General features: G+C 73.7%; 47 protein-coding genes (1 of these 47 only partly in view). 32 read left to right on the top strand and 15 right to left on the bottom strand.

The window, feature by feature from the left end:
* The 5 genes in view from ADK64_RS18455 to ADK64_RS46680 are tightly spaced (at most 27 nt apart) and all read left to right on the top strand, a layout consistent with a single transcriptional unit that may run on beyond the window.
* Window positions 1-442, top strand: the 3' portion of a protein-coding gene (locus tag ADK64_RS18455) for an FAD binding domain-containing protein (protein WP_053660294.1). It extends 434 nt beyond the left edge of the window; only the last 442 of its 876 coding nucleotides appear in the window; its start codon lies beyond the left edge, outside the window; its stop codon occupies window positions 440-442.
* Window positions 443-457: 15 nt separating this feature from the next.
* Complete coding sequence (locus ADK64_RS18450; protein WP_053660289.1) at window positions 458-1333, top strand: AAA family ATPase; 876 nt, start codon at window positions 458-460, stop codon at window positions 1331-1333.
* Window positions 1334-1338: 5 nt separating this feature from the next.
* A complete protein-coding gene (locus ADK64_RS18445) occupies window positions 1339-2577 on the top strand; it encodes a vWA domain-containing protein (RefSeq protein ID WP_078992708.1) in 1239 nt (412 codons plus the stop codon).
* A complete protein-coding gene (locus tag ADK64_RS18440; protein WP_053660287.1) occupies window positions 2570-3670 on the top strand; it encodes an XdhC family protein in 1101 nt (366 codons plus the stop codon). Before ADK64_RS18445 ends, ADK64_RS18440 begins: the two co-directional genes overlap by 8 nt.
* A 27-nt stretch (window positions 3671-3697) precedes the next feature.
* Window positions 3698-4306: an SRPBCC family protein gene (locus ADK64_RS46680; protein ID WP_053660285.1), complete on the top strand. Its 609-nt coding sequence runs from the start codon at window positions 3698-3700 to the stop codon at window positions 4304-4306.
* A gap of 333 nt (window positions 4307-4639) precedes the next feature.
* Here the strand turns inward: ADK64_RS46680 and ADK64_RS18430 are convergent, their stop codons facing one another.
* A complete protein-coding gene (locus tag ADK64_RS18430) occupies window positions 4640-5140 on the bottom strand; it encodes a metallophosphoesterase family protein (RefSeq protein WP_053660283.1) in 501 nt (166 codons plus the stop codon).
* 107 nt (window positions 5141-5247) lie between these two features.
* On the opposite strand from ADK64_RS18430, the gene ADK64_RS18425 reads away from it, so the two are divergent.
* The 5 genes from ADK64_RS18425 to ADK64_RS18405 all read left to right on the top strand — a co-directional run bounded on the left by ADK64_RS18425 (window position 5248) and on the right by ADK64_RS18405 (window position 10037).
* Window positions 5248-5685, top strand: coding sequence for a MarR family winged helix-turn-helix transcriptional regulator (locus tag ADK64_RS18425; protein WP_053660281.1), 438 nt, complete (start codon window positions 5248-5250; stop codon window positions 5683-5685).
* Complete coding sequence (locus ADK64_RS18420) at window positions 5682-7088, top strand: MFS transporter (protein WP_053660279.1); 1407 nt, start codon at window positions 5682-5684, stop codon at window positions 7086-7088. The genes ADK64_RS18425 and ADK64_RS18420 overlap by 4 nt, the downstream gene beginning before the upstream one ends.
* A gap of 7 nt (window positions 7089-7095) precedes the next feature.
* A complete protein-coding gene (locus ADK64_RS18415) occupies window positions 7096-7680 on the top strand; it encodes an isochorismatase family protein (RefSeq protein ID WP_053660277.1) in 585 nt (194 codons plus the stop codon).
* Window positions 7681-8004: 324 nt separating this feature from the next.
* Window positions 8005-9657, top strand: a complete 1653-nt coding sequence (gene ctaD / locus ADK64_RS18410) for a cytochrome c oxidase subunit I (protein ID WP_053660358.1) — start codon at window positions 8005-8007, stop codon at window positions 9655-9657.
* On the top strand, window positions 9654-10037 hold the full coding sequence (locus tag ADK64_RS18405; protein ID WP_053660275.1) for a cytochrome c oxidase subunit 4: 384 nt from the start codon (window positions 9654-9656) through the stop codon (window positions 10035-10037). Before ctaD ends, ADK64_RS18405 begins: the two co-directional genes overlap by 4 nt.
* Here the strand turns inward: ADK64_RS18405 and ADK64_RS18400 are convergent.
* The 3 genes from ADK64_RS18400 to ADK64_RS18390 all read right to left on the bottom strand — a co-directional run bounded on the left by ADK64_RS18400 (window position 9973) and on the right by ADK64_RS18390 (window position 14281).
* Window positions 9973-11466, bottom strand: coding sequence for a cytochrome b (locus ADK64_RS18400; RefSeq protein ID WP_078992707.1), 1494 nt, complete (start codon window positions 11464-11466; stop codon window positions 9973-9975). The two genes, ADK64_RS18405 and ADK64_RS18400, sit on opposite strands and share 65 nt — an antisense overlap.
* Window positions 11463-11738 (bottom strand): hypothetical protein, encoded by a 276-nt coding sequence (locus ADK64_RS18395; protein WP_053660273.1) that lies wholly within the window; start codon window positions 11736-11738, stop codon window positions 11463-11465. The genes ADK64_RS18400 and ADK64_RS18395 overlap by 4 nt, the downstream gene beginning before the upstream one ends.
* 80 nt (window positions 11739-11818) lie before the next feature.
* Complete coding sequence (locus tag ADK64_RS18390) at window positions 11819-14281, bottom strand: SpoIIE family protein phosphatase (protein ID WP_199829644.1); 2463 nt, start codon at window positions 14279-14281, stop codon at window positions 11819-11821.
* A 218-nt stretch (window positions 14282-14499) separates the two neighbouring features.
* Here ADK64_RS18390 and lanKC point away from each other — a divergent pair, with 218 nt between their 5' ends.
* From lanKC to ADK64_RS18370, 4 genes are all read left to right on the top strand, one after another.
* Entirely contained in the window at window positions 14500-17112 is a 2613-nt protein-coding gene (lanKC, locus tag ADK64_RS18385) for a class III lanthionine synthetase LanKC (RefSeq protein ID WP_053660271.1), read from the top strand.
* Window positions 17113-17162: 50 nt separating this feature from the next.
* Window positions 17163-17279, top strand: coding sequence for a SapB/AmfS family lanthipeptide (locus ADK64_RS18380; protein WP_053660269.1), 117 nt, complete (start codon window positions 17163-17165; stop codon window positions 17277-17279).
* Between the two features lie 101 nt (window positions 17280-17380).
* Window positions 17381-19162 (top strand): ABC transporter ATP-binding protein, encoded by a 1782-nt coding sequence (locus ADK64_RS18375; protein ID WP_053660267.1) that lies wholly within the window; start codon window positions 17381-17383, stop codon window positions 19160-19162.
* A 244-nt stretch (window positions 19163-19406) separates the two neighbouring features.
* Complete coding sequence (locus ADK64_RS18370) at window positions 19407-21080, top strand: ABC transporter ATP-binding protein (protein WP_053660354.1); 1674 nt, start codon at window positions 19407-19409, stop codon at window positions 21078-21080.
* A gap of 37 nt (window positions 21081-21117) precedes the next feature.
* Here the strand turns inward: ADK64_RS18370 and ADK64_RS18365 are convergent, their stop codons facing one another.
* On the bottom strand, window positions 21118-21726 hold the full coding sequence (locus ADK64_RS18365; RefSeq protein ID WP_053660266.1) for a response regulator transcription factor: 609 nt from the start codon (window positions 21724-21726) through the stop codon (window positions 21118-21120).
* Between the two features lie 368 nt (window positions 21727-22094).
* On the opposite strand from ADK64_RS18365, the gene ADK64_RS18360 reads away from it, so the two are divergent.
* Window positions 22095-24248, top strand: a complete 2154-nt coding sequence (locus ADK64_RS18360; RefSeq protein WP_053660264.1) for a SpoIIE family protein phosphatase — start codon at window positions 22095-22097, stop codon at window positions 24246-24248.
* A gap of 119 nt (window positions 24249-24367) precedes the next feature.
* Here the strand turns inward: ADK64_RS18360 and ADK64_RS18355 are convergent, their stop codons facing one another.
* Window positions 24368-25813, bottom strand: a complete 1446-nt coding sequence (locus ADK64_RS18355; protein WP_234384625.1) for a S1 family peptidase — start codon at window positions 25811-25813, stop codon at window positions 24368-24370.
* 185 nt (window positions 25814-25998) lie between these two features.
* Between ADK64_RS18355 and ADK64_RS18350 the strand changes: the two genes are divergently transcribed.
* The 5 genes from ADK64_RS18350 (at window position 25999) to ADK64_RS18330 (ending at window position 33084) form a co-directional block, all read left to right on the top strand.
* On the top strand, window positions 25999-26412 hold the full coding sequence (locus ADK64_RS18350) for a PaaI family thioesterase (RefSeq protein ID WP_053660260.1): 414 nt from the start codon (window positions 25999-26001) through the stop codon (window positions 26410-26412).
* A gap of 456 nt (window positions 26413-26868) precedes the next feature.
* Window positions 26869-27084 carry a hypothetical protein gene (locus ADK64_RS18345; RefSeq protein ID WP_053660259.1) on the top strand — a complete coding sequence of 72 codons (216 nt, stop codon included), beginning with the start codon at window positions 26869-26871 and terminating at the stop codon, window positions 27082-27084.
* Window positions 27085-27234: 150 nt separating this feature from the next.
* The gene (locus ADK64_RS18340) at window positions 27235-28038 is read left to right on the top strand and encodes an HlyD family efflux transporter periplasmic adaptor subunit (RefSeq protein WP_053660257.1); all 804 of its coding nucleotides are present in this window, start codon (window positions 27235-27237) and stop codon (window positions 28036-28038) included.
* Window positions 28035-30257 (top strand): NHLP family bacteriocin export ABC transporter peptidase/permease/ATPase subunit, encoded by a 2223-nt coding sequence (locus ADK64_RS18335; RefSeq protein WP_053660255.1) that lies wholly within the window; start codon window positions 28035-28037, stop codon window positions 30255-30257. The genes ADK64_RS18340 and ADK64_RS18335 overlap by 4 nt, the downstream gene beginning before the upstream one ends.
* 1 nt (window position 30258) lies before the next feature.
* Entirely contained in the window at window positions 30259-33084 is a 2826-nt protein-coding gene (locus ADK64_RS18330) for an NHLP bacteriocin export ABC transporter permease/ATPase subunit (protein WP_053660253.1), read from the top strand.
* Here the strand turns inward: ADK64_RS18330 and ADK64_RS18325 are convergent.
* Window positions 33081-33905: a ribonuclease BN gene (locus ADK64_RS18325; RefSeq protein WP_053660251.1), complete on the bottom strand. Its 825-nt coding sequence runs from the start codon at window positions 33903-33905 to the stop codon at window positions 33081-33083. The two genes, ADK64_RS18330 and ADK64_RS18325, sit on opposite strands and share 4 nt — an antisense overlap.
* Between ADK64_RS18325 and ADK64_RS48685 the strand changes: the two genes are divergently transcribed.
* The gene (locus ADK64_RS48685) at window positions 33805-34761 is read left to right on the top strand and encodes an FAD-dependent monooxygenase (protein ID WP_324614416.1); all 957 of its coding nucleotides are present in this window, start codon (window positions 33805-33807) and stop codon (window positions 34759-34761) included. The two genes, ADK64_RS18325 and ADK64_RS48685, sit on opposite strands and share 101 nt — an antisense overlap.
* On the opposite strand, the gene ADK64_RS18320 is transcribed toward ADK64_RS48685, so the two are convergent.
* Window positions 34710-35234 carry an SRPBCC family protein gene (locus ADK64_RS18320; protein WP_053660249.1) on the bottom strand — a complete coding sequence of 175 codons (525 nt, stop codon included), beginning with the start codon at window positions 35232-35234 and terminating at the stop codon, window positions 34710-34712. The genes ADK64_RS48685 and ADK64_RS18320 overlap by 52 nt on opposite strands.
* 30 nt (window positions 35235-35264) lie before the next feature.
* Window positions 35265-35585 carry an ArsR/SmtB family transcription factor gene (locus tag ADK64_RS18315; RefSeq protein ID WP_053660248.1) on the bottom strand — a complete coding sequence of 107 codons (321 nt, stop codon included), beginning with the start codon at window positions 35583-35585 and terminating at the stop codon, window positions 35265-35267.
* A gap of 202 nt (window positions 35586-35787) precedes the next feature.
* Between ADK64_RS18315 and ADK64_RS18310 the strand changes: the two genes are divergently transcribed.
* Both ADK64_RS18310 and ADK64_RS18305 read left to right on the top strand, forming a co-directional pair.
* Entirely contained in the window at window positions 35788-37302 is a 1515-nt protein-coding gene (locus ADK64_RS18310) for an MFS transporter (protein WP_053660246.1), read from the top strand.
* Between the two features lie 245 nt (window positions 37303-37547).
* The gene (locus tag ADK64_RS18305; RefSeq protein ID WP_053660244.1) at window positions 37548-37889 is read left to right on the top strand and encodes a hypothetical protein; all 342 of its coding nucleotides are present in this window, start codon (window positions 37548-37550) and stop codon (window positions 37887-37889) included.
* Between the two features lie 288 nt (window positions 37890-38177).
* On the opposite strand, the gene ADK64_RS18300 is transcribed toward ADK64_RS18305, so the two are convergent.
* Window positions 38178-38609 carry a subtilase-type protease inhibitor gene (locus ADK64_RS18300; RefSeq protein ID WP_053660242.1) on the bottom strand — a complete coding sequence of 144 codons (432 nt, stop codon included), beginning with the start codon at window positions 38607-38609 and terminating at the stop codon, window positions 38178-38180.
* A 437-nt stretch (window positions 38610-39046) separates the two neighbouring features.
* On the opposite strand from ADK64_RS18300, the gene ADK64_RS18295 reads away from it, so the two are divergent.
* Complete coding sequence (locus ADK64_RS18295) at window positions 39047-40216, top strand: lactate 2-monooxygenase (RefSeq protein ID WP_053660241.1); 1170 nt, start codon at window positions 39047-39049, stop codon at window positions 40214-40216.
* 167 nt (window positions 40217-40383) lie between these two features.
* Here the strand turns inward: ADK64_RS18295 and ADK64_RS18290 are convergent, their stop codons facing one another.
* The 3 genes from ADK64_RS18290 to ADK64_RS18280 all read right to left on the bottom strand — a co-directional run bounded on the left by ADK64_RS18290 (window position 40384) and on the right by ADK64_RS18280 (window position 43222).
* The gene (locus tag ADK64_RS18290) at window positions 40384-42069 is read right to left on the bottom strand and encodes an RICIN domain-containing protein (RefSeq protein WP_053660239.1); all 1686 of its coding nucleotides are present in this window, start codon (window positions 42067-42069) and stop codon (window positions 40384-40386) included.
* A 531-nt stretch (window positions 42070-42600) separates the two neighbouring features.
* Window positions 42601-42978: a toxin Doc gene (locus ADK64_RS18285; protein ID WP_053660237.1), complete on the bottom strand. Its 378-nt coding sequence runs from the start codon at window positions 42976-42978 to the stop codon at window positions 42601-42603.
* A 4-nt stretch (window positions 42979-42982) separates the two neighbouring features.
* Complete coding sequence (locus ADK64_RS18280) at window positions 42983-43222, bottom strand: hypothetical protein (protein WP_053660235.1); 240 nt, start codon at window positions 43220-43222, stop codon at window positions 42983-42985.
* A gap of 173 nt (window positions 43223-43395) precedes the next feature.
* Between ADK64_RS18280 and ADK64_RS18275 the strand changes: the two genes are divergently transcribed.
* Together ADK64_RS18275 and ADK64_RS18270 are read left to right on the top strand one after the other, a co-directional pair.
* On the top strand, window positions 43396-43905 hold the full coding sequence (locus ADK64_RS18275; protein WP_234384624.1) for a methylated-DNA--[protein]-cysteine S-methyltransferase: 510 nt from the start codon (window positions 43396-43398) through the stop codon (window positions 43903-43905).
* A gap of 11 nt (window positions 43906-43916) precedes the next feature.
* Window positions 43917-44639 (top strand): 2OG-Fe(II) oxygenase, encoded by a 723-nt coding sequence (locus tag ADK64_RS18270; protein ID WP_053660233.1) that lies wholly within the window; start codon window positions 43917-43919, stop codon window positions 44637-44639.
* Between the two features lie 227 nt (window positions 44640-44866).
* Here ADK64_RS18270 and ADK64_RS18265 read toward each other — a convergent pair whose 3' ends face one another.
* The gene (locus ADK64_RS18265; protein WP_053660232.1) at window positions 44867-47965 is read right to left on the bottom strand and encodes a glycoside hydrolase family 2 TIM barrel-domain containing protein; all 3099 of its coding nucleotides are present in this window, start codon (window positions 47963-47965) and stop codon (window positions 44867-44869) included.
* A gap of 265 nt (window positions 47966-48230) precedes the next feature.
* Here ADK64_RS18265 and ADK64_RS18260 point away from each other — a divergent pair, with 265 nt between their 5' ends.
* Entirely contained in the window at window positions 48231-50618 is a 2388-nt protein-coding gene (locus ADK64_RS18260) for a SpoIIE family protein phosphatase (RefSeq protein ID WP_053660231.1), read from the top strand.
* A 234-nt stretch (window positions 50619-50852) separates the two neighbouring features.
* On the opposite strand, the gene ADK64_RS18255 is transcribed toward ADK64_RS18260, so the two are convergent.
* Window positions 50853-51383 carry an RNA polymerase sigma factor gene (locus ADK64_RS18255; protein WP_420712995.1) on the bottom strand — a complete coding sequence of 177 codons (531 nt, stop codon included), beginning with the start codon at window positions 51381-51383 and terminating at the stop codon, window positions 50853-50855.
* Window positions 51384-51448: 65 nt separating this feature from the next.
* Between ADK64_RS18255 and ADK64_RS18250 the strand changes: the two genes are divergently transcribed.
* From ADK64_RS18250 to ADK64_RS18230, 5 genes are all read left to right on the top strand, one after another.
* Window positions 51449-52843, top strand: a complete 1395-nt coding sequence (locus ADK64_RS18250; protein ID WP_053660228.1) for a serine/threonine-protein kinase — start codon at window positions 51449-51451, stop codon at window positions 52841-52843.
* Window positions 52844-52994: 151 nt separating this feature from the next.
* Complete coding sequence (locus tag ADK64_RS18245; RefSeq protein ID WP_053660226.1) at window positions 52995-53696, top strand: DUF4232 domain-containing protein; 702 nt, start codon at window positions 52995-52997, stop codon at window positions 53694-53696.
* Window positions 53697-53893: 197 nt separating this feature from the next.
* Complete coding sequence (locus ADK64_RS18240) at window positions 53894-55135, top strand: hypothetical protein (protein ID WP_199829643.1); 1242 nt, start codon at window positions 53894-53896, stop codon at window positions 55133-55135.
* A gap of 63 nt (window positions 55136-55198) precedes the next feature.
* Complete coding sequence (locus ADK64_RS18235; RefSeq protein WP_053660223.1) at window positions 55199-56452, top strand: arsenic transporter; 1254 nt, start codon at window positions 55199-55201, stop codon at window positions 56450-56452.
* 34 nt (window positions 56453-56486) lie between these two features.
* Window positions 56487-56978, top strand: coding sequence for a universal stress protein (locus tag ADK64_RS18230; RefSeq protein ID WP_053660221.1), 492 nt, complete (start codon window positions 56487-56489; stop codon window positions 56976-56978).
* The last annotated feature ends 157 nt before the right edge of the window (window positions 56979-57135 follow it).

The raw sequence follows: 57135 nt of genomic DNA, 5'->3' as shown, positions 1-57135 counted from the left end.
CACGATCCCGGCCCGGGAGTTCTTCGTGGACTACCTCCAGTCGGCGCTCGCACCCGACGAGCTCCTCGTGGAGGTGCGGGTGCCGAAGACCGACGGCTGGGGCTTCCACTACGAGAAGTTCCACCGGGTCGCCCAGGCGTGGGCGATCGTCGGCGTGGCGGCGCTGGTACGGCGTGCCGACGGGCAGGACGGGCACGGCGGCGGGCGCATCGCCGAGGCCCGGATCGGGTTGGCCAACATGGGCTCGACCCCGCTGCGGGCCACCCGGGCCGAGGAGGAGCTGACCGGCGCCGACGGGCCCGAGGCCGTGGCCCGGGCCGCCGAGCGGGCGGCCGAGGGCACCCGGCCCGCGCAGGACGTGTCCGCCTCGCCCGAGTACCGGGCCCATCTGGCACGGGTGCTGACCCGGCGGGCGGTGCTGGCCGCGACCGGAACGGGGTGAGCGCCGATCATCACGATGGACGGCCCGGAGCAGGTGCGGGCCCGCCTGGAGCAGACGGGGTACCTCGTCGACGAAGGGCTGGCCGTCACCTGTTTCCTGGCCCTGAGGCTGCACCGGCCGCTGTTCTGCGAGGGCGACGCGGGCGTGGGCAAGACCGCGCTCGCCTCCGCCCTCGCCGAGGCGCTGGGCGCGCCGCTGATCCGGCTCCAGTGCCACGAGGGCATCGACGCCTCGCAGGCCCTGTACGACTGGGACTTCCCGCGCCAGCTGCTGCACCTGCGCGCCGCCGAGGCGGCCGGGGTGACCGACGCGGACCTGCTGGAGAGCGAGCTGTACGACCGCCGATTCCTCATCGCCCGGCCGCTGCTGCGCGCCCTGCAGACCCAGCCGGCCGTGCTGCTGGTCGACGAGATCGACCGGGCCGACGACGAGTTCGAGGCGTTCCTGCTGGAGCTGCTGTCCGAGTACGCGGTGACGATCCCGGAGCTGGGGACGCTGCGGGCCGAGGACCCGCCGGTGGTCGTCCTGACCTCGAACCGGACCCGTGAGGTGCACGACGCGCTGAAGCGCCGCTGCCTCTACCACTGGTTCGACCATCCCTCCTTCGCCCGTGAACTGGCCATCGTGCGACGCCGGTTGCCCCGGGTGTCGGCCCGGCTGGCGGAACAGGTCACGGCCCTGGTGCAGGCCCTGCGCGCGGCGGACCTGATCAAACCGCCCGGCGTGGCCGAGACTCTCGACTGGGCCGAGGCCCTGGAGGCGCTGGGCGCGAACGAGGTGGACGCGGAACTGGCGACGGCGACGCTGGGCTCGGTACTGAAGTACCGGGAGGACACGGCCCGCGCCCAAGCCCTCGACCTCGCGGGGGTCCTCGCGGCCCGGGGCTGGTGAGGCGGATGGGTGCAGAGGGAAGCGGGTCGGACGCCGTGTCTCTCGGCGGGGAGGAGCCACCCCGGCGGGATGCGGTACGGCTCGGGGCCGGCGCCGGGCGGCTCGGGGCCGATGCCGTGCTGGTCGGTTTCGTTCGGGCCCTGCGGGCGGCCGGGGTCGATGCGAGTACCGAGCGGCTGTACGCGTTTCTGCGGGCCGTGGCCGTGTTGCGGCCGGGGGTGCGCGCGGATGTGTACGGGGCGGGGCGGGCCACGCTGTGCGGCGGGCACGACGATCTGGAGCGGTACGAGCGGGTGTTCGCCGCGTACTTCGGGTCGGCCGGGGAGCGGGCGCCGCGCGCGGTGCGTGCCGCTCCCGCGCACCGGTCGCGGCTCGTCGCGCGTGCGGCACCCGTGGGCCCGGGTGCGCCGGGCGAGGGGGAGCCGCCGGGGCCGCCCGCCGCCGTGCTCGCCAGCTCCGCCGAGGTGCTGCGGCACCGTGACGTCGCCGCGCTCGACGCCGCCGAACGGGCCCAACTGCGCGCTCTGCTGGCCGCGTTCGCCCTGGAGGGGCAGGCTCGGCGCTCGGCCCGGCGCAGGCCCGCCCGGCGCGGCGAGGTCGATCCGCGGCGCACCGTACGGGAGTTGCTGCGCCGGGGCGGCGAACCGGCGCGGCTGCGGCGGCACGCGCGGGTCGAGCGCCCGCGCCGGGTCGTCCTGCTGGTCGATGTGAGCGGGTCGATGGCGCCGTACGCCGACGCGCTGCTGCGGTTCGCGCACGCGGCGGTGCGCGCGGGCCGCACCGAGGTGTTCACGGTCGGCACCCGGCTGACCCGGGTGACCCGCGAACTCTCGCACCGGGACCCCGACTTGGCGATGGCGGCCGTCGCGGCTGCCGTGCCCGACTGGCGCGGCGGCACGCGGCTCGGCGAGCTGGTGCGTGAGTTCCTGAACCGCTGGGGGCGGCGTGGCATGGCGCGCGGCGCGATCGTCGTCCTGCTCTCGGACGGCTGGGAACGCGGTGATCCGGAGCTGCTCGGGCAAGAGATGCGCCGTCTGCACTCCTTGGCGCACCAGGTGGTCTGGGCGAACCCCCGCAAGGCCCGCCCCGGTTACGCGCCCCTGGCCGCCGGGATGGCGGCGGCGCTGCCCAGCGTGGACGCCTTCGTCGCGGGGCACAGCCTGGCCGCGCTGGAGCGGCTGACGGCGGTGGTTCGCGGCACGGACACCGGCGCGGACCGGGTGAGAGGAGCCGATCGTGCGTGAGATCCTGCCGGCGCTGGCGCGCTGGCACGCGGCCGGGGTCCCGTTCGGTCTGGCCACGGTCGTCGCGGTCAGCCGCAGCGCGCCGCGCGGACCCGGCGCCGCCATGGCGGTGGGCCCGGACGACGAGGTCGTGGGAAGCGTGTCCGGGGGCTGTGTGGAGGGGGCGGTGTTCGAGCTGGCGCAGGAGGTCGTGGCGAGCGGCGAGGCGCGGCTGGAGACGTTCGGGTACAGCGACGCGGACGCGTTCGCGGTCGGGCTCACCTGCGGCGGCGAGATCACCCTGCTGGTACGGCCGGTGACCCCCGCGTCGGACCCGGCGTTCGGCGCGGTCGCGGCGTCGGTCGCGGCGGGTGAGCCGGTGACCGTGGCCACGGTGGTGGACGGGCCCGCGCCGCGCGGCGCCGTGCGCGCCGTGTGGCCGGACCGGGCGGACGGCACGCTCGGCGCGGACGGCCTCGATGTCGCCGTCACCGCCGACGCGCGCGGCGAACTCGCCCTCGGCGCCTCGGTCGTGCGGCACTACGGGCCGCACGGTGAGCGCCGCGAGGACGATGTGGCGGTGTTCCTCCAGTCGTTCGCTCCGCCGCCGCGCATGCTGGTCTTCGGCGCGATCGACTACGCGGCCGCGGTGGCCCGCATCGGTGACTTCCTCGGCTACCGGGTCACCGTGTGCGACGCCCGCCCGGTCTTCGCCACGCCCAAGCGCTTCCCGGCGGCCGTCGAGGTGGTGGTCGACTGGCCGCACCGCTATCTCGCCGGCGCCCCGACCGACGAGCGCACGGTGATCTGCGTGCTCACCCACGACCCCAAGTTCGACGTGCCGCTGCTGGAGGAGGCGCTGCGCCGGCCGGCCGCCTACATCGGGGCGATGGGCAGCCGCAAGACCCACGAGGAGCGGCGTGCACGGCTCACTCAGGCCGGTCTGACCGAGGCCGAGCTGTCCAGGCTGCGCTCGCCGCTCGGGCTCGACCTCGGGGCCCGTACGCCCGAGGAGGTGGCGGTGTCCGTCGCCGCCGAGATCGTCGCTGCGCGCTGGGGCGGCAGCGGCGCACCGCTGAGCGGCACCGCCGGAGCCATCCACCCGCCCGCCTGAGCCTGAAGCCTCCGAGAGGAGCAGGTCATGGAACTGCACCACGAGTTCACCGTGCCGGTAGCGGTCGACGACGCCTGGCATGCGCTCCTCGACATCGAGCGGGTCGCGCCGTGTCTGCCGGGCGCGGTGGTGGAGGACTACGACGGTACGACCGTGACCGGCTCGGTGAAGGTGAGGGTCGGCCCGGTCACGCTGACCTACCGGGGCACGGCGGTCTTCGAGGAGCAGGACGCGGCGGCGCACCGGATGGTGCTCGTGGCGAGCGGCCGGGAGACCCGGGGCCAGGGCACGGCCCGGGCCACGGTCACCGGCACGCTGAGCGAACGCGACGGCGGTACGGCGGTGTCCGTACGGACCGATCTGACGGTGACCGGGCGCCCGGCGCAGTTCGGGCGCGGGGTGCTGGCGGAGGTGGGCGACCGGCTGGTGGGCCGGTTCGCGGACTGCCTGGCCGGCCGGCTGGCCGAGCGCCCCGAACCGGCCGAGGAGGAGCCCCGGCCGCTCGACCTGCTGCGCGAAGCCGGGCTCCCGGTGGCCCGACGGGCGGTGGCGGTGGCGGTGATCGCCGTACTCGCCTGGGCGGCGACACGGCTGCTGGGACGCGTGCGCAGGAGGCACACCACTCGACGCCGGTGACGGCGGCTCCTCGGGGACGCGGGGAGCGCACCGCCGTGCGGTGTCCCCCGCCACGCGCGCGTGCGGATGCTGGTCGTGCCGGCCGTCGGTGCACAGGAGGGCGCTGCGCCGGGTGCCCTCCCGGATGTGTGGCACAGGCTGCGTCGAGGACCCGCGGGGTGAGCCTGCGCGTGGCCTCGACGGCCGGTCCGCCCGGCCCGGCGACGGCCCACAGCGCGGCGGTCTCGGCTCGCCGGCGTGCGGGCGTGCGCTCGATCCCGGCCCACGCCCGCGCAGGGTCGGCGGCGGTGGAGCGGTTCCCCTTGCGGATCGCGGGATCCTGGCACAGGACCGCTAGCGCTGGGACAGGCGGTGGAGGGTCACCTCGGTGAGCGCGCCGTCGGCCAGCGTCGCGGTGAGACAGGTGCAGTGGGGCTGGCGGCGCCGGTCGGTCGGGGAGCCGGGGTTGAGCAGGCGCAGGCCGGTCGGGGCGACGGTGTCCCAGGGGATGTGGCTGTGACCGAAGACCAGGACGTCGAGGTCGGGGAAGCGGGCGGCGCAGCGGGCCTCGCGGCCCTGGGCCGGGCCGGTCTCGTGCACGACGCCGAAGCGCAGGCCGTCCAGCTCGGCGTACGCCACCTCGGGGAGCCGGGCGCGCAGCTCCGGGCCGTCGTTGTTGCCGTGGACCCCGATCAGCCGGCGGCTGTGGCTCTCCAGCAGGTCCAGGGTGGCGGTATCGACCCAGTCCCCGGCGTGGAACACCACGTCCGCGCGCGGGAGTTCGGCCAGCAGCTGCTCCGGGAGCCGCTTGGCGCGGTTCGGCAGGTGGGTGTCGGACACCATCAGCAGACGCACAGGGCCAATCTAGCCGAGGGGGCCCGGGACTCATCAGGCAAAATTAAACAGTCCGAGCTGAACAGTTTGGGCTGGACAGTTTCGGCTGTCGGTCCTAGGGTGGCGGCATGGCTGACATCTCCGACTCCGCCGCCTGTGCCGCGCGTGATCTGCGTGTGGTGTTCAGCCGGCTGCGCCGCCGCATCCGCGAGGTCGCCCAGGACACCGACCTGAGCCCGTCGCAGGAGTCGGCGCTCACCCTGGTCGGCAAGCACGGCGCCGCCACGGCCAGCGCCCTCGCGGCCGCCGAGGGCGTGCGCCCGCAGTCGATGGCGACCACGCTGGCCGCCCTGGACCAGCACGGTCTGATCCGGCGCGCGCCCGACCCGGACGACGGCCGCCGCCAGCTGGTCACACTGACCGACGCGGGCAGGGCCCGTATCGAGGGCAACCGGCAGGTGCGCGAGGAGTGGCTGGCCCGCGCCTTCCAGGACCGCTACACCGAGGAGGAGCGGCAGACCGTGCTGCGGGCGCTGGAGCTGATGGAACGGCTGTCTCAGCCGTGATACCAAGGCTCTCCGGACACACCCGGGAGGCCGCCCGCCCCGCCCCCGCCGGATTCGACCGCCGGCTCATCCCGCCGATGGTCCTCGGCTCGGTCCTGAACCCGGTCAACTCCTCGATGATCGCCGTGGCGCTCGTGCCGATCGGCGTCGCCTTCGGCGCCCCGCCCGCCGAGACGGTGTGGCTGGTCTCGGCGCTCTACCTGGCCACGGCCGTCGGCCAGCCGGTCATCGGCCGCCTGGTGGACATGCACGGCCCGCGCAGGCTCTACCTCGCCGGTACGGCCCTGGTGGGCGTCGCCGGTCTGCTCGGTGCGCTCGCGCCCACGCTCGGTGCGCTGATCGCGGCCCGGGTCCTGCTCGGTTTCGGGACGTCGGCGGCGTACCCGGCGGCCATGCGGCTGACCCGCAGCGAGGCCGAGCGCACCGGGCGGGACAGCCCGGCGGGCGTGCTGGCCGCGCTGGCCGTCGCCAACCAGACGGTGGCCGTCGTCGGACCCGCGCTCGGCGGCCTGCTGACCGCACTGGGCGGCTGGCGGGCCGTGTTCACCGTCAACGTGCCGCTGTCGGCGGCCTGTCTGGTGCTCGGCGCGCTGCGGCTGCCCCGGACCGAGACCCGGCGACGCCGCGTGGATCTGCCCGGCATGGCGCTGTTCGCGCTGCTGCTGGTCGCATTGATGCTGTTCCTGATGGACCCGCGTGCCGGCCGCTGGTACCTGCCGGTGCTGTCGGCCGCCGCTGCCGCCGGTTTCGCCATGCGCGAGCTGCGGGTGCCGGACCCGTTCATCGACCTGCGCGTCCTCGGCGGCAACGGCCCGCTGCTCACCACCTATCTGCGCCAACTGCTCGCCTACACCACCTCCTACACCTTCCTGTACGGCTACACGCAGTGGCTGGAGCAGGGGCGCGGGCTCAGCGCCTCCGCCGCCGGGCTCGTGCTGCTGCCGCTGTCGGCGGCCGCGCTGGTCGTGTCCACGCTCACCGGACGCCGGGAGGCGGTGCGCGCCAAGCTGCTCGCCGGTTCCGCACTCCAGGTCGTGGGCTGCGCCCTGCTGCTCGTGGTGCGGCCCGGCAGTCCGCTGTGGCTGCTGCTCGCGGTCGGCGCGCTGCTCGGCATCCCGCAGGGGCTGATCGGCCTGGCCACGCAGAACGCCCTGTACCGGCAGGCCGCCCCGGAGCGGACGGCCTCCGCGGCCGGTCTGCTGCGGACCTTCGGATACCTCGGCGCGCTGGCCGCGTCCGCCGCCACCGCGGCGTTCTACCCCCAGCGCGCCGATACGGCCGGGCTGCACAGCCTGGCCCTCTTCATGCTCGCCGGCTCCGCCCTGTTGCTGGCGACGACCCTGCCCGACCGTTCCCTCGGCCGGCTCACCCCGCAAGACAAGCGAACCACTGGAAAGGCCTGACCGACTCATGTCGCTCACCACGCTCGACCCCCGTACCGCCCTCGTCGCGATCGACCTGCAGAACGGCATCGCCGCCATGCCCGTCCAGCCGTACCCCGCCGCCGAGGTGGTGGCCCGCACGGCCGAACTCGCCGACGCCTTCCGCGCCCGGAACCTGCCGGTGGTGCTGGTCCGGGTCTCCTTCGCCGCCGACGGCGGTGACGTCCTGCCGGGCCGCACCGAGCGCTCGGTCAGCGGCCTCAGCTTCCCCGAGGGCTGGGACGTCATCGTCGACGAACTGTCCGGCCACACCGGGGACATCCGCGTCACCAAGCACAACTGGAGCGCCTTCCACGGCACCGACCTGGACGTCCAGCTGCGCCGCCGTGGCATCACGCAGGTCGTGCTGACCGGCATCGCCACCAGCATCGGCGTGGAGTCCACCGCCCGGGACGCCTACGCCCACGGCTACCACGTCACCCTCGCCACCGACGCGATGGCCGACGCCTCCGCCGAGGCGCACGCGGGCAGCGTCGAGCGGATCTTCCCGCGGCTCGGCGAGAGCGGCACGACCGCCGAGGTCCTGGAACTGCTGGCCAAGACCCACGGCTGAGCAGGTGACCACGCCTGGCGGCGGACGCGCCCGGCCCGGGTCGGCGCCCGCCGCCAGGCGGTGCAACACGACTGATCCCGCCAGGAGTTCGGCGCACGCGTCGAGGCAGTCGCAGACCTCGTCGGTGGAGAGGCGCGCGAACGGGGACAGGGGTGCGGACGTGGTCACCGCCTGGGCGGCGTCCGCCGTCAGCCGGGTCGGCGAGGAGCGTTCCGCGGCCGGGATCGGCCCTGACAGCTCACGGAGCGGGGGCGCAGGGCGTGGCGCGGGCGGGGCCTTCGACCACCCGGAGTAGCGTCACCAAAGATGACCGAGACGCCCCAGATGTCCGATACTCGCAATGTCGCCGAGCGCTACGCGGCCCCCGCCCCACGGCCCGGCCGGGCCCTGTTGCGCTGGTCCGCCACGACCGACCACAAGGTGATCGGCCGGCTGTACATGGTCACGGCGTTCTGCTTCTTCCTCTTCGCCGGGCTGCTGGCGCTCGGCATGCGCGCGGAACTGGCGCGGCCGGGCCTGCAGTTCCTGAGCGAGCACGGCTACGACACCTTCTTCACCATCCACGGCACGATCATGATGCTGCTGTTCGCGACGCCGATGTTCGCCGGGTTCGCCAACGCCGTGATGCCGCTGCAGATCGGCGCGCCGGACGTGGCGTTCCCGCGGTTGAACGCGCTGTCGTACTGGATGTACCTGTTCGGCGGGCTGATGGTGGTCTCGGGGTTCCTGGTGCCGGGCGGCGCGGCCGCGTTCGGCTGGTTCGCGTACGCGCCGCTGAACAGCGCGTACTTCTCCCCCGGCGCGGGCGGGGACCTGTGGGTGATGGGCCTGGTCGTGGCCGGTGTGTCGACGACGCTGGGCGCGGTCAACTTCATCGCCACGATCCTGTGCCTGCGCGCCCCGGGCCTGACGATGTTCCGGATGCCCGTCTTCACCTGGAACGTACTGTTCACCTCGATCCTGATCCTGCCCGCGTTCCCGGTGTTCACGGCGGCGCTGCTGGCGCTGGAGGCGGACCGGAAGTTCGGCGCGCACGTCTTCGACGCGGCGAACGGCGGCGCGCTGCTGTGGCAGCACCTGTTCTGGTTCTTCGGGCATCCGGAGGTCTACATCGTGGCGCTGCCGTTCTTCGGGATCATCTCGGAGATCCTGCCGGTGTTCTCGCGCAAGCCGCTGTTCGGGTATCTGCCGATGATCGGGGCGACGATCGCGATCACCATGCTGTCCGCGGTGGTGTGGGCGCACCACATGTTCGCCACCGGGGCCGTACTGCTGCCGTTCTTCTCCCTGACGTCGTTCCTGATCGCGGTGCCCACGGGCATCAAGTTCTTCGCGTGGATCGGGACGATGATCCACGGCTCGGTGTCGTTCGAGACGCCGATGCTGTGGTCGCTGGGCTTCCTGGTGTCGTTCCTGCTCGGCGGGCTCAGCGGGGTGCTGATCGCCTCGCCGCCGCTGGACTTCCACCTGACCGACAGCTACTTCATCGTGGCCCATCTGCACTATGTGCTGTTCGGCACGGTGGTGTTCGCGATGTTCGCAGGGTTCTACTTCTGGTGGCCGAAGTTCACGGGGAAGATGCTGGACGAGCGGCTCGGCCGGCTGCACTTCTGGCTGCTGTTCCCGGCGTTCCAGCTGACCTTCCTGGTACAGCACTGGCTCGGCGAGGCCGGGATGCCGCGCCGGTACGCGGACTATCTGCCCCAGGACGGCTTCACGCCGCTCAACACCCTCTCCTCGGCGGGCGCGTTCCTGCTGGGCGTCTCCACCCTGCCGTTCCTCTACAACGTCTGGCGCACCGCCGTGCACGGCGAGAAGGTCACTCTCGACGACCCGTGGGGCTGGGGCCGGGGCCTGGAGTGGGCCACTTCCTGTCCGCCGCCCCGGCACAACTTCACGGCGCTGCCCCGGATCCGCTCGGAGTCGCCGGCGTTCGACCTGCACCATCCGGAGGCCGGGCGGGGAACCACGCGATGAAGACCGAGTCGATGCTGTTCGGCGGGGTGGCACTGTTCTTCGGCGGGTCCGCCACGCTGTACGGGGCGTGGTCGAGGGACGCGACGGGCACGGTCGCACTGGTGGTCGCGTGCGCGATGGCGTCGCTGGTGTCGTTCTTCTGCCTGATCCAGTACAGGCGCCGCGGCACCCGCGCGCAGGACCGTGCGGACGCGCAGGTCCTGGACGGGGCCGGGCCGGTGGCGTTCTTCCCGGACGAGAGCGCGTGGCCGATCGTCACCGCGCTGGGCTTCGCGGTGACCGCGACCGGTGTGGTCTACGGGCTGTGGCTGTTCCTCATCGGTCTCGGTGTGCTGGCCCGTGGGGTGTTCGGGCTGGTGTTCCAGTACGCGCGGCGGTGAGCGACCTGCGCGGGGCGCCGGGCCGGAAGGCCGCGACGGGCTCGTGGTCGCTCTCGTAGCCGCCGGTGAGGCTCTGCCGGATCTCGCCCGTGGACACGCCCTCGTCGAGCCGGTTCCGCTCGGCCTCCGTGAGGGCCCGGCACAGCCACCGGGTCACGACGAAGGACAGCACCGGTGCCACGACCAGGGCGACGCGCAGCACCCAGGTGAGCGCGTTGAGCGAGATCCGGAAGGTCTGGGCGATGACGTCGTTGCCGCCGGCCAGCAGCAGCACGGCGTAGAAGACGGTGCCCGCGACCCCGAGGCCGGTGCGCACGGGACGTTCGCGGGGCCGGTCGCAGAAGTGCTGTTCGCCGCCGCCCTCCCCGGTGAACCGCCGCTCCACGAACGGATAGGCGTAGAGCACGGCGAACAGCAGGCCGGGCAGGACGACCGCGGGGAGCAGGACGTTCCACATCAGGGTGTGCCCGGCGACCTCCGTCTCCCACGCCGGCACCAGCCGCAGCGCGCCCTCCAGGAAACCGACGTACCAGTCGGGCTGGGAGCCGGTGGAGACCAGGTCGGGCCGGTAGGGGCCGTAGTTCCACACCGGGTTGACCTGGGCGAGCGCGGCCAGGAGTACGAGAAGGCCGGCGGCGATGAGGGAGAGGCCGCCGGAGGAGGCGGTGAACTGCGCGAAGAACGGCTTGCCGACGGCGTTGCGCGGGGTGCGGCCCGGGCCGCGCCACTGGGTGTGCTTGAGGTGGAAAACCAGGATCAGATGCACGGTGACGAGGGCGATCAGGGCGCCCGGGAGCAGCAGGACGTGCACCGGATACAGGCGGGTGACGATGTCGTGCCCCGGGTACGCGCCGCCGAAGACGAAGAAGGCCGTGTACGTGCCCACCACCGGGATCGACAGCATGATGCCCTGCGCGATACGCAGCCCGGTCCCGGAGAGCAGGTCGTCGGGGAGCGAGTAGCCGGCGAAGCCCTCGGCGAGCGAGACCACGAACAGGGTCAGCCCGATCACCCAGTTCAGCTCGCGGGGCCTGCGGAAGGCCCCGGTGAAGAAGATCCGCAGCAGGTGCACGCCGATCGCGGCGAGGAAGACCAGCGCCGCCCAGTGGTGGGCCTGCCGCATCAGCAGTCCGCCGCGCACGTCGAAGCTGATGCGCAGGGTGGAGTCGAACGCGGCCGACATACGCACCCCGCGCAGCGGCGCGTAGGGGCCGGCGTAGACGACCTCGCGCATCTCCGGCGTGAAGAACAGGGTCAGCCAGACCCCGGTCAGGATCAGCACCAGGAGGCTGTACAGCGCGAGTTCGCCGAGCAGGAACGACCAGTGGTCGGGGAACGCCTTGCGCAGCAGCGGGCCGCCCTCCAGGACGGGCAGCCGGGCGTCCGCGGCGTCCACCAGCCCTCCGGCGCGGCGGCCGGCCCGGCTCATGTCTCCTGCGGCTCCGCCGCCGCCTCGCCCACCTCGGCCTCGATCTCCGTACGCGGCCGCCCGGTGTCCTTGGCGTACTCGCTGAGCGCGGTCTGCACCTCGCGGGCCAGGTCCCGCGAGGCGCGCAGGGCGGTCTCGTAGGTCTCCGACTGAGCGCCCGTCATCCCCCGCTCGGCCGGCGGGCCGTAAGCCTCGCGCAGCTCGTCGACCGTGCGCTGCGCCGCGTCGGCCGCGCGCTGCTTCTCCACCAGTTCTTCGAAGGTGTGTGCCACGCCGATCGACCCTAGGCACGGCCGGCGGGCGAACTCCCGCGACCTGCCGTGGCCGGGCGCACCCGTACCCGTGTGGCGGGTCAGCCGCCGGGCACGAGGTCGGCCCACACCTGTTTGCCGCCGCTGACCGGGACCGTTCCCCAGGCCGCCGACACCGCGTCCACCAGCAGGATGCCGCGCCCGCCGGTGGCCTCCCAGCCGATGCTGGTGGGCTTGACGGGGCTGCGCGGCGAGGAGTCGGCGACGGCGAGCCGCAGCCGGTGATTGACCAGGCTGAGGTCGAGGCGTACCTGGCCGTCGGTGTGCACGAGGGCGTTGGTGACGAGTTCGGAGACCACGAGCAGGGCCGCGTCCAAGGTGCCCTGGTGGACGCCCCAGGTGCGCAGTGTGCGCCGGGTGAAGCGGCGGGCGTGCCGGACCGCCTCCGGTACCCGCCACACCGTCCAGCTCTCGCGCAGCGGTCGTACGGCCAGGCCGTCGTAGCGCATCAGCAGCAGCGCGACGTCGTCGCCGCGGTGGGCGCCGGTGAGCAGCGCGTCGGCGACCAGGCCGAGGTGCGCGGGGTCGGCGGCGGACAGCTCGCGGGCGAGCCGCGCCATGCCGGTGTCGAGGTCGGCGGCCGCGGACTCCACCAGGCCGTCGGTGGTCAGCGCCATCACCGTGCCCGGCCGGAGCCGCAACGGGGTCATCGGGAACTCCGCCTGGCCGAGCACCCCGAGCGGCGGCCCGCCCTCGGCCGACATGATCTCGGCGCTGCCGTCCGGGTGGCGCAGCACGGGCTGGGGATGGCCGGCGCGTACGCACCAGGCGGTGCCCTCCTCCATGTCTACGTCGACGTAGGCGCAGGTGGCGAAGAGGTCGGTCTCCATGTCCAGCAGCAGCCGGTTGGCGCGTGCGACGACCACGTCCGGGGCGTGTCCTTCGACGGCGTACGCGCGCAGCGCGGTGCGCATCTGGCCCATCAGGGTGGCGGCGCCCGCGTTGTGCCCCTGTACGTCGCCGATGACGAAGGCCACGTGGTTGTCCGCGAGCGGGATCACGTCGTACCAGTCGCCGCCGACCTCCAGCCCCGCGGTGGTGGGCAGATAGCGGGCGACGGCGACCGCGCCGGGCAGCCGGGGCAGCCGGCGGGGCAGCAGTGTGCGCTGGAGCATGCCGACGAGTTCGTGCTCGGCGTCGAAGGCGTGGGCGCGCACCAGGGCCTGGCCGGTCAGGCCGGCGCAGGCGGTGAGCAGGGCGCGTTCGTCGGGGCCGACGTCGTGCGGGCGGTCCCAGCCGATCAGACAGGCGCCGGCCACCCGGCCGCCGGCGGGCAGCGGCAGCACGGCGAGGCCGCCGGGGCCGACGCCGGCGAGAGCGGGCTCCAGTGTGCTGCCGGCGGGCCAGATCCGGGCGCGGCCCTCGCGCAGCGCGGCGGCCAGCGTGGGCATGGCGCGCACCGGGGCGTCGGGCCACTCGGTACGCCATTCGGTGCGCCACAGCTCGGGCCAGGCCTCGGGTTCGGGCGGGTCGAGGACGGTGACGACGAGGCGGTCGCCGTCCAGTTCGGCGAGCGCGAGCCGGTCGGCGTGCAGCGGTTCGCGCAGGGCGGCGACGACGGCCCGGCCGACGTCCTGCACCGTGCCGGCGGTGGCGAGAGCGGCGGCCAGGCGCTGCACGCGGGCCACGTCGGTGGCGTCCGAACGCTGCGTGGAGGCGTCGGTGACGGTGCCGACCAGCCGGGCCGGGCTGCCCTCCGCGGCGGGCAGCAGCCGGCCGCGCAGCCGCAGCCACAGGGGCGCGCCGGAGGGCTGGAGGATGCGGAACTCCAGCTCGCGGTCGCCGATGGAGAGGTGGTCGGCCTCGACCACGGACATCAGCGCGGGCAGGTCCTCGGGCACGGCCCGCGCGAGGAGGGTCTCCACCCGGCCGTCGAAGGAGTCCCGGCCGAGCCCGAACAGCCGCAGGATGGCGTCGCCGGTCTCGACCCGGCCGGTGTCCATGGCCAGGCTGAAGGCGTTCTCGGCCGGCGCGCCGGTGTCGCCCGTGGCGGCGGCCGGTGCGGGTGGGGCGATGGCGCGGACGACCAGTTCGAGACAGGCGCGGTCGTCGGTGCCGAAGCCGCCGGGATGCTCGCTGACGGCCAGCAGACAGCCGTTGCCCGCCGGGCCGAGCGGCAGAACGGCCACCGAGAAGTCCGCGGCCGCGGTGCGCCGCGCCTCGGGGCGACCGGTCGGCTGCCCGGGCCCGGGCCAGCGCGGGCGTCCGGTGCGGTGGACCTCGGCGACCGGGGAACCGCCGGCCGCCGGATAGCCGTCCCGGAGCCCGTACAGGGTGCGCGGCAGACCCGCCGACTCGGCGAGGCACAGCCGGTCGGGGTCGTCGCCGGGCGTGTACACCCCGGCGAAGGCCGCGCCGGCGAGTACCAGCGCCTGTTCGAGGACGCGGCGGAGCCGGTCCGGGGTGCCGGGCGACGCGCCGAGGGCGTCGAGGGCGGCTTCGGCACGTCGCGGCCCCGTCCTCGTTCCGCCGACCGCGGCGCCCTCGCTCACCACGTTCGCCATTAGAGCGCGTGTACGCCTCCCGCGCAGCCCCTGTGAACGCTTCGGGTGCCGGACGGTGAACGCTCGGGACACCTCGCGCACACGGTTCGCTCGAAAGCCCCCGAACACATGTTGACCCGTGCGTTCCGCACGGCGACGTCGTGACAGACGTGACTGTCCGCAGCCGTCCGGCTGCTGCGAGTGTCTTTCCGGTCACGGAAGACGAGGGCGGGAGGGGCATGGACAAGCGGTACGAGGTGTACGCGCTCGCCGACGGGCACTTCTACGACACGCCCGACCGGCTCGAGGCGGCCGGCGGTACGGTCGGGGAGGCCGCGCCGCTGTTCGCGACGGCGCGCCGCACCGTTCCGGCACACTGGCACGCGGCCCGCTCCGGCGACTGGCTGACGCTGACCCCGCTCGATGCGGACGGCGCGCCACTGCCGTCACCGGCCCAGGGCTGGAAGATCCACTCCTCGGCGACCGCGGCCGACGCGGAGCAGATCGCCGCCCTCGTGTGGGACTACTGCGTGCCGCGCCGCATCCCGTTCAAGTTCGTGCCCGGCCCGCATCTGCTGCACCTGCGCAACGCCAAGTACGCGGGCCGCGACACCAGCGGCAAGTTCGTCACCGTCTACCCCGCGGACGAGCGGCAGCTGCACCAGGTCCTGGAGGAACTGGGCGCGCTGCTGAAGGGGTTCGAGGGTCCGTACATCCTCACCGACCTGCGCTGGCACGACGGTCCGCTCTACGTCCGCTACGGCGCCTTCGCCCGCCGCTACGTCGTGGACGAGCGCGGCACGCTGGTCCCGGCGGTGGCCGACGGCACGGGCACGCTGGTGCCGGACCGGCGGGCACCGTCCTTCCAGGTGCCGGCCTGGGTGTCGCTGCCGGAGTTCCTGCGCCCGCATCTGGAGGCCCGCAACACCACGACGGTCGGCGAGCTGCCGTACCGCATCGAGAAGGCGCTGCACTTCTCCAACGGCGGCGGGGTGTACGCCGGCACGGACACCCGGGACGGGCGCCGGGTGGTGCTGAAGGAGGCCCGGCCGCACGCGGGGCTGGCCGCCGACGGCGCGGACGCGGTGGCCCGACTGGAGCGGGAGAAGGCGGCGCTGGAGCGGGCCGCCGGGACCGGTGTGGTGCCCGAGGTGCGGGACTGGTTCCTGCTCGGCGAGCACCGCTTCCTGGTCATGGACCATCTGGCCGGGCGCCCGCTCAACTCCTACTTCGCCGAGCGGCACCCGCTGCTCACCGCCGACCCCGACCCGGCGAAGGTCGCCGCGTACACGGCGTGGGCGCTACGGATCAACGCGGCGGTGGAGCGGGCGGTCGCCGCGGTGCACGAGCGCGGGCTGGTCTTCAACGACCTGCACGTCTTCAACATCATGGTGGCCGAGGACGACGAGTCCGTGTGCCTCATCGACTTCGAGGCCGCCGCGCCCGCGGCGCAGAACGCCCGGCAGACCGTCGCCCACCCCGGCTTCTTCGCCCCGCCGGACCGCCGGGGCCCGGACGTGGACCGCTATGCGCTGGCCTGTCTGCGGCTCGCCCTGTTCCTGCCGGTGACCACGCTGTTCGTGGTGGACCGCGGCAAGGCGGCGCATCTCGCGGAGGTGATCGCCGAGCAGTTCCCGGACGTGCCGCGCGCCTTCCTGGACGAGGCGGTCGTGGAGATCACCCGGGACGCGGCGGGCGGCCCCCGGGTGCGGCCGGCCCGGCCCGCGGTACCCGGTGAGTGGCCCGGCAGCAGGGACTCGATGGTGAAGGCGATCCTGGCCTCCGCCACCCCGGAACGCGACGACCGGCTCTTCCCCGGTGACATCGCCCAGTTCTCCGACGGCGGCGGACTCGGGCTCGCGCACGGCGCGGCCGGGGTGCTGTACGCGCTCGACGCGTCGGGGGCCGGGCGCTACGACGAGGGCGAGCGCTGGCTGCTCGACCACACCGCCCCGCCGCCTCCCGGCACCCCGCTCGGCCTGTACGACGGTCTCGCCGGCGTCGCCCTGGTACTGGAGCAACTCGGCCACCGGCAGCGGGCGTTGGACCTGATCGAGGGCGTCCTGCGGGAGAACTGGCCGAGTCTCGCCTCCGATCTGCACGGCGGACTCGCCGGACTCGGTCTGGTCCTGGCCCGGCTCGCGGACACCACCGGCGAGGCCGCTCTGCGGCAACACGCCGCCGAGGCCGCCGACATCGTCGTACGACGCCTTGCCGAACCGGTGCCGGACACCCCGCGCCGGCGTGCCGGACTGCTGCGCGGCGCGAGCGGACCCGCGCTGTTCCTGCTCCGGCAGCACGAGGAGACCGGCGAGGCCCGCTATCTGGCCGCGGCGGCCGAGGCGCTCCGCCGTGACCTGGACCGCTGTGTGACCCAGAAGGCGAACGGCGGCCTGGAGGTGGACGAGGGCTGGCGCACCCTGCCCTACCTCGGCGACGGCAGCGCGGGCATCGGGCTGGTCCTCGACGACTACCTCGCGCACACGCACGACGAGGGGTTCGAACGCGCCCGGGCCGGCATCCTCACCGCCGCCACCTCCCGCTTCTACGCCCAGCCCGGCCTCTTCCAGGGCCGCGCCGGAATGATCCTGCACCTCGCCCGCTCCTCGGCCCCCGGCGCCACCCGGGAGCGGCTGGCGCAGCAGATCGCGGGGCTCGGCTGGTTCGCGATGGACTACCAGGGCCAACTCGCCTTCCCCGGGCACCAGATGATGCGCCTGTCCATGGACCTCTCCACCGGTACGGCAGGCTGCCTGCTCGCGCTCGCCGCGGCCCGCGACGACGCCCGCACCGCGCACCTGCCCTTCCTGCCGCCGCCCCCGGCGGCCCACATCCGCGGCTCCGCGATCTGACGGAGTCGTGACACCACCCCGTCCCCGAAACAAGGGAAAGGACGATCATCATGGCACTTCTCGACCTGCAGGCCCTGGAGTCCGACGAGCACAACGGCGGCGGCGGCGCCAGCACCGTGAGCCTGCTGTCCTGTGTCTCCGCGGCGAGCATTCTGCTCTGTCTCTGACCGGGCCGGTGATTCCACGGCTCCGGACGGCCCCCTCCGCGTGGGAGGGGGCCGTCCGGGGCCTTCCCCGTTCCCGTTTGACCCGAGCGAGGCCGCAGACCATGAACTCCCGCTCCGACAAGGCCACTTCGGCGGCCGGTCGCGTCCTGTCGCGCGCCGTGCTGCGCCAGGGCGGTGCGCGCTGTGCCGTGCTGTGCGCCGTGAGCACGGCCGCCACGGCGGCCGGTCTGCTGCTGCCCGCCCTGCTCGGCCACACCCTGGACCTGCTGCTGGCCCACGCCCCCGCCGCCCGCTGGGTCGCCGGCTGTGCCGGCCTCGTCCTCCTGCTGGCCCTGCTGGACGGCTGCGCGGGCGTGCTGACCGGCACGGCCGACGCGCACGCCACGGCATGGCTGCGCCGTCAGCTGACCGGCCAGGTCCTGGCCCTGGGCGCGCGCGCGACGGCCCGGTTCGGCGCCGGGGATCTGGTGGCGCGGTGGGTCGGCAACGCGGCCCAGGCCGGAACGGCGCCGGGCGCGCTGGCCGCGCTGCTCGCCGCACTCGCCGGACCGGTCGGAGGCGTGGTGGCCCTCGGCCTCATCGACCCGTGGCTGGCGGCCGTGTTCCTCGCCGGGGCGCCGGTCCTGGCCCTGCTGCTGCGCGCCTTCACCCGGGACACCTCGGCCTGTGTGGCCGACTACCAGCATGCCCAGGGCCGGATCGCCGCCGCACTGGCGGAGGCGATCGGCGGCTCCCGTACGATCCGGGCGGCGGGCGTGGAGGACCGCGAGAGCGCCCGCGTCCTCGCGTCACTGCCCGAACTGTCGCGTGCGGGACAGCGCATGTGGCGGGTGCAGGGCCGGGCCGCCGCGCGGGCGGTCACCGTGGCCCCGCTGCTGAACCTGGGCGTACTGGCGGTGGCCGGAGTGCTGCTGGCCCGGCACCGCCTGTCGGTCGGCGACATGCTGGCCGCCTCCCGGTACGCGGTCCTCGCGACGGGCGTCGGCGCGCTGGTGGGACAGCTCGCCGCACTCGCCCGGGCCCGCGCGGCGACCGGCCGACTCGCCGAGGTGACGGCCGAGCCCCGCCCGGAACACGGCACCCGCCGCCTGCCGCCCGGCCCCGGGGGCCTGGAGCTGCGAGCGGTGACGGCCGTCCGGGGCGGCCGAAACGTCCTCGACGGGTTGAGCCTGACGGTCGCGGGCGGTACGACCCTGGCGATCGTGGGCCGCTCCGGCGCCGGGAAGTCCCTGCTCGCCGAGGTGGCCGGTCGGCTCGCCGACCCGGACGCGGGCGAGGTCCTCCTCGACGGCGTCCCGCTGCGCGACCTCACCCACGACGAGCTGCGCCGTGCCGTCGCCTACGCCTTCGAACGCCCCGCGCTGCTGGGCACGACGATCGAGGACACCCTCGCCTTCGGGCTCACCGCCCGGTCACCGGCCGCCGTCCGCTCGGCCGCCCGGCGCGCGCACGCCGACGGGTTCGTCCGCCGCCTGCCCGACGGCTACGCCACCCGCACCGCCGACGCCCCCCGTTCCGGCGGCGAGTCCCAACGCCTGGGCCTCGCCCGCGCCTTCGCCCGTGGCGCCCGGCTCCTCATCCTCGACGACGCCCTCTCCAGCCTCGACACGGTCACGGAACACCGCATCACCCAGACCCTCCTGTCCCCCACCCCGCCACAGACCCGCGTGCTGATCGCCCACCGCCCGACCACAGCGGCCCGCGCGGACCGGGTCGCCTGGCTGGACGGCGGCCGCATCCGCGCCCTGGGCACCCACCGGGACCTGTGGCGGGACGAGGAGTACCGGGCGGTGTTCGGTGCGGGGGAGGCGAGCCGGGACAAGACCGGGCCGGCGAGGGCGGGCGACGTCGGGGGCCAGGTCGGGACGGAGGCTCGGGGGTGACGGCAGTGGGGAAGGGTGGACGTACGTGCCGCGTCCGGGCTGCCGGGACGGGGGCTGGGAGGCGGAGGTCGACGGGGGCAGGCGGCCGGCGTCGGCGCACCCCGGGCGAGGAACTCATGTGCCGTACCGGGAGCGGGAGTTGAGGGGCAGGGCCGGCGCGGGGCGTCGTCTCGGGGTGGCGGGCGGCGGGGGCCCGGCGCGGGTGCGCGGGCAGGCCTGCCGGTTTCTGCGGGCGCGGTGGCGGGTGCTGGTCCGGCTCGGCGCCTGGTCGGTGCTGGAGGCGGGGCAGACCTTCCTTCTCGGCTACGCCCTCGCGCGGTCGCTGGACGCCGGGTTCCTGGCCGGGGACGTACGCACCGGCCTGCTCTGGCTGGGGGCGGCGGGCCTTGCCGTCTGTGCCGGGGCGTACGGGACCGGGCGGGTGTACGGCGTGGTCGCCGCTCTGGTCGAACCGGCCCGGGACCGGCTGGTGACCGCGGTGGTCGAGCGCGGGGTGCGGGAGGCGGACGCGGGTGCGCTGTCCGGGCTCACCCAGCAGGTGGAGCTGGCCCGGGACACGCTCGCGGGCGTGGTGATGGTGTCGCGGTCGTTCCTGTTCACCGCCGCTGGCGCCCTGATCGGCCTGTTCTCGCTGGCCCCGCCGCTGCTGACCGTCGTAGTGCCCCCGCTGCTGGCCGGAGTGGCCCTGTTCGCGGCGACGCTGCGGCCCCTGGCCCGCCGCCAGGAAGCGTTCCTCGCCGCGGACGAGGCGCTGGCCCAGGAGCTGGGCGCACTGTGTCCGGGACTGCGGGACGTCACTGCGTCCGGTGCCGAGGAGCGGGTCGCGGCGGACGTCGGGGAACGCGTCGACGCCGAGCTGCGCGCCGCGCGCGCCCTGGCCCGCTGGAGCGTGGCCCGCACCGCCGCACTGGCCCTGGGCGGTGAGCTGCCCGTGGTTCTGCTGCTGGTCACCACGCCCTGGCTGCTGGACCACGGCGTGACCCCGGGCGCACTGGTCGGCGCGCTGGCCTACGTCACCCAGTCCCTGCTGCCCGCCCTGCAGAACCTGGTCCACGGCCTGGGCACGAGCGGCTCCCGCCTCACGGTGGTCCTGCGCCGGCTGACCCGCCCGGCACGACACCCCCAGGGGCACACGGAACCGCGCGACCAGCCACGGACGAGCCGCAGCCGCCCGTCCTCGGGCGCGCGGCACACCGCCCTCTCCCTCACCTCCCTCACCTTCGCCTACGGCGCCGCGAGCGAGCCGATCCTCGACGGACTCGACCTCAGCCTCCCGGCAGGCGGCCACCTGGCCGTCGTGGGCCCCAGCGGAATCGGAAAATCGACGCTCACGGGACTCGTCGCCGGGCTGCTCACACCGCGGCACGGCACCATCCGGCTGTACGGCCGCCCCGTCCCCGCGCCGGAGGTGACCGTGCTCATCCCCCAGGAGGCCTACGTCCACGGCGGCACCCTGGCCGAGAACCTGTCCCTCTTCCGCCCGGCCCCGGTGCCGCGGGCCGAACTGCTGGCCGCCGCCGACGCGGTCGGGCTGACCGCGCTGCTGCGGACACTGGGCGGGCCCGACGCCCCGGTCGATCCGACGGCGCTCTCGGCGGGCGAGCGGCAACTGATCGCGCTGACCAGGGCGTATCTCTCCCCGGCCCCGCTGGCCCTGCTGGACGAGGCGACCTGTCACCTCGACCCGGAGGCGGAGGCACGCGCCGAGCGGGCCTTCGCCGCACGCCCGGGCGGCACGCTGCTGGTCGTCGCCCACCGCATCAGCTCCGCCCGTCGTGCGGAGCGGATCCTCGTCATGGACGGTGCGCGCACCGCCTGCGGCACACACGACGAACTGCTGCGCACATCGGCCCTGTACCGGCAGCTGACCGCCGGCTGGCCCCCCCACACACCGCACCACACGCCGCTGTCCCGCTAGTCACCTCACCCCGCCCCCCGGATCCCGGGCCACGTGCTCACAGCCACCCCTCTCCCCTCGATATGCGAATGGCGTCGATCCGATTGCGGGCGCCCGTCTTGCGGGTGATCGACGCCATGTAGTTGCGGACCGTGCCGTGGGACAGATGCAAGCTCCCGGCGATCTCCGCGATCGACGCGCCCCCGGCCGCCAGCGACAGCACGCTCAGCTCGCGTCTGGTCAGCGGCATCTGGGCCGCCTGGAGGAAACCGAAGCCCAGCGACGCATCGACGAAACGTTCCCTCTCGGCAACGCTGCGGATGGCGCGCAACAGCCGGTCCGGTGAGCCCGCCTTGTCGACAAAGCCGAGGGCGCCCGCCTCGGCGGCTCGTTTCAGCAGACCCGGCCGGTTCGCGTGGGCCAGCACCACCAGCGCGGGCGGACGCCCACCGGAGCGCGCCGGGGACAGGTCGCCGAGCGGGGGCGTGCCATGGCCGTCGGCACAGTCCAGGTCCGCCGCGCACACGTCCGGGGCCAGGGACCGTACCCGCGCGGCGGCACCGTGCCACGGCGTGTCGTCCACGTCGAGCCCGGGTTCCCGGCGCAGCCACTCCGCCAGAACCGATCGCACCAGACACGCGTCGTGCACCAGAAGTACCCGGATCACTGCCCCGCCCCCTCGTATGGTCGTCGTATCTCGCGTCGTTCGCCGCCCGTGCCTCGTGGGCCGGTCGCGGTCCCCCCCGTCCCGTGCGCCGTCCGCGCGGTGGTCCACACCGCGGAAAGCGCCTGCCCATTCTTGGGTGCGCCCTTCGTTCGCGGGCGCGGAGATTCGGCCATCAGGGTGCGCGGGGGCGCACGCGGAGCGCCCGTACGCCGCCCGCGCTTCCGATGCCTCTGGCATGGGCCCGGGCGTACGGGATACCCAGCGGCTCCGGCGCGGGGGCGCCCGGGGCGTTCGCCGTGCGGGCGGCGCCCCCGCGAGGGAGTCTGGTCCCCGGGGTGCGACGCGCGGCCGTACGAGGAGGTGGTGGCGTGTCCGACGGGCCACGGTCAGGGCCGGGAACGGCGCCGGCACCGGCAACCGCCGGGGTACCGGCCGCCCTGCCGGTGCTGTCGCTCGCGCTGGCCTCGATGCTCGAGGAGGTGCACGCGCACTCCGGCGCGGTGTATCTGCTGCGGTCCGACGAGCCGGTCCTGGAGATGGCGGTCCACGCGGGCATGCCCCGGGCGTTCGCGGCGCCGTGGGAGCGGGTCGGGCTGAGCGCGCCGATCCCGGTCGCCGACGCGGTGCGCGGCCGACGGCTGGTGTGGGTGGGCGGCGAGGAGGCGATGGCCCGCCGCTATCCGCGGATCGCGGTGGTGCTGCCGTACCCGTTCGCGCTGGCCGCGGTGCCCGTGGCGACGGAGAGCCGGGTGTACGGCGCGGTGTTCGTGACCTGGCCGGGTGCGCATCCCGCGGAGCTGTCGGACGGGGAGCGCGCGCAGCTGACGGCGGCCTGCGACCGGCTGGCGCTGCGGCTGGAGCGGGCCGCCGCCGAGGACGGGCCGCTCGGCTCCGAGGCGGATGTGCTGGCGGTGCCGCCGTCGGCCGTGGCCGACACGCTGGGCTCGGTCGAGGCGGCACGGATGGTGTCCCGGCTGCCGTACGGGCTGCTGTCGCTGGATCTGCACGGCCGGATCGGGTTCGTCAACACGGCCGCCGTCGAGCTGCTCGGCCGGCCGGCCGGTGAGCTGCTCGGCACGGTGCCGTGGGATTCGGTGCCCTGGCTCAACGACCCGGTGTACGAGGACCGTTACCGGGCGGCGCTGCTCAGCCAGGAGGTGACGTCGTTCGTGGCGATGCGCCCGCCGGGTGAGTGGCTGTCGTTCCGGTTGTACCCCAGCACGACCGGGCTGAGCGTGCGCGTCAACCGGGCCCGGGCGGTGGCGGACATGGCGCGAGCGGCCCCGCCGACGGATCCTGCGCCGTCCCGGCTGGTGACGATCTCCCAGGTGCTGAGCCTCGCGGGCGCACTGACCGAGGCGGTGGGCGTGCAGGACGTGGTGCAGCTGGTGTGGGACGAGGTGACCCCGGCCGTCGGCGGCCAGGCGGTGGCGGTCCTCGGCGCGCAGGGCGGGCGGCTGCATGTGCTGGGGCACCGGGGATACGACGATCCGCACGTGGTGGAGCGGTTCGACGGGATGTCGCTGTCCGAGCGCACCCCGGGCACCCATGCGCTGAGCAGCGGGGTGCCCGCGTTCTTCGACTCGCGGGCGCAGCTGGAACGACTGTATCCGGAGCGGTACGAGACCCCGGACGGCTTCGCGGCCTGGGCGTATCTGCCGTTGATCGCGTCCGGGCGGCCGGTGGGCACGTGCGTGCTGGCGTACGCCGAACCGCATGCCTTCCCCGCCGACGAGCGGGCCGTGCTGACGTCCCTGGGCGGCCTGATCGCGCAGGCGCTGGCGCGGGCCCAGCTCTACGACGCCAAGCACCGGCTGGCACACGGCCTCCAACAGGCCCTGCTGCCGAGCTCGCTGGCGCCGCCGGCCGGTATCGAGGCCGCCGCCCGCTATCTGCCGGCCACGCACGGCATGGAGATCGGCGGCGACTTCTACGACCTGGTGCCGACCCTGCCGCTGACCGCGGCGGTGATCGGGGACGTCCAGGGGCACAACGTGACGGCGGCGGGCCTGATGGGGCAGATCCGTACCGGGGTGCGGGCGTACACCACGGTCGGGCAGGCGCCGCACGAGGTGATGAGCAGCACCAACCGGCTGCTGATCGACCTCGGTACGGAGCTGTTCGCCAGCTGTCTGTATCTGCGGCTGGATCCGGCGCGTGGGCGGGCCGTGATGGCCCGGGCGGGGCATCCGCCACCGCTGCTGAGGCGGCCGGACGGGCGGGTGCGGGTGCTGGACCTGGCCGGCGGCCCGCTGCTCGGGATCGACGCGGCCGCCGTGTATCCGACGACCGAGGTGTCCCTCGCTCCCGGTTCGGTCCTCGTCCTGTACACCGACGGTCTGGTGGAGTCCCCCGGCGTCGACATCGAGGACGCGCTGGTCGACCTCGGCGGGCTGCTGTCGGAGATCGGCGACCAGCCGCTGGAGCGGCTGGCGGACGAGGTCGTACAGCACAGCGCGGCGGCCCGGGAGCGGGTCGACGACGTGGCGGTGCTGCTGCTGCGGGCCCGTGCGGACGCCTGACGGGCGGCCGCCGACGGGGGCGGGTCCGGCCCTCCCGCCGGAGGGCCGGACCGTTCCCTGCCGGCCGGAACCGCGGGTGCGGCCGTCAGGGAACGCGGGGTGAGCCGGTCGGCCCCGGCTCAGTTCGAGCCGGTCATGGACGACCCGTCGTTCGCGGACCCAGCGCCGGACTGGTCGCTGCCACCGCCGGACTGGTCGCTGCCACCGCCGGACGGGTCACCGGCACCGCTTCCTGACGGGTCGCCCGCTGCGCTCCCGGACGGGTCAGCGGTGCCGTTGCCGGAGGGGTCGGTGGCCGAGGCGGACGGGGCGGCGGAGCCGCCGATCTGGTCGCCGCCGTTGCCGGCCGGGTCGCTCGCCGAGGCCGACGGGGCGGCGGAGCCGGACTGGTCGCCGGCGCCGTTGCCGCCGTTGCCCAGCGTCGCGCCGGTGGCCTGCAGGGCGGCCGTCACCGGCTGGAAGAAGGTCTCGCCGCCGCTGGTGCAGTCGCCGCTGCCGCCGGAGGTGAGGCCGACGGCGCTGCCGTCCTGGGTGAACAGGGAGCCGCCGCTGTCGCCCGCCTCGGCGCAGACGTTGGTCTGGATGAGGCCGTTGACGGTGTCGGTGCCGCCGGGGTTGGTCTCGCTCTGGAAGTTGACGGTGGCGTCGAGGCCGGTGACCTGGCCGTTGTGCAGACCGGTGGTGGAGCCCATGCGGAACACGGTCTCGCCGACGGTGGCGTCCGCGGCCTGGGTGATCTGCACGGTCTGGCCGTTGCCGGCGTTGACCTCGCTGGGTGCCTGGGTGTTCGGGTCGTCGTACTTGACGAGCGAGAAGTCGTTGCCGGGGAACTTGGCCTGGTCCACGGTGGCGATGGGCTGCCCGTTCTGCGAGTCGGACCAGTCCTTGGCGGCGACGCCGCAGTGACCGGCCGTCAGGAAGGCGGGGCTGCCGTCGGAGGCGGTGACGTTGAAGCCGAGGGAGCAGCGCACGCCGCCCTGCTGCGTCTGGGAGAAGATGGCGTCGCCGCCCGAGACGAAGGTCTTGAAGCTGCCGGCGGACTTCTTCAGGGTCGCCGTGCCGGAGCCGAGGCCCTGCACGGTCGACTGCAGCCGGTCCCACTTGGCGCCGGTGACGGTGGAGTCCGCGGTGACGAGGATCTTGTTGGTGCGCGGGTCGACGGCCCAGGAGGTGCCCGGGATCGTCGCCTTGGTCTTCAGGGTCCCGGCGGCGGCCTTCAGGGCGCGGGTGCTGTTCCTCACCTCGCGGACGACCGCGCCGGCCTTCTTGGCCTGGGCGATCACGGTGCTGTCGGCGTCGGCCACGTTCACGACCAGTTGCTGCTTGCCGCTGTCGTAGTAGGACCCGGCGAAGGCGTCGCCGAGGGCCTTCTGGAGCCGGTCGGCGAGGCCCGAGGCGTCCGCGGCCTTCAGGGTCCGGGCCGTGCCGTTGGTGCCGGCCGCGTTCGTGTCGTTCTTGTCCTGCGAGGCGTTGGCGTTGGGCAGCAGGAGAGCCGCCGCTCCGAGCGCCGCGACACCGCCCACCGCTATCGCGGCCTTGCGCTTGGGCATTCGCTTGTGACTCAACCTTCTCGACCTCCTGGGGACGGGGGTCTGCCGCTCACGGGCAGTTCGAATCTGGGGCGCCTGGATGGCCGTACGTACGCACCGGGCGTGCGCCGTGTTCAAACCCGTGGCGCAACTGCCGTACGGGGCGGGCGAATCGGCCACGCCGTGCGTGCCGGGGCGGGCGGCCGGGAACAATCCGCCATATGACGATGACCACTGCCGAAGCCGACAAGATCCTCTCCGCGCACTTCGCGCCCTGGGTGCTCGATCTCGGGCTCACGGTCGAAGGGGTCGGCGACGACCGGGCCGTGCTGCGTCTTCCCTGGTCCGAGCGGCTGGCGCGGGAGGGCGGCGGGCTGTCGGGGCAGGCCCTGATGGCGGCCGCCGACACGGCGACGGTGATCGCGGTGTCCGCCGCGCGGGGCGCGTTCGTGCCGATGACGACGGTGCAGCAGTCGACGTCGTTCCAGCGGCCGGTGACCGGTGCGGATGTCCTGATCGAAGCGGTCCTGACGAAGCTGGGCCGCCGGACCGCGTTCGCGGACATCGCGCTCACCGATGCCGATTCGGGCGCGCTCGCCGCCCGGGCGAGCACGGTGTACGCAATTCTGGGCTGACACAGTCCGCTACCGATCAGTAACGGTCCGTTCCGGACTCGTACCGGAATCCCTGCTTCAGGGAATCTACACATCGAATACTCAAGCGGGTCACCGATGCCGGGGGATCTGCACATCCCTGTGTCCCCCGGTACGCCTTTGGCGCCGAGTGCCGGATTCGCCACCCGCGCGACAAGGGGCCGGATGAGGCGATGCCGGGCGGCATGTGAAGGAGTCGCCGACAAGCCGTGCGCGCTCCTGCACGGATGAACCCGTCTCCCCACCAAGTGTCCTGATGAGGGCATCGGTTGATTGGAAGCGCGCCCCGCCTGCGTGCTTTGATCCATCGCACCGCGGGGGTCGCTGCGGGCTTCCGGACACGGAGGTCCTCAGCCCGCGGTCGGCGGCCGTCCGTCTGTCCCCAGAGGGGGCCGCTCCCCCCTTGTGAAATATCCTTATAGGAAGGGAAGTTCCATCATGAACTCCACCCCCCAGGTCGAGACCGTCGAGATCTCGGACGCCGAGCTGGACAACGTCTCCGGCGGCCTGTCCGTGAACGCCCTCAACACCGTGACGGGTGCCGTCAACGGCATCGCCCCGGTTTCCGGCCTGGTCAACACGGTCGTCGGCACCGTCGAGGGTGTCTCCGGCCTGAACGTGGCCCCGGTCACCAACCTGGTCGCCGGTCTCTGATCGCGCCTCGGTACCACCGAAGTCCCGGAGCCGTTTCCCGGCTCCGGGGCTCTCGGGTGCCCGCAGGAGGCCGGTACGTGTCCCACGGCCTCCGACGGGCTGCCCGTACGTCTGTCGTCACGCTGTCTCTCCTCGGGTGAGGGAAGTTCCGTGCAGTTCCGCCAACAGGCCCTCGCCAAGCTCCAGTCGCCGGAAGAGCTGGACCTTCCGGTGCGTCTGGCCCGCCCACAGGGCTGGCTCGCGCTGGGCATCACCGTCGTCGTCATGGCGGCGGCCTCCGTCTGGGCGGTGACCGGTTCGGTCGCCTCCACCGTGGGCGCGCCGGCCATCCTCACCCACGGCGAAGGCAGCTATCTGCTGCAGAGCCCGGTGTCCGGCCAGGTCACGGCCGTCTACGCCCGGCAGGGCGAACGCCTGCCCGCGAACGCGCCGGTGCTCAAGGTCCGCACCGCGCAGGGCGACTCGGTCGTCCGCACGGTCGCCGCGGGCCGCGTCACGGCGCTCGCCTCCACCATCGGCCAGATCATCCAGACCGGCACGAACGTCGCCGCCGTGGAGAAGGTCGCCCACGCCTCCGACCCCCTGTACGCGACCGTCTACGTCCCCGCCGAGAACGCCGCCGCCATCCCGGCGCACGCCGCCGTGGACCTCACCGTGTCCTCGGTGCCGACGCAGACGTACGGCGTGCTGCGCGGCCGGGTGAAGTCGGTGGACCGCGAGGCGCAGTCCGCCCAGTCGATCTCCGCGTTCCTCGGCGACAGCCAGCTCGGCCAGCAGTTCACCCGCAAGGGCCGTCCGGTGGCCGTCCTGGTCACGCTGGACACGTCGGCGACGAAGAGCGGCTACCGGTGGTCGACCGCCGGCGGGCCGCCGTTCGGACTCGACTCGATGACCCTCGCCTCCGCCTCGGTCAAGCTGGCCGACCAGCGCCCCGTCGATTGGCTGCTGCCGTGAGCACGACCCAGGAAACCCGCGGCCGCAGACGGGCCGCCCCGGCCAAGCGGCCGGTCCCCAAGCCCCGCGGCGGCACGGTCCGCACCCCCACCGTGCTCCAGATGGAGGCCGTCGAGTGCGGCGCCGCCTCCCTCGCGATGGTCCTCGGCCACTACGGCCGGCACGTCCCGCTGGAGGAACTGCGCATCGCCTGCGGTGTCTCCCGCGACGGCTCGCGCGCCTCCAACCTCCTCAAAGCGGCCCGCAGCTACGGTCTGACGGCCAAGGGCATGCAGATGGACCTGGCCGCGCTCGCCGACGTGCAGGCGCCGGCCATCCTGTTCTGGGAGTTCAACCACTACGTCGTCTACGACGGCATGGGCCGCCGCTTCGGCCGGCGCGGGGTGTACATCAACGACCCCGCCAAGGGCCGCCGGTTCGTGCCCATGGAGGAGTTCGACGGCAGCTTCACCGGCGTGGTGCTGGTGCTGGAGCCGGGTGACGGCTTCAGCAAGGGCGGGCGCCGGCCGGGCGTGCTCGGCGCGATGCCGGCCCGGCTGCGCGGCACCGCGGGCACCCTGCCCGCCGCCGTCCTGGCCAGCCTGCTGCTGGTCGCGGTCGGTGCGGCCGTGCCCGCGCTCAGCCGCACCTATATCGACATGTTCCTCATCGGCGGGCAGACCTCGCTGCTCGGCGTGCTGTTCGCCTCGATGGCCACGTGTGTGCTGCTGACCCTGGTGCTGACCTGGCTCCAGCAGGCCAACCTGCTGCACGGCCGGATCATCTCCTCCACCCTGTCCAGCGCCCGCTTCCTGCGCCATCTGCTGCGGCTGCCGGTCACCTTCTTCTCCCAGCGTTCCCCCGCCGACCTGGTGCAGCGCCTGCAGTCCAACGACCAGGTCGCCGAGACCCTGGCCCGCGACCTCGCGGCGGCGGGCGTGGACGCCGTCGTGGTCGTGCTGTACGCCGTGCTGCTCTACACCTACGACCCGCAGCTGACGTTCCTCGGCATCGGCGTGGCCCTGCTCAACGTGGTCGCCATGCGGCTGGTCGTACGGCTGCGGGCGACCCGGACGGCGAAGCTGCGCGCGGACACGGCGCGGCTGACCAACACGTCGTACACCGGTCTGCACCTGATCGAGACCATGAAGGCGACCGGCGGCGAGGACGGCTACTTCCGCAAGTGGGCCGGTCAGCATGCCGCCACACTGGAGGAGCAGCAGCGGCTCGGGGTGCCGAGCGCGTGGCTCGGGGTGGTCGCGCCGACGCTGGCCACGCTCAACAGCGCGCTCATCCTGTGGATCGGCGGCATGCGGGCGGTCGAGGGCCACATCTCGGTCGGTCTGCTGGTCGCGTTCCAGGCCCTGGTGACCCGCTTCACCGCCCCGCTCACCCGGCTCAACGGTGTGGCGGGCCGCATCCAGGACTTCGCGGCCGACGTGGCCCGGCTGAAGGACGTGGAGAACTTCCAGGCCGACCCGCTCTACGCCCGGCCCGGCGGCGGCGACTCCACGCGCCGGCTGCAGGGGCACGTCGAGCTGGAGAACGTCACCTTCGGCTACAGCCCGCTGGACAAGCCGCTGCTGAGCGGCTTCGACCTGACCGTGGGCCCGGGGCAGCAGGTGGCGCTGGTCGGCGGCTCCGGCAGCGGCAAGTCCACGGTGTCCCGGCTGATCTCGGGCCTGTACGCCCCGTGGGACGGCGTGATCCGCATCGACGACCGCCGTCTGGAGGACATTCCACGCGGCGCGCTGGCCTCCTCCGTCTCCTTCGTGGACCAGGACGTGTTCCTCTTCGAGGGCTCGGTCCGCGACAACGTGGCCCTGTGGGATCCCTCGATCCCCGACGAGGCCGTGGTGGAGGCGCTGAAGGACGCGGCCCTGTACGACGTGGTGATGCGCCGCCCGGGCGGCATCCACAGCAAGGTCGAGCAGGACGGCCACAACTTCTCCGGCGGCCAGCGCCAGCGCCTGGAGATCGCACGGGCGTTGGTGCGCCGGCCCAGCATCCTGGTGCTGGACGAGGTGACCAGCGCGCTGGACGCGGAGACCGAGCTGGCCGTGATGGACAACCTGCGCCGGCGCGGCTGTGCCTGCGTGGTGATCGCGCACCGGCTGAGCACGGTCCGCGACAGCGACGAGATCGTGGTGCTGCAGCACGGCACGATCGTCGAACGCGGGCGGCACGAGGAGCTGGTGGCGCGCGGCGGTGCGTACGCGGCGCTGGTCAGGGAGCGGTGAGATGACGACTGTTCAGGAGGGGTACGACGGCGACCTGGTCCTCGGCGCGCTCGGTGGGCTGGGCACGCGCGTGGACTGCGCCGGCCTCAACCGCGTGGACCTTCAGGGCCCGCAGGTGCTGTGGCTGGTCGCGGCCGGGGCCCTGGACCTGTTCGCGGTGGACGCGGCCCAGCAGGGCCACTGGCACCACCTGGGCCGGCTGGAGGCGGGCGCGCTGCTCCTCGGCCCGGTCGCCGGCCCCCAGCACACCCTCGTGGCCCGCCCGGTGCGGGACTGCGTGATGCACCGGATCGGCCTGCGCGAGCTGTACCAGCCGGCGAACACCCAGACCTGGTCGTACGACGAGTACGGCAACCCGCAGTACGTCCCGCCCGCCACCAGCCCGCTGGAGTACGCGGTCGCGCTCGGCGTGGGCCGTGGTCTGTCCGTGCTGTTCCAGGCGCCGATGGCCGAGGACCGGGCGGCCACGCCCACGGACGACGACGTGTTCTGGATGCAGGTGCCGCCGGGCAGCGTGCAGTACGGCTCGCTGTACGGCGCGGAGGCCGCCGCCGACCTGCTGATGGACCCGGCGCTGTGGCAGTCCATGGTGGACCAGCAGTACCGGCTGCTGACCGCGCTGGACCGGTGGATCGAGCAGCTGGAACGCACCCACGAGACCCGCGCGGCGGCCGGGATCAAGGCCGGCGAGGAGGTCCGCGCCCAGGCCGACCGGACACTGCTCGCGTCCATCGGCAAGCGCTCGGCCCGCCGGACCACGGCCGCCGACGCGGATGCCGGGTACGCGGCCTGCAAGCTGGTCGCCGAGGCGGCCGGGATCAGTCTCGCCGAGCCCGCGCAGAGCGGCACCGAGAGCGAACGCCTCGATCCCGTGGAACGGGTGGCGCTCGCCTCCCGGGTGCGCACCCGGGCCGTACGGCTCGACGGGCGCTGGTGGCGGGAGAACGTGGGCCCGCTGGTCGGGCACCGGGCGCTGTCCGGGGCGCCGGTCGCACTGCTGTGGCGGCGCGGCGGCTATGTGGCCGTCCATCCCGGCACCGGACGCGAGACGCCGATCGAGAAGGCGAACGCGGAGGAGTTCGAGCCGCGCGCGGTGATGTTCTACCGGCCGCTGCCCGACAACGGGCTCTCGCCGCTGGGCCTGCTGCGCTTCAGCCTGCGGGGCACGCGCGGCGATCTGCTGAATCTGCTCCTCGCCGGACTGGTGACGGTGGCGATCGGCGCGCTGGTGCCGGTCGCGACCGGCAAGGTGCTCGGCGAGTACGTGCCGAAGGCGCAGTCGGGCCTGATCGTCCAGGTGTGCCTGGCCGTCATGGTGAGCGGGGTGGTCGCGGCGGCGTTCACCCTGCTGGAGAACCTGTCCATCCTGCGCTTGGAGGGCCGGATCGAGGCGGCGCTCCAACCGGCCGTCTGGGACCGGCTGTTGCGCCTGCCGACCCGGTTCTTCACCCAGCGCTCCACCGGTGAGCTGGCCAGTGCCGCCATGGGCATCAGCGCGATCCGCCGGCTGCTGGCGGGAGTCGGCCCGGTGGTCGCGCAGTCGGTGACGGTCGGCGCGATGAATCTGGGCCTGCTGTTCTGGTACAGCCCGGCGATGGCGATGGCGGCGCTCGGCATGCTCGTCGTCATCGCGGCTGTGTTCCTGGGCCTCGGGCTGTGGCAGGTGCGTTGGCAGCGGCGGCTGGTGGTGCTGGGCAACAAGCTGAACAACCAGGCCTTCCAGACCCTGCGCGGCCTGCCCAAGCTGCGGGTGGCGGCGGCCGAGAACTACGCGTACGCCGCCTGGGCGGGGGAGTTCGCGCGCAGCCGGGAGATGCAGCAGAAGCTCGGCCGGATCAAGAACCTCACGACGGTCCTGGGCGCGGTCTATCTCCCGATCTGCACGCTGCTGATGTTCATGCTGCTGGCGGGCCCGGCGAAGGGCTCGATGTCGGCGGCGGACTTCCTCACCTTCAGCACGTCGGTGACGATGGTGCTGACCTCGGTCACCCAGCTGACCGGCTCCTTCGTGTCGGCGGTGGCGGCGCTGCCGCTGTTCGAGGAGATCAAGCCGGTCTTCGACGCCACGCCCGAGGTGCGCTCGGCCAGCACCCGGCCGGGACGGCTGTCCGGCGCGCTGGAGGCCCGCCGGCTCTCCTTCCGGTACGCCGACGACGGCCCGCTCGTGCTCGACGACGTGTCCTTCGCCGTCCGGCCGGGCGAGTTCGTCGCCGTCGTCGGCCCGAGCGGCTGCGGCAAGTCCACGCTGCTGCGCCTCCTCATCGGCTTCGACAAGGCGGTGTCGGGCAGCATCCTGTACGACGGCCAGGACCTGGGGGCGCTCGACCAGTCGGCGGTGCGCCGCCAGTGCGGCGTCGTGCTCCAGCACGCCCAGCCGTTCACGGGCTCCATCCTGGACGTCATCTGCGGCACCGAGCCGTACACGCCCGAGGAGGCGATGGCGGCGGCCGAGATGGCGGGGCTCGCGGAGGACATCAAGCGGATGCCGATGGGGCTGCACACGATCGTGGCCGGCAGCGGCGCGATCTCCGGCGGTCAGCGGCAGCGCCTGATGATCGCCCAGGCCCTGATCCGGCGTCCGCGCATCCTCTTCTTCGACGAGGCCACCAGCGCCCTGGACAACGACACCCAGCGCATCGTCATCGACAGCACCCGCAAGCTGAACGCCACCCGGATCGTCATCGCGCACCGCCTGTCCACGGTCCTGGACGCCGACCGGGTGATCGTGATGGAGGACGGCAAGGTCGTCCAGCAGGGCTCGCCGACGGAACTGCTCGCCGACACCGGGGGGCGGCTGCACGAGCTGGTGCGCCGGCAGCTGGCCTAGGGCTCGTCCTCGGACTCCGGCAGGTGGTGATGGTGGTGGTGGACCGGCATCCAGTGGTGCTCGCAGAACCAGCGGCCGACCAGGGCACCGCCGTAGATGACGAAGCCGACTCCGATGAGCCAGGACTCGACCACGAGGACGGTGCCGACGGGACCGTAGCTCAGGGCGTTGGTGACGATGAGCGGGGTGAAGACGAGGTACGAGAAGCCCCGCAGTCCGGACAGCCCGAGGATGGTGGCCACCGCGCCCGGCAGCAGCGCGCGCCAGCGGACCTGGCCGCCCAGCAGGAAGCGCTGCCCCCACCAGAAGAACAGCACGCCGCTCACCGCGGACAGCACGATCCGCCGGCCGCTGGGCAGGGCGGTCTTCGTGACCGCCTCCTGGTAGAGGTAGGCGGTGAGCACCAGCAGCCAGGTCGCCTGCCGCCACACCCGGTGCCAGGGGCCGGAGGACAGGCCCCAGATGCGTTCGTAGGCGTTCTGCACGCTGCCGCCGAAGGTCACGCCGAAGACGCCGAGCAGGACGAGGCTGAAGACGCTGGTGGTGCCGACGACGTTGCGCGGCGGGCTGATGACGTCGGTGAGCGCACGGGCGGACACGCCGGACAGGCCCATGCCGTCGGTGAGCCAGGCGGCGAAACCGCCGCGGGCCAAGGGGTCGGCGGCGGCGACCACGATCAGCAGCGGGGCCAGCGTCACCAGCGCGAGGGTGGCGAACCCCATGGCCCGGTGCAGCAGTTCCAGCTCGCGGCCGTGCTCGAGCAGGGCTCCCACGCGGAGCCACTGCCATGCCCGGTGCAGGCCGCGCCGCCACCGCTTCACGGCTCCTCCCGTGCTCGCCGCCGCCACGCTCTCCAGTCCCGATTCATCCACCCCGGCGCGCTCCGGGCAACTCGCCGGGTCGCCGGCGGGCGTTTTCCAGGACGCCCGTGGAGGCGGACCGGGGCGGTGCGGAGCCCGGCACGGGGCACACCGACGTACTGGTCGCGGGCGCGCCGAGTCGGTCCGACGGCCGCCCTCGAACCGCGCGGACGGGGTGTGGCCTGTCGGCCGGCTGCCGTACGCCAAGGCGGTCGCCTGCCGGCCGAGGACCTCCGAGCCCGGGGACCGCACGGGCGCGGTCCGAGCGGCGCTCGGCGCGGCACTCCCCCCGCACGGCCGGCTGATCCGCGTGAACGGCACGCAGCAGGCGCGGCTCGGGCCGAAGCCGCCCGCGGAGGTGCCGTACGGCGTCGCGAGTCCGCCGCAGTACGAGAGCGAGCGCATCCTCGAGGAACGGCCGGCCCGCCGCGGCGGGCACCTCGAGCGCGGTACGGAACTGCTCTCCTGCGCGCAGGACGCGGACGGTGTCACCAGCGTGCCGCGCACCGCGTCCGGGGGGCGAGTCGGCGGTCCGCTCGCGCTCTCGACCACGTCCTGCCGGACCGGGGCGATCCCGGTGTCCTTCCGGTGCCGGTGCTCACGGACCCGCGGGGCGGGTTCCGCGCCCGGTACGCGGCCGACGCGAGCACCGCGTTCCCGGTGCGCCCGGACGGGTATGGGGGCGCACGGCTGTCCGTCCCGGTCGGGCCCGGCGCGCTGTCCGCGGCTGACCCGGGTGTTCGCGGCGCTGACCGGCGTGGCGCGTCAGTCCAGGCCCTGCACGGGGGCGCCGGAGGGCACCCCGGCGTCCAGGTAGCCGGCGTAGAACTCCTTCCAGGGGGCGTTCACCCCGGCGTGCGGGTCCTCGAAGCGCTCGCCGCGCGCCTTGGCGTCGAGGGCGGCGAGACACACCTCCCAGCCGGCGCCGTTGCGGGCCGCGATGTCCGCCTCGGAGAGGACGTCGGTGAGGGTGAAGCGGGTGCGCTGGTCGTCGAGGGCCTCCAGGTCGAAGCGGAGCACGCTGCCGCCCCACTCGAAGGACAGGTGCCGGGGCGGGGCGAGGGCGAGCATCCGGCCGGTGAACTCGGGCGTGTCCGGGCCGGTGAAGCGGACCGTGCCGCCGGGACGCAGCTCCATCTCGGCACGGAACGGGAACCACTGCTCCAGTTCGTCGGGGTCGGTGACGAACCGCCAGACCCGGTCGATCGGGTGGTCGTAGGTGCGGGTGAACCGGACGGCGGGGCGGCCGTCGTCGAGGGTCAGATAGGTGCCGGTGAGCTCGACGGGCATGGTGTTCCAGTCCTTCGATCGTGGGGGGTGTCAGCTGTCGTCCGACACCTCGTCGAGGCGTCGGCCCAGGGCGTCCAGGCTGCCGTTCCACAGCCTGCGGTAGGGCTCCAGCCAGGCGTCCAGGGCGGCGATCGGGGCCGGGTCGAGGGCGTAGACGCGTCGCTGCGCATCCTGACTGACCCGGACCAGTCCCGCCTCCCGGAGCACCTTCAGGTGCTTGGACGTACTCGGCTGGCTCAGCCCGCAGGCCTCGACGATCTCCCCGACGGGCCGGGGGCGTTCCAGCAGGAGCGCCACGATGGCCCGCCGGTGGGGGTCGGCCAGCGCGGACCAGAGCGCTGCGTCGGACATGGGCCTCAATATGCCTCACCAGTTATATGAACGTCAACGTATACACGCCGCCTCGACCCGGAAGCCCAGCGAAACGTTGCCGTTTCGCTGAAAGTGCTCTAATCTCGACGTGTACGAAACCGTTTCGTTTACGTGTGCCTTACGTCCGCACGCTGCTCTTGCACGCTGCTTCCGCACCCGAACGACTTCCCTGGAGTGGTTCATGTCCCAGAAGACCCTGGCCGACGACTCCCGAGCCGGAGCCGTCGCCGTCGACGCGATCGAACGGAGCGCGGCCTCACCGAAGCGGTGGTGGATCCTCGCGGTCGTCGCCGTCGCCCAGCTGATGGTCGTCCTCGACGCCACGATCGTGAACATCGCGCTGCCGTCCGCCCAGACCGCCCTCGGCTTCTCCGACGGCAGCCGGCAGTGGATCGTGACGGCGTACGCGCTGGCCTTCGCCTCCCTGCTGCTGCTCGGCGGACGCATCGCCGACCTCTTCGGCCGCAAACCCGCCTTCCTGGTGGGCGTCGTCGGCTTCGCCGCGGCCTCCGCCCTCGGCGGCGCGGCGAACGGCTTCACCATGCTGGTCGTCGCCCGCGCCCTCCAGGGTGCCTTCGGCGCACTGCTCGCGCCGGCCGCGCTGTCCCTGCTCAACACCACGTTCACGGACGCCCGGGAGCGGGCGCGCGCCTTCAGCGTGTACGGCGCGATCGCCGGCGCCGGCGGTGCGGTGGGCCTGCTGCTCGGCGGTGTGCTGACCGACGCCCTCGACTGGCGCTGGACCCTGTACGTGAACGTGGCCATCGCCGTCGTCGCCTTCGCGGGCGGCTGGATCCTGCTGAGCAACCACCGCGACGCGGCGAACGCCAAGCTCGACGTGCCGGGCACGGTCCTGGTCGCCTCCGGTCTGTTCTCCCTGGTCTACGGCTTCTCCAACGCCGAGACCCACCACTGGGGTTCGCCGCTGACCTGGGGCTTCCTGATCGCGGGCGGGCTGCTGCTGACGGCCTTCGCCTGGTGGCAGACCCGGGCCGCACACCCGCTGCTGCCCATGCGCATCCTGCTGGACCGCGACCGCGCGGCCTCCTACCTCGCGGTACTGATCACCGGCGCGGGCATGTTCGGCGTGTTCCTCTTCCTGACCTACTACCTCCAGCTCAACCTCGGCTTCAGCCCCACGAAGACCGGTCTGGCGTTCCTGCCGATGGTCGGTGCGCTGATGGTGACCGCGCAGGTCGGCACGACCGTACTGCTGCCCCGGATCGGCCCGAAGGCGGTCATCCCGCTGGGCTTCGCCATAGCCACGGCCGGCATGGCCTGGCTGACCGGCATCGGCGTCGGCGCGCACTACGCGAGCGCGGTCCTGCCCCAGCTGATCGTGATCGGCGTGGGCCTCGGCATGGTCATGCCGCCGGCCATGCAGCTGGCCACCGGCGGGGTCGCGGCGGAGGACGCGGGCGTGGCCTCGGCGGCCGTCAACGCCATGCAGCAGGTGGGTGGTTCGATCGGTACGGCGCTGCTGAACACCCTCGCCGCGAGCGCCGCCACGGACTATCTCTCCGGGCGGGACGCCACCAGCAAACTGGTGCAGGCGCAGGCGACCATCGAGAGCTACACGACCGCCTTCTGGTGGTCCGCGGGACTCTTCGCGGCGGGCGCGCTGATCGCCTTCCTGCTCTACCGGCGCGGGGTGTCGCGGCAGGACGCGGGGGCCGCTCCGGTCGTCCACATGTGACCACCGGAATCCGAACCCGAGGGGCCGCCGTCAGCAGGGAGACGGCGGCCCCTCGGCCTGCCGTCGTGAAGGGGTGCGCAAGGCGACGGCGGTGTCCGGCTGCACCGCGTTCCTGGTCCCGGCGGTAGGCTGCGCGGCCGCACCGGTGCCGTGGTGGCTGACCGGCGGACGGCGGACGGCGGAAGAGGCGGTGGTGGCCACCGCTGCGGCCGCTCGGGCTGCTGCCCCCGGCCGCCGGTGCCGCCGTGATCCTGGCGGCCTTCGCCCGGTTCGCCGCGGAGGGGCTTGGCACCCCGGCGCCGGTCGCGCCGCCCGAGCGGCTGGTGGCGAGCGGCCCGTACCGGACGTGCGCCATCCGATCCGCCTCGCGGCCGTCGCCGTACTCGCCGGGCGGGGCCCGCTGCTCGCCCGGCCGGTGCGGTTCGGCTGTGCCGCCGGTGCCCGGGAGGCTGAGCCTGGCCCTCGTCCACTGGTACGAGGAGCCGCAGTGGGTGCGCCGGTTCGGGCCGCACCACGAACGCCATCGCCGGGCGGTGCCCGCCCGGCTCCCCCGGCTCCCCCGGCGCACTCCTTGGCGGGGCGCCTGAGCGTGGTCGCTCTGCCGTGTCGCTCTGTGTACCCGCCGCTTCCTGCCACCCGGGAGACGTCACCGGCACAGGACCGACGGCACCAGTTGAAACCGGTGTTTTTTCGCCGCTCCCCGGGAGGCCCCCCACGGGCCTGCCCGGGGAGCGGCTGTGTGCCCGGAAGCCGGCGGGCGGCCCCACTCCGCCCGTCCGGCCCCGGCACGAGATCGCTGGTTCCCCACTCCAGGGGCCGCACTCCCCAGTCACGGACCTGATCCGGCGTGTACGGGAACCCGTGCGATCCCGGTCCTAGAAGGCGAAGACACCGCCCACGGAGTCCTTCACGCACGAGTTGCCGAAGGTCCGCTCGTAGGAGACGCGCTGGCCCTGCCAGACGCCCTGGACGGTGACGACGACCGGGTTGTACAGCTTGTTGCACCACACGCCCTCGGCGGGCTTGAGCGCGCTGAAGTCACCACCGGTGGCGTTCAGTTCGGCGCAGGCCCGGGGCGCGTCCGGGTGGGTGCCGGAGGCCGTGGGGGCGCAGGTGAGGGTGACGGCGCGCTCTGGAGTGGCGGTGGCCGCGTCGTTGCCGTGGCCGATCGTGAGAACCAGCACCGAAGGGGCGTAGAGCGACGACGGGGCGGCGCCCGGTGCAGCGACGGCGGCCCCGGTCAGGGGTCCGCAAACGGCGGCGGCCGTGAGGCCGAGGGCCGCTGCCCAGCGCGCGGTGTTCCGCATTGTGTGCATCCTTCCGCTCGAACAGACGAGGTGCCGGCCCGGGCCCGGGTCTGGGCGCCGGAGCGGCGAGCGCCACTCTGCCGAGTCCACCGTCGAAACTCACATCGAACGCATAGGTTTCGGTAACCTTTCGTGTTGAAGCAGTGGCGTGAAGTCACGGAATTCGCACACCGTGACCCCGGAACGGAGCGGGTTCCGCCGTCCGGACACGAGCGGATGGCCGGAAATCGGCGCTTCGTTAATCGTCCTGAAACATTCCGACTCCGACCGCCACAAGGCCCCTCATGACTCCTTGTGTTCACGAAGTGATCACCAAGCGGAGGGCGTCCCCGGTCGGAACCGAGTCCGCCACCCACCGTCCGGGCCGCCGGCCACCCGCCCGTATCGTCGGGCTGCACGCGTACCCAGCTCCTCGACGACGAGAGGCGGACGGCCGGATGGCGAAGCACTGGGCCGACTTCCAGTACGAGATCTATCTGAACGGGATGACGGGTGCCGTGCCCCGGCTCCCCACCGATCTGACCCGGCTGGAGGAGCTGGCCGAACACCGGCTCGGACCTGGTCCGGTGGGGTACGTGGCGGGCAGCGCGGGCGACGGCAGCACGGCCCGCGCCAACCGGGCCGCACTCGCCCGGCGCCGGATCGTGCCGCGCATGCTGCGGGACGTGGCCGCGCGCGATCTGTCCACCGAGGTGTTCGGGCGGTCCCTGTCGGCGCCGCTGGCGCTGGCGCCCGTCGGCGTGCTCCGGATCATGCATCCGGTCGCCGAGTGCGCCGCCGCCCGGGCCGCCGCCGCGCAGGGCGTGCCGTACACCCTGTCGTCGGCGTCCAGCACGCCGATGGAGCAGGTGGCGGAGGCGATGGGGGACGCCGAGCGGTGGTTCCAGCTGTACTGGGGCAAGGACCGCGAGGTGACCCGGAGTTTCCTCGCCCGGGCGAAGGCCGCCGGGTTCTCGGTGCTGGTCGTCACCCTGGACACCCAGTTGCTGGCGTGGCGGCCCCGGGATCTGGACCAGGCGTATCTGCCGTTCCTGCACGGGGTGGGCACCGCCAACTACTTCACCGACCCGGCCTTCCTGGCAGGGCTCGCGCGGCCCGTGGAGGAGGATCCGAACGCGGCCGTGCTGCACTTCCTGGGCCTGTTCGGGGATCCGGCCAAGTCCTGGCCGGACCTGGCCTTTCTGCGGGAGCACTGGGACGGGCCGATCGTCCTCAAGGGCGTCCTGCATCCCGACGACGCCCGGCTGGCCGCCGATGCCGGCATGGACGGCGTGGTGGTCTCCAACCACGGCGGCCGGCAGGTGGCCGGCTCGGTCGCCGCGGCCGACGCGCTGCCCCGGGTCGCGGACGCGGTCGGCGACCGGCTGACGGTGCTGTTCGACAGCGGGGTGCGCACCGGCGACGACGTGTTCAAGGCGCTGGCCCTGGGCGCGCGGGCGGTGCTGGTCGGACGGCCGTACGTCTACGGGCTCGGCCTGGACGGCCAGGCGGGCGTCGAGCACGTCATCCGCTCGCTGCTGGCCGAGTTCGACCTGACCCTCGCCCTGTCCGGACACTCCCGCCCGGCCACGGTATCGCCGGCCGACCTCATCGAGGCCCCCGCCTGAACCACCGCAACCGGCGACGGGCAGGACGCCCCGGGGCTCACCGACGACACGTCAGAGGCCCTGCCCCGGCATACCCGACCCGGCGGCACGGAGACAGCCGCCGACCCCGGCGAGAACCCCGCCTGAGCCGGCCGAAACCGGTGGCGGACTCCGCCACCGGCAACGGCTCAGGCATCCCTCTCCGGCAACCCCGCCGGTCGCACGGACGGTCCGCCCGTACCGGCGACGGACAGGGAGCCGGGGCGCGCCGACGACGCGTCGGTGGTCCAGTGCTGGGCGGGCGAGTGGTCACGGGCCTTGACCACGAGATCGGCGCCCGGGGCCGTGCCCGTGGAGGCGAGAGCGAGGGTCTGGTCCCAGCGGGGGAGCAACTCGCCCTGCACGGTGAGGTCGTAGCGCACGTCCTTCTCGCGCTTCGAGCCCGTGTCGGCGCAGGTACCGAGGATCACCACCCCGGCGTCGGCGTGCGAGTCCAGGCACAGCCCCGAGCCGGCCGCGCTGCGCAGCAGCCCGTCGGCGTCGTACGTCCACTGCTGGGTGACCGCCGACGAACAGGCGGCCAGGATCACACCCGCCCCGGCGCCCGGGGCGCCCTTGATGTCGAGGCACAGGTTCGCGGCGGCGTTGCGCAGCCGGGTAGGCCGACCTGCCGCCGGCAGCCCGGCGGTGCCGGGCGCGGGGGTGCCGGGCGCGGGGGTGCCTGCTCTGCCGGGGACGGCGCTGGTGGAGGCGACCGGGTCGGTGCCGTCACCGCCGTCCGGCCACATGCCGATCGCCAGGACGGTCACGAGCAGCCCGGCCGAGGCCACTCCGACCCCGGTGAGCAGCGTCCGGGACGAGAAGGCCGGGACCCTGGCGAGCGGTCCGGGTTCGTCGTCGCCGCGCCGGCGAGCGCGGGACGCCCGTGTCCGGGCCCGCGGTTCGCCCTCGGTGCGCCGCCGGGCGCCGAGCAGTCCGGGCCGGTCCCCGCCGCGCCGGCGTCCGCCCGAGCGCCGGGAGCCGCCGCGGGCGGGGCCGGGACGGCGGCCGGGGCGGGAGTCGAGGTAGCGGCGGGCGCCCCAGCCGAGCACGGCCTCGGCGAGCAGCACGCCGGGCGCGGCGTCGGCATGGCCGAGTTGCTCGGCGGCATGCCGGCAGTAGGAGCAGGCGGCCAGGTGCTCCTGGACGTCCGGCAGCAGGGCGCCGCCCCGGCGGATCGGGACGTCGAGCAGCCGGTTGTAGTAGCGGCAGTCCTTGCCGGGCGCGAGTTCCCGGTGGGCGCGCACCAGGCCTTCCCGGAATTTCTCGCGCGCCTGCCCGAGCGCGGCCGTCGCGCTGTCGGTGTCCAGGCCGAGCAGTGCGGCGGGAACGGTTATCGGCTCGGCCTCGACCTCGGTATGCCACAGCAGGGCCTGCTCCAGCCGGGGAAGGGCGTGGAAAGAGCGGTCGGAGAGGGCGCGGTTTTCCGGTATCAGCGTCTTGGCGGCGCGCATACCACGGCCCCCGGCGGGTTTTCCGAGTCCGGGCAGTACGGCCGTGATCCGGTCGGTGCCGGACCAGTTGACGACCGTGTCCCGGACGGCGACCAGCAGACGGGGCCGCAGCGCCTCGGCGGGTTCACCGAGCGCGAGCCTGCCGAGGACCTGGTGGAAGGCGGTGGCGGTGACCATGTGGGCGAGCGGGCCGGACAGGGCCAGGCAGATGACCGCGTACTCCTGTGCCGACTGCCAGTGCCGGGCCATCAGCAGGGCGGCGGACCGCGAGCCTTCCGCATCGGAACCGGCCCGCAGCGGGCCGGCGAGCAACTCGTCCGGTTCCCCGGTGTCCTTGCCGGGCGGCGGATAGGGGGGACGAGGAGGGTGGGGGGTGGGCACTGAGCGGATTCCTTTGGTGCGTGATGCGTCGATGCGTATCTCCGGGGCGCGCGCGGGGAAGCGAAATCACCGGCGCTCGGCCGGTGAAGGATCCGCAACTGCCGGAAGAACTCCGGACTTTACCCCCCGCACGAGCGCGTCAACCCTTGCACAACTTCCACACGACCAACAGGGCGCCCGCACAATATCGCCAGGTTTGAAAGAAAGTCAGAAAGGGTGCTCTCCCGTCTGTTGGCGGGCGGCGCGCTTCGGTATTTCGAGCGCCCCGTGTGAAGCGCGCACACGCACCGGCCGGCCGCGCTCGCTCCCGGGCGGTGCGGCCCCGTGGTGGACTGGGCGCGGCCCTCTCGGAAGGCCCCGCGCGGGACGGCGGCTCTCCCGCGCGAAACGGCCGCCGGTCCCGTTCCTCCCGCCCTCGGCCGGCGGCCCCGGCGGCTTCCCCCCGCCGGCCGGGGCGGGTGCGGATCAGCGCGGATCCACTCGTCTTCCGCTCGGGTCGCCTCGGTTCCTTTCGGTTCCGCCCGGACGCGCTCAGATCTGCCAGGAACGCAGCCGGTCGGCCGCCCCGTAGACGTCCGCCTTGCCGGAGATCAGGTCACGGGCGAGGTCGACGAGGGCGCCGTAGGGCGGGTCGATGCCTACGCCGCTGACGAACATGTAGGCCACGGCGGTCGCGCAGGCGAAGCGGGCGTTGGCCGCGGGCAGCGGCTTGAGCACGGCGAGGGTGTGCAGCAGGGCGGCGGCCCGCCAGGCGGGATCGGAGTCGACGCCGAGCCGGGGCGGGTCCACGCGGTGCCGGGCGACGGCGGCGACCAGCGCGGAGAAGTCGTCGACCGCGGGCTGGTCGGGCAGGACCTCCTCATGGCGCTGGAGCAGCCAGGGGACGTCGATGTGGATGACGGGGGGCATCGGCTCAGGCGGCCTCGTCCTTGACGGCGGGCTCGTCGTCCGGGAAGGCGGCCGCGAACTCCTCGGCGTGTGCGGCGAAGAACTGCCGGAACGCCTCGGCACCCTCCTGCAGGGCCCGGTGCCGGGCGATGTCGGCGGCGGCGGCCTCGCGGACGAGGGCCTTCATCGACGTACCGCGCTCCTTGGCGATCTGCCGCAGGTCCTCTAGTTCCCGGTCGCTGAACTCCACGTTGAGAGCTGGCATGTCCCTCACGGTACCGCGCGGGTACTCACCCGTAAATATCACCAGGTCAGACGGCATTCGCCACGGTACCTACGCGACCCGAGAACCATGTCCGATTCCCGCCGGTGCCGGGGCGCCCGACGCAGCAGACTCGGCAGCGGGCAATGAGACCGTCGAAGACACCAGGAGCACCGATGAACACCCGCACCGTGCACACCGTCCACCCGAGCCCGCTGGGCGACCTGCTGCTGACCGGCTCGGTCGCGGCGGCCGGCGTCACGCTCACCTCGCTCACCCTGCCCGGGCAGCGCGGCGCGCCCGTCGTCCGTGCCGAGAACCGCGACGACGCGCCGTTCGCCGAGGCGCACCGCCGGCTGGACGCCTACTTCGCGGGCCGCCCGACCCGTTTCGACCTGCCGCTCGCGCCCGCCGGCACCCCGTTCCAGCAAGCGGTCTGGCAGGCCCTGGACGACATCCCCCACGGCACGACGACCACGTACGGCGAGCTGGCCGCCCGGCTGGGCGTGCCGCGGGCCGAGCTGCGGGCGGTCGGCCGGGCCCTCGGTGCCAACCCGCTCCTGCTCGTCCGCCCCTGCCACCGGGTGATCGGCGCGGACGGCTCGATGCGCGGGTACGCGGGCGGAGTCGAGCGCAAGGTGTGGCTGCTGACGCACGAGGGCGCGCTGCAGCCGGCGCTGGTGTGAGGGAGCCCGTCATGTCGTTCACCCCGGCCGAGGCCCGCCGCCGCGCGGCCCGCACCGACTGGACCGTCCTCGCGGCCGAGTTGGACGAGCACGGCAGCGCCCCCACCGGTCCGCTGCTGACGCCCGCCGAATGCGCCGAGCTGGCCGCCCTGTACGACGACCCGGAGCTGTTCCGGACCACGGTCGACCTGGCCCGGCACCGGTTCGGCTCCGGCGCGTACCGGTACTTCACCCACGACCTGCCCGCGCCGGTGGCCGCGCTGCGGGCCGCGCTCTATCCCCGGCTGCTGCCCGTCGCCCGGGACTGGGCGGCCCGGCTGGAGCGTCCGGCGCCGTGGCCCGACTCGCTCGACGCATGGATCGAGCGCTGTCATGCCGCCGGCCAGGACCGCTCGGCGCAGATCCTGCTGAGCTACGGACCGGGCGACTGGAACGCCCTGCACCGGGACGTGTTCGGGGAGCTGGTCTTCCCGCTCCAGGTGGTGATCGGGCTGGACGCGTACGGCACCGACTACACCGGGGGCGAGTTCCTGATGGTGGAGCAGCGCCCGCGCGCCCAGTCCCGGGGTACCTCGCAGGTCCTGCGGCAGGGGCACGGCCTGGTGTTCACGACCCGGGACCACCCCGTGCGCACCCGGCGCGGCTGGTCGGCCGGGGCGATGCGGCACGGGGTGAGCACCGTGCGCTCCGGGCGCCGGCGCACGCTGGGGCTGGTGTTCCACGACGCCGCGTGACCGGGGCCCGGTGGCTGCCCCGGGCCGGCCGCGCAGAACACCCTGCAGGCCGGGGACGTAGGGCATGCCGTACGGCTGGGCCGCGGCCGTCGCCAGGCAGGTGTCCGCGGCCCGGCAGCGCGCCGATCTGGTGGACGCGGACCCGGGGGCCGGTGTCGGGCTGGTACGACTCCGCCGCGCGAGCACCGGAAGACCCGGCCGCCAGCGCCGTGCGCCGAAGCGAGGACCTACACCTCCAGCCGGCTGATGCGCACCGCCCCCTTCGCCTCGCCCGGGTGGGCGCTGGTGAGGGTCAGCCGCAGCCGGGCGCCGCGTGCCGCGTCGAAGGTGATCACCGTCGGGCTGTCCGACGCGGTGGCCCACTGCGTCTTCGCGCCCGTCACCGGCACATGGGCGCGGCCGTCCCACACGGCCACCTCGACCCGCGCGGGCAACGTGTGACCGGCGTCCACCGTGAAGGAGACCTCGACCCGGTCGAAGGTGCGGGTGCGCCCGGCGTCGAGGGACACCCAGTCCGTCGCGCGGGCTCCGGTGAAGGCGGGCAGCAGCCCGGTGGCCGACTTCGTGAAGGCGTTGGACCAGCCGGTGGCCGGATCGCCGTCCAGCATCGCGGCGGGCGGGGTGTCCTCGCGCCCGGAGTAACTGGCGTCCGCGTACGGATAGTCGACCGGATCCGGATGGTCCGGCCCGAAGCCGGCCGCCGGGGTGCGAGCCGCCTCGCGCGCCGCGGTGGCCCGCACACCCACCGTGCCGGTGCGCAGCCCGGCCACACGCGCCGTGACCTTCAGCTCCCCCGGCTGCGTGCCGGACCGGACGATGGCGAGGGCCTTGCCGTGGAACGCGGTGCGCGTGCTCGCCTGGTAGCGCTCGGCGCTCTCCTCGCGACCGTTGTCGACCCCGGCGAGGGAGCCGCCGCCGACGTCGAAGGTGATGAGGTGCTCTGCGTCCGGCACCAGCACGCCGTGCGCGTCGACGATGTCGGCGGTGACGAAGACCAGTGAACGGCCGTCCGCGGCAACGGTGTCGCGGTCGGCGGTGAGGCGTACGGCGTGCGGGACGCCGGCCGTGCGCAGCACATCGGTGGCGACCACCTCGCCGTCCCGCCGGGCCACCGCCTTCAACTCCCCCGGCCGGTACGGCACTTTCCACGACAGGTGCAGTTTGCCCGCGCTGCCGTTGGGGCTGGTGTAGCTGCCCGGGTAGGGGCCGTCGGTGACCGTCTTGTCGTCGCCGGTGGCCTCGGTGGTCTCCAGGTAGGCACGCCCGTCGGCGGTCCTCTTGACGTCGAACTCCCTTGTGCCGAGGGATTCTCCGTTGAGGAACAGCTCGACGGAGGGCACGTTGGCGTACGCCCAGACCTCCACGGTGTCACCGTCTTCGTGGTTCCAGGTCATGGGCAGCAGATGGACCATCGGCTCGGTCGTCCACTGGCTCTTGAACAGGTGGTACATGTCCTTGGGGAACCCGGCCGTGTCGACGGCGCCGAAGAAGGACGCCTTGACCGGGAAGACGTCGTACGGGGTGGGCTCGCCGATGTAGTCGATGCCGGACCACAGGAACTGGCCGGCGAACCACACGCGGTCCCGGTCCTTCTTGTGGCCGTACTCGCCGCTCATCGTCCAGGAGGCGAGGTTGTTGTCGTAGGAGGAGGTCGCCCGTCTGCCGGGCGTGTGGTTCTCGCCGGTGTTGAGGTGCTCGGGCTCCTGGTAGGCGCCCCGGGTCGAGGTCTCCGAGGAGGACTCGGACTCGAAGAGGAAGAGATGCGGGTACCGGGCGTGCAGGGCGTCGACCGACTTCGCGGTGTTGTAGTTCAGGCCGAGGCCGTCGAGCTTGGCGAGCATCAGATCGGCGGCGGAGCCGGTGGCGGGTACGCCGTGGTACTTGTTGGAGCCGATGACGACCGGGCGGCTGTCGTCGGCGGCCTTGATCGCGCCGATGATCCGGTCGGCCATGGCGAGCCCGGCCGTGGAGGTGGAGTCGGGGATCTCGTTGCCGATGGACCACAGCACCACGGCGGGCGAGTTGCGGGCGGCGAGCACCATCTCGGTGGCGTCCTTCTCGCACCACTCGTCGAAGAACCGGCCGTAGTCGTACGTCGTCTTGCCGGTCCGCCAGCAGTCGAAGGCCTCGACCATCATCACGATGCCCAGCTCCTCGCAGGCCTGGATCATCTGCGGGGAGGGCGGGTTGTGCGAGGTGCGGAAGGCGTTGACCCCCATCGACTTCATGATCCGCAGCTGTCTGCGGACCGCGTCGAGGCTGATCGCCGCGCCGAGGGCGCCCTGGTCGTGGTGGAGGTCGACGCCCTTGATCTTGGTGTGGGTGCCGTTGAGGGAGAAGCCCTCGTCCGGGTCGAAGCGGTAGTCACGGATACCGAAGGGCGTGACGCAGGTGTCGGTGGTGCGGCCGCCGACGCGCAGCTCGGTGTGCAGGGTGTACCGGTTCCCGGGAGTGTCGAAGTCCCACAGTCTGGGCCCCGGGACGGTCAGTTCATGGGTCTCGGTGGCCTGCTCGGAGGCGGCGACGGTGGTGGCGGCGCGGGCGACCGTACGGCCGTCGGGTGCGACGATCCGCGACAGGACCGTTACGTCCGTGCCGGTGCCGGACTCGTTCAGCACCGTAGTCGCCGCCCGGACCAGCGCGCTGCCGGCCGAGATCTGCGGGGTGGTGACGTAGGTGCCCCAGCGGGCCACGTGCACCGGCTCGGTGATCACCAGCCGGGCCTCGCGGTACATGCCGCTGCCCGAGTACCAGCGGCTGCTCGGCAGCCGGTTCTGCACCTTCACCGCGAGGACGTTCGGCGTGCTGCCGTCGGTGTGCACGAGGCCGGTGAGGTCGAGGGCGAAGCCGGTGTAGCCGTAGGGGTGACGGCCGGCCTCGGTGCCGTTGCAGTAGACGTGGGAGTCCATGTAGACGCCGTCGAACTCCACCGAGATCCGCTTGCCCGTGTACGCCGGCGGGAGGGTGAAGGCGAGCCGGTACCAGCCGAGGCCGCCCGGGAGGAAGCCGGTGCCGCTGGTGGTGCCGTGGTCGGTCGTGGGGGTCTGCTCGATGCTCCAGTCGTGCGGGACGGCGAGCGCGCGCCAGGCCGAGTCGTCGTAGCCGGGATCGGCGGCCCGGTCGTAGGCGCCGGTCGGGTCCGTGATGCCACCGGGATTGACCAGCGCGAAGCGCCAGCCGTCCCGCAGCGGCACGGTGCGGCGGCCGGCGGCGCCCGCGGACGCGTCGGCGGCGAGGGCGGCCGGGGCCGCCGCCGTGCTCAGCAGTGCTCCGGCTGCGGGCGTTGCCGTGGCTGCGACCAGAACCGATCGTCGCGTGACCGTCATGGCGGCTCTCCCTCATCAGGACCCAGAAGTACTCACAACTAATCGTGAACAAACAGATTCTGACGGTCTGCCATGCACGATCGTCAAGGGTCCGGAAGCTCGCGTGCGCACTCGGTGACGCATCGGCCGGATTTCCCCCTTGACCGTGTTCGACCGCCCGGCCGGCCGGGCGGGGGTCACGGTTCACGGGAGTGCGTGAAGCACTACGCTGGAACGCGAGTGGTGCCACCTGTTCACTGTGAGTGTGCGCTTGGGAGCGGCGACGATGAGCCGGGTCTATCCGTTCGACGAGGCGGCGACGGCCCGGGCCGTCATCGACGACGACGGAACGCTGGTGGAGTGGAACGAGGGTGCGCGACGCCTGCTCGGCCACCCCGCGCAGGCGGTCCTGGGCCGCCCCGCCGCCCGGCTGCTGGCCGGGGACGACCCCCCGTCCGTCCCGAGGGACGCCCGCTGGACGGGCACGGTCGGATTGCGCCACCAGGACGGGCGTACGGTCCCGGTCTGGGTGCTCGCCCACCGCCGGCCGCCCCGCGACGGACGCGCCGGGGACTGGCTCGTGGTCACCCCGCTGACCGGCGGCGAGCAGCCCGCCGCGGGCGACCCGCTGGCCGAGGCGGGCCTGATCCAGTCACCGTGCGCGCTCGCCGTCTTCGACGGCGCGCTCAGGCTGCGCCGGATGAACGACGCCATGTCCGACGTCATCGGGCTGCCGGAGGAGCGGGTACGGGGTCTCAGGCTCGCGGAGATCGGCGGCAGGCCGCAGAGCGAGGAACTGGAACAGGCCATGCTCCGGGTGCTGACCACCGGCCGGCCGGACGACGTGCAGGCCTCCAGCCGCACCGGCCGCGGGGACCACGCCCACGCCTGGCTCGCCCGGATCGCCCCCGTCCGGGACGGCGCGGGCCGGGTGCGCGGGGTGTGTCTGGCCGCGCACGACATCACCGACAACTACCGGGCCCGGCAGCGGCTGCAGCTGGTGAACGAGGCGAGCGTGCGCATCGGCAGCACGCTGGACGTCACCCGGACGGCCCAGGAGCTGGCGGACGTGTGCGTGCCCGCACTCGCCGACTTCGTCACCATCGACCTGCTCGACCCGCAGGCACACGGCGGCGAGCCCCCGGCCCGCATCACGGCGCCGGTGCAACTGCGGCGGATCGCCCACCAGTCGGTGCACCCACAGGTGCCGGAGGCGGTGATCCGTCCCGGGCAGGCCGAGGAGTACCCGGCCGGCTCCCCGCAGGCCGACTCGCTGACCGCGGGCCACACGATCGTCGCCTCGGTGGTCGAGGGGGACATCGACGACTGGCTGACCTGGCACACCACGCGGGGCAGGCGCGTGAAGGAGTTCGGCATGCACTCCTCGATGTCGGTGCCGATCCAGGCGCGCGGGCTCACCCTCGGGGTCGCGGTCCTCATCCGGCACCGGCGCCCGGACCCGTTCACCGCGGACGACGTGCTGCTGGCGGAGGAGATCACCGCCCGCGCCGCCGTCTGCGTCGACAACGCGCGCCGCTACTCCCGCGAGCGGGAGACCGCCCTCGCGCTCCAGCGCAGCCTGCTGCCCCGCACCCTGCCGCGCACGGCCGCGCTGGAGGCGTCCTCCCGCTATCTGCCGGCCGCGCGGGCCGGGGTGGGCGGCGACTGGTTCGATGTGATCCCGCTGTCCGGGATGCGGGTCGCGATGGTCGTCGGGGACGTCGTCGGGCACGGGGTGCAGGCCTCGGCCACCATGGGCCGGCTGCGCACCGCCGTACGCACCCTCGCCGACATCGACCTCGCCCCGGACGAACTGCTCACCCATCTGGACGACCTGGTGGTGCGGCTCTCGGAGGAGTCCGGCGGCGACGGCAGCCCCGGCGAGGTCGGCGCGACCTGCCTGTACGCGGTCTACGACCCGGTGTCACGGCGCTGCACCCTGGCCCGCGCCGGGCATCCGCCGCCGGTGCTGCGCCGGCCGGGAGACCGGCCGCGTCTGCTGGACGTGCCCGCCGGTCCCCCGCTGGGCCTGGGCGGACTGCCCTTCGAGTCCACCGAGGTGGGGCTGCCCGAGGGCAGTGTCCTCGCCCTGTACACCGACGGCCTCGTGATGTCCGGGGAGCGGGACGGGGACGCCGCCCGCCGGCTGCTGTACGAGGCGCTCAAGACGGACACGGACTCCCTCGACGCGATCTGTGACAGGGTCCTGCACGCCCTGCTGCCGGCCGGGGGCGCCCCCGACGACGTGGCGCTGCTGCTCGCCCGCACCCGGGGCCTGCCCCCCTCCCAGGTGGCCACCTGGGACATCCCGGCCGACCCGGCGCTGGTGGCGCCGGTCCGCAAGCAGGTCGTGGAGCGGTTGGACACCTGGGGGCTGAGCGAGGCGGCGTTCACGGCGGAGCTGGTGGTCAGCGAGCTGGTCACGAACGCCATCCGGTACGGCTCGCACCCCATCCGGCTGCGGCTGATCCACGACGCGGCCACGCTGATCTGCGAGGTGTCCGACACCAGCCACACCGCCCCGCACCTGCGCCGGGCCAAGATCTTCGACGAGGGCGGTCGGGGTCTGCTGCTGGTCGCCCAGCTCACCCAGCGCTGGGGCAGCCGGCACACCCCGGAGGGCAAGACGATCTGGGCGGAACTGCCGCTGTTCGAGGAGGAGGACCACGGGTGACCGCGCCGCGGGGCGGTGCCGCGCTGCGCGGTCCGTCGGCCGCGGCACCGCGCGGCTGGTCGGGGCATGCGGCGGCAGCCCTTGTCGCGCACGCCCTGGCGCCGCGCCAGCCCTGTGTCCGACACCGCCCCGCGCGACCGCGCACGCCCTGGCGCCGCGCCGGGTCGGCGGTTCCCGGCGTCCGGTCCGTCTGCGGGCCGGGCCCCGGACGGTCCCGGCCGGCCGGGGCGCGGCTCAGCCGCCGGCCAGCCAGGGCCGTACCTGCTTGCGGGCCTCGTGCAGACGGGACTTGAGGGTGCCGAGCGGAATGCCGACGCGCTCGGCGACCTCGGCGTACTCCAACTGGCAGATGTCGCGGTAGACCAGCGGCGCGACCAGGTGCGGGTGCGTGCGCTCCAGCCGTTCCAGCGCCTCCAGCAGATCCACCCGGGAGCCGGCGATGACGCTGGTGGTGCGCGGGTCGACGGCGTACGCGGGCTCGATGGTCGCGGGCTGCTCGGCGGCGCGCCGCTTCAGCTCGCGGTACTTCTGCCGGCAGCAGTTGGCGACCACGGTGTACAGCCAGGTGCCGAAGCGGCTGCGGCCCTCGAACGCGGTGATGTGCCGGGCCACCTGGAGCAGCACGTCCTGGGCGGCCTCCTCGGCGTCCTCCCGGCAGGGGAGGAAGCGCGCGCAGCGCCTCAGGACCTCCGGCCGGATCTCGGCCAGCAGCCGGTCCAGGGCAGTGCTGTCGCCCGCCGCGGCCTGCCGGGCGAGGTCTTCCATCGGCGACTGGTCCTGCACGGACGGGCCCCCCTTCGAGTCGATCTCAGGCCAGGCATGATAGTCGTATGCACTCCCTGGAGCGGATCGGCCGCTACCGCCTCGAACGGCCGCTGGGCAGCGGCGCCTTCGCCACGGTGTGGCTCGCGCACGACGAAGAGCTCCAGGCCCCCGTCGCGGTGAAGGTCCTCGCGGAGAACTGGGCGCACCGGCTCGACATCAGGGAGCGCTTCCTGTCCGAGGCGAGGCTGCTGCGCCGGGCCGGCTCGGGCCGCCTCGTACAGGTCTACGACATCGGTCAACTCCCGGACGGCAGGCCGTACTTCGTGATGGAGTACGCCGACGGCGGGACCCTCGCCGATCTGCTGGCGGACGGCCCGCTGCCGGTGCGGGACGCGCTGGCGCTGACCGCGGAGGCCGCGCGCGGCGCCGCCGCGCTGCACGAGGCGGGCATCGTGCACCGCGACATCAAGCCGACCAACGTGCTGCTGCACACCGCGCCGGACGGCACCCGGCGGGTGCTGCTGGCCGACCTGGGGCTGGCCAAGAGCCTCGCGCAGGCCTCGGTGCTCACCCTGGCCGCGGGTTCGGCGGGCTATCAGCCGCCGGAGCAGGCCGAGCCCGGCGAGGGCATCGACGAGCGGGCCGACGTCTACAGCCTGGGCGCGGTGGGTTACGAGCTGCTCACCGGGACCGTGCCGGGCTCCCCGGGCAAGGTCGTGGCACCCCGGCGGCTGCGGCCGGACCTCGGCGAGGACGTGGAGCGGGCGCTGCTGCGGGCGCTGGAGCCGGACCGGGAGCGGCGCTGGCCCGGCGCGCAGGTGTTCGCGCAGGAGCTGGACCGGCTGGCGGCGGTCCCTGCGGGGACGGCGTCCGGCGCGCGGCGGCTGGACGGCGTGCGCGGCCGGCTGAACGTCGTGACGCTGTCGCTGGCCGCGCTCCTCGCCGCCGCGGTGGCCGCGGTCGCGGTGACCGTCGTCCTGCACCGCGGGGGCTCCCCGGACGGGACGCAGGTGACGGACGCGACCGGACGGGTCGTCGTGCGGGTGCCCGCGGGCTGGGGCCGCGAGCTGCGCGACTCCGGCTGGGACCCGAGCGTGCTGGGGCTGGCCAAGGGGCACGAACCGGGGCTGGTGGTCGCCGACGACCTGACCCGGTGGTCCGATCTGGGCAAGGCCGTGGACGGGGTGTTCGTCGGGGTGAGCGAGCACGGCGACGTCACGGGGAAGGTGAAGGTCCTCACGCACTCCGGCTGCCGCTACTCGGGCAGCCGCAGCTTCGCCGACGCCGGCTTCCGCGGACTGGTGCGGGCCTGGAGCGGCTGTCCGGACGGCGGTTCGGTCACGGAGTCCGCGCTGGCCCCGGCGGACGGCGCCGGCCAGCCGCAGGTGTACGTACAGGTGCGCGAGCGGGGTGCCGGGGACGCCACCGACGGGATACTCCGTTCGCTGCGCGTGGGCTGAGGCACGCCTGCCGGAGGTCACGGCGGGGAATGAACCCTGCGTGTGCCGAACTTTTCGGGCGCTGTGCGCATCGGAAGGTGATGACGGCGCACTCGGCGCCGCACGCACGCGTCCTGTCGCGTGCCCTGACCATCCAGGAGTGTTGAGCGACATGGTGTACGCACCCCGGTCCGCGCGGCACGGGGCCCTGCTCGTCGGTACGTTCGCCGTGCTGGGCCTCCTGACCGCCTGTGGAAACAGCAACACGCACCACAGCACCCCCGCTGTCATCTCGTCCGGTACGGCCGCGCCCGCGACGGACGGCACCCAGAGCCCGGTGTCCGCCACGTCCGCGCCGACCGCCGCCACCTCCGGCTCCACCGGCACCGCCTCGTCGCCCGCCCCGCGGGGCTCGGCGTCGCAGGGCGGCGGTCCGACCACGGCCCCCGCCGCGAGTTCCCGCTGCCACACCTCGGAGCTGCGCGCCTCCGTGGGCCGCAACGACCCGGGGGCCGGCCAGGAGAACTTCCCGGTCGTGTTCACCAACCAATCAGCCCGCACCTGCACCGTGCACGGTTTTCCGGGCGCGGCGTTCGTGACCGCCTCCGGCGGCCAGCTCGGCCCGGATCCCAAGCGCGAGTCGGGCTCCCCGGTGACGATCACGCTCAAGCCGGGGCAGAGCGCTTGGGCGGGGCTGACCTTCTCCAACCCCGGAATCAGCGGCGCCAAGACGGCCACCCCGGCCGCGCTGCTGGTCACACCGCCGGACGAGCGCGACTCCCTGAAGGTCGCGTGGGCGGGCGGCGCGGTGCCCGTGGGCGGGAACTCCTCATCCGTCTTCCTGTCGGTGCTCGCCCCCGGTTCGGCGCCCTGACCTGCGCAGACGCCGTCCAGAGAACCCCGCTGCCCGAGGCCAGGGCAGCGGGGTTCGTCATGAGCGCGCCACAACTGTCACAGGACGGCAACAGCCGCCGCAGGCCGCGATCTTTCTTCCGGCTCCCGCAATCGAACTCGTCGATCGCACGGTGAGCAGGCCCCGCAGAGGGCCGCGAGAAGAAACTCGGGGACAAGATGAGCGGGATCTCACGCAGGCGGGTGCTGACGGCGGGCGCGGCGGCGGGCGCCCTGGGCACGCTGGCCGCGTGCTCCTCCGGCACCGGCCTCTCGGTCGGCGGCTCGGACTCGGACGGCAAGGGCACCGCGCAGGCCCGGCCGGCGAAGCCGATCGGCGACGGCTCCACCGCCGACACCGGCGCCCAGCCGCACCAGCCGACGCCGGACCGGCTGAAGCCGGGCCAGAAGCCCCCGCAGTTCGTGGTGTTCTCCTGGGACGGCGCGGGCGAGCTGAGCAACCAGCTGTTCTCCCGGTTCCGCAAGGTCGCCGCCGACCACGGCGCCAAGATGACGTTCTTCCTCAGCGGCATCTACGCCCTGCCCGAGTCCAAGAAGAACCTGTACCGCCCGCCGCAGCACGCGGTCGGCGCCTCCGCCATCGGCTACCTCGCCGACCGGCACATCCACGCCACGCTCCAGCAAGTGCGCTCCGCCTGGCTGGAGGGCCACGAGATAGGCACCCACTTCAACGGGCACTTCTGCGGGGCGACCGGGGTGCGCAACTGGTCCCCGGCCGAGTGGCGCAGCGAGATCGACCAGGCCATGGGCTTCGTGACGCAGTGGAAGACCAACACCGGCTTCACGGACCTCGACCCGCTGCCCTTCGACTACCACAAGGAGCTGATCGGCGGCCGCACCCCCTGCCTGGAGGGCCAGTCCAATCTGCTGCCCACCGCGGCCGCGCTCGGCTGGAAGTACGACGCCAGCTCCCCCGGCGGGCTGCAGATCTGGCCCGGCAAGGTGCAGGGCGGAAAGATCTGGGACTTCCCGCTGCAGTCCATCCCCTTTCCGGGGCACAACTTCCAGGTGCTCTCGATGGACTACAACATGATGTTCAACCAGTCCGGCGGCAATCCGACCGGTGACCGCGCCCAGTACGACGCCTGGCGCACCCAAGCCCGCGACGCCTATGTCGCCGGCTTCCAGCGCGCCTATACGACCAACCGCGCCCCCTTCTTCATCGGCAACCACTTCGAGCGCTGGAACGGCGGCATCTACATGGACGCCGTCGAGGAGGCGATCGGGAAGATGGCCGCCCACGGCGACGACGTGCGCTTCGTGTCGTTCAAGCAGCTCGTGCACTGGCTGGAGGCGCAGGACCAGGCGGTGCTGCGCAAGTTGCGCACCCTGGTGCCCGGGCAGTCCCCGGTGGGCGGCTGGGCGGACTTCCTGGGCGCGGCGGGCAGCCAGTCCTCCTGAGCTGTTCAGGATCGTCTGTTTTCATGGGCGGGCACCGTGTGATCGTTTCCGGAAGGACCCGTCCTGAACACCCCGCTCGCCGAAGCGCTGTCCGCCCTACTCCTCGTCGCCGTGCTCGCCTTCGCCGTCGTACGGCCCTTCGGCTGGCCGGAGGCGGTCATGGCCGTCCCCGCCGCCGGGATCGCGGTCGCCACCGGGGCGATCTCGCTGGACCACGCCCGGGCCGAGGCGGAGCGGCTCGGCCCGGTGGTCGGCTTCCTGGCGGCCGTGCTGGTGCTCGCCCACTTCTGCGACGTGGAGGGGCTGTTCCAGGCGTGCGGTGCGTGGATGGCCCGCTGGGCGGCGGGCCGGCCGGTGCGGCTGCTGACGGCGGTCTTCGCGCTGGCGTCCGCCATCACCGCCGTCCTCAGCCTGGACGCCACGATCGTGCTGCTCACCCCGGTGGTCTTCGCCACGGCCGCGCGGACCGGCGTACGCCCGAAGCCGCACATCTACGCCTGTACGCATCTGTCGAACACGGCGTCGCTGCTGCTGCCGGTGTCGAATCTGACGAACCTGCTGGCATTCGCGGCGAGCGGGCTGAGCTTCACCCGGTTCGCGGCGCTGATGGCGCTGCCGTGGCTGGTGGCGATCGGCGCCGAGTACGGGGTGTTCCGGTGGTTCTTCGCCCGTGACCTCGCGGCGGCGGCACCGGTGGGCCAGGACCCCGGCGAGGCGCCGCGGCTGCCCCTGTTCGCCCTGGTCACCGTGGCCTGCACGCTCGCCGGGTTCGTGGTGGCCTCGGCGTTCGGGGTGCAGCCGGCCTGGGTCGCGGCGGCGGGTGCGCTGGTGCTGGCCGGGCGGGCGCTGGTGCGGCGGCAGGCGACCGGGCTGAGCGTCGTACGGGCCGCCGCGCCCGCGTTTCTCGCGTTCGTGCTGGCGCTGGGCATCGTGGTGCGGGCGGTCGTCGACAACGGGCTCGCGGACGTCCTCGGGCAGGTGGTACCGGGCGGCACCGCGCTGCCCGCGCTGCTCGGGATCGCCGCGCTGGCCGCCGTCCTGGCGAACCTGATCAACAATCTGCCCGCGGTGCTGGTCCTGCTGCCGCTGGCTGCGCCGGCCGGTCCGGGCGCGGTGCTGGCGGTGCTGCTCGGCGTGAACATCGGCCCGAACCTGACCTACGCCGGGTCGCTGGCGACGCTGTTGTGGCGGCGGATCGTGCATCAGCACGACCATGGCGTGGATCTCGGCGAGTTCACCCGGCTGGGCCTGATCGCCGTGCCGTTCTCCCTGGCCGCCGCGGTGGTGGCACTGTGGGGGTCGCTACAGGTTCTCTGAGGGTTCCGTGCGTGCGCCGAGGGAGGCCGACCGGATGCGTGTGATCGCCTGGCTCGTCGAGGGCACCTGGCCCGCCTGCGTGGACGCCGTGCGCGCCCACGCGCCGGACGGCGCCGAGGTGGTCCTGCTGCACGTCAGCGGGACCGAGGTGCCGGGGCTCGCGCACGGCGCGTTCGCGGGACTGCTCGGACGCGGGCACCCGGAGCTGGATCCGGGCGACCGGTTGGAGGCGCTCGGCGGGAGGTCGGCGGCCGAGTTGCTCGACGCGGCGGCCGGACGGCTGGGCCTGCCGTGTGTGCGCGAGGAGCGGTCGGGGCGGGTCGAGCGGGAGGTGGTGGCCGCCTGCGCCGGCGCCGATCTGCTGGTGCTGGCCCGCGACGGGGACCGCTCCCGGCTCGGGCCGCACAGCCTGGGCCCGGCGGTCCGGTTCGCCGTCGACCACGCGCCCTGTCCGGTGCTGCTGGTGTGGCCGGAACCAGCCCCTCCGCTGGGCACGATCCCGCCACCGCCACCGCACCACCCCTGAGTCAGCGGTGGTGGTGCCCGCCGCCCCCGTAACCCCCTCCGCCCCAGCCGCAGTAGTACGGGTACGCGGTGCAGGGGTCGGACGTGGCAGGCGGCGTGGGCGGCGGGGCGACCGTGGTGTCCGTGGGGGCCGGGGTGGGCGAAGAGGCGGGGCCGGG

This window comes from Streptomyces sp. MMG1121, from assembly GCF_001280015.1.
Taxonomy (GTDB): Bacteria; Actinomycetota; Actinomycetes; order Streptomycetales; family Streptomycetaceae; genus Streptomyces.
This window is presented reverse-complemented; position numbering and strand designations above follow the sequence as displayed.

Coding starts and splice junctions, on each gene's coding strand:
- ADK64_RS18240 (WP_199829643.1), top strand. CDS start 53,894: ATGAGCGGGATCTCACGCAGGCGGGTGCTGACGGCGGGCGCGGCGGCG.
- ADK64_RS18350 (WP_053660260.1), top strand. CDS start 25,999: ATGACGATGACCACTGCCGAAGCCGACAAGATCCTCTCCGCGCACTTC.
- ADK64_RS18400 (WP_078992707.1), bottom strand. CDS start 11,466: ATGAGCCGGGCCGGCCGCCGCGCCGGAGGGCTGGTGGACGCCGCGGAC.
- ADK64_RS18330 (WP_053660253.1), top strand. CDS start 30,259: ATGACGACTGTTCAGGAGGGGTACGACGGCGACCTGGTCCTCGGCGCG.
- ADK64_RS18300 (WP_053660242.1), bottom strand. CDS start 38,609: ATGCGGAACACCGCGCGCTGGGCAGCGGCCCTCGGCCTCACGGCCGCC.
- ADK64_RS46680 (WP_053660285.1), top strand. CDS start 3,698: ATGGAACTGCACCACGAGTTCACCGTGCCGGTAGCGGTCGACGACGCC.
- ADK64_RS18230 (WP_053660221.1), top strand. CDS start 56,487: ATGCGTGTGATCGCCTGGCTCGTCGAGGGCACCTGGCCCGCCTGCGTG.
- ADK64_RS18380 (WP_053660269.1), top strand. CDS start 17,163: ATGGCACTTCTCGACCTGCAGGCCCTGGAGTCCGACGAGCACAACGGC.
- ADK64_RS18390 (WP_199829644.1), bottom strand. CDS start 14,281: ATGGCGAACGTGGTGAGCGAGGGCGCCGCGGTCGGCGGAACGAGGACG.
- ADK64_RS18270 (WP_053660233.1), top strand. CDS start 43,917: ATGTCGTTCACCCCGGCCGAGGCCCGCCGCCGCGCGGCCCGCACCGAC.
- ADK64_RS18310 (WP_053660246.1), top strand. CDS start 35,788: ATGTCCCAGAAGACCCTGGCCGACGACTCCCGAGCCGGAGCCGTCGCC.
- ADK64_RS18295 (WP_053660241.1), top strand. CDS start 39,047: ATGGCGAAGCACTGGGCCGACTTCCAGTACGAGATCTATCTGAACGGG.
- lanKC (WP_053660271.1), top strand. CDS start 14,500: ATGGACAAGCGGTACGAGGTGTACGCGCTCGCCGACGGGCACTTCTAC.
- ADK64_RS18320 (WP_053660249.1), bottom strand. CDS start 35,234: ATGCCCGTCGAGCTCACCGGCACCTATCTGACCCTCGACGACGGCCGC.
- ADK64_RS18375 (WP_053660267.1), top strand. CDS start 17,381: ATGAACTCCCGCTCCGACAAGGCCACTTCGGCGGCCGGTCGCGTCCTG.
- ADK64_RS18255 (WP_420712995.1), bottom strand. CDS start 51,383: ATGGAAGACCTCGCCCGGCAGGCCGCGGCGGGCGACAGCACTGCCCTG.
- ADK64_RS18250 (WP_053660228.1), top strand. CDS start 51,449: ATGCACTCCCTGGAGCGGATCGGCCGCTACCGCCTCGAACGGCCGCTG.
- ADK64_RS18345 (WP_053660259.1), top strand. CDS start 26,869: ATGAACTCCACCCCCCAGGTCGAGACCGTCGAGATCTCGGACGCCGAG.
- ADK64_RS18245 (WP_053660226.1), top strand. CDS start 52,995: ATGGTGTACGCACCCCGGTCCGCGCGGCACGGGGCCCTGCTCGTCGGT.
- ADK64_RS18405 (WP_053660275.1), top strand. CDS start 9,654: ATGAAGACCGAGTCGATGCTGTTCGGCGGGGTGGCACTGTTCTTCGGC.
- ADK64_RS18425 (WP_053660281.1), top strand. CDS start 5,248: ATGGCTGACATCTCCGACTCCGCCGCCTGTGCCGCGCGTGATCTGCGT.
- ADK64_RS48685 (WP_324614416.1), top strand. CDS start 33,805: ATGGCCCGGTGCAGCAGTTCCAGCTCGCGGCCGTGCTCGAGCAGGGCT.
- ADK64_RS18280 (WP_053660235.1), bottom strand. CDS start 43,222: ATGCCAGCTCTCAACGTGGAGTTCAGCGACCGGGAACTAGAGGACCTG.
- ADK64_RS18285 (WP_053660237.1), bottom strand. CDS start 42,978: ATGCCCCCCGTCATCCACATCGACGTCCCCTGGCTGCTCCAGCGCCAT.
- ADK64_RS18450 (WP_053660289.1), top strand. CDS start 458: ATGGACGGCCCGGAGCAGGTGCGGGCCCGCCTGGAGCAGACGGGGTAC.
- ADK64_RS18275 (WP_234384624.1), top strand. CDS start 43,396: ATGAACACCCGCACCGTGCACACCGTCCACCCGAGCCCGCTGGGCGAC.
- ADK64_RS18260 (WP_053660231.1), top strand. CDS start 48,231: ATGAGCCGGGTCTATCCGTTCGACGAGGCGGCGACGGCCCGGGCCGTC.
- ADK64_RS18265 (WP_053660232.1), bottom strand. CDS start 47,965: ATGACGGTCACGCGACGATCGGTTCTGGTCGCAGCCACGGCAACGCCC.
- ADK64_RS18315 (WP_053660248.1), bottom strand. CDS start 35,585: ATGTCCGACGCAGCGCTCTGGTCCGCGCTGGCCGACCCCCACCGGCGG.
- ADK64_RS18445 (WP_078992708.1), top strand. CDS start 1,339: ATGGGTGCAGAGGGAAGCGGGTCGGACGCCGTGTCTCTCGGCGGGGAG.
- ctaD (WP_053660358.1), top strand. CDS start 8,005: ATGTCCGATACTCGCAATGTCGCCGAGCGCTACGCGGCCCCCGCCCCA.
- ADK64_RS18415 (WP_053660277.1), top strand. CDS start 7,096: ATGTCGCTCACCACGCTCGACCCCCGTACCGCCCTCGTCGCGATCGAC.